37 protein-coding genes and 1 pseudogene are annotated in these 57,671 nt (G+C 61.8%); 22 read left to right on the forward strand and 16 right to left on the reverse strand.

All coding sequences use genetic code 11. The features are described from left to right. Nucleotides 1-155 precede the first annotated feature (155 nt). Nucleotides 156-2,609 carry a penicillin-binding protein 1A gene (locus QYE47_RS18930; RefSeq protein WP_070384442.1) on the reverse strand — a complete coding sequence of 818 codons (2,454 nt, stop codon included), beginning with the start codon at nt 2,607-2,609 and terminating at the stop codon, nt 156-158. A 203-nt stretch (nt 2,610-2,812) separates the two neighbouring features. Between QYE47_RS18930 and pilM the strand changes: the two genes are divergently transcribed. From pilM to QYE47_RS18985, 11 genes are all read left to right on the forward strand, one after another. Next, entirely contained in the window at nt 2,813-3,694 is an 882-nt protein-coding gene (pilM, locus tag QYE47_RS18935) for a type IV pilus biogenesis protein PilM (RefSeq protein ID WP_019439131.1), read from the forward strand. Then, nucleotides 3,691-4,227 carry a PilN domain-containing protein gene (locus QYE47_RS18940; protein ID WP_010955628.1) on the forward strand — a complete coding sequence of 179 codons (537 nt, stop codon included), beginning with the start codon at nt 3,691-3,693 and terminating at the stop codon, nt 4,225-4,227. The genes pilM and QYE47_RS18940 overlap by 4 nt, the downstream gene beginning before the upstream one ends. An 11-nt stretch (nt 4,228-4,238) precedes the next feature. Beyond that, nucleotides 4,239-5,240, forward strand: coding sequence for a pilus assembly protein PilP (locus QYE47_RS18945; RefSeq protein WP_014592711.1), 1,002 nt, complete (start codon nt 4,239-4,241; stop codon nt 5,238-5,240). Further along, a complete protein-coding gene (locus QYE47_RS18950) occupies nt 5,164-6,426 on the forward strand; it encodes a type IV pilus secretin PilQ (protein WP_019439130.1) in 1,263 nt (420 codons plus the stop codon). Before QYE47_RS18945 ends, QYE47_RS18950 begins: the two co-directional genes overlap by 77 nt. 4 nt (nt 6,427-6,430) lie before the next feature. After that, entirely contained in the window at nt 6,431-6,949 is a 519-nt protein-coding gene (aroK, locus tag QYE47_RS18955; RefSeq protein WP_010955625.1) for a shikimate kinase AroK, read from the forward strand. Nucleotides 6,950-7,045: 96 nt separating this feature from the next. Beyond that, nucleotides 7,046-8,143: a 3-dehydroquinate synthase gene (gene aroB / locus QYE47_RS18960; protein ID WP_041166613.1), complete on the forward strand. Its 1,098-nt coding sequence runs from the start codon at nt 7,046-7,048 to the stop codon at nt 8,141-8,143. 15 nt (nt 8,144-8,158) lie between these two features. Further along, entirely contained in the window at nt 8,159-9,748 is a 1,590-nt protein-coding gene (locus tag QYE47_RS18965; protein ID WP_019439128.1) for an SPOR domain-containing protein, read from the forward strand. Between the two features lie 373 nt (nt 9,749-10,121). Beyond that, nucleotides 10,122-14,567 (forward strand): glutamate synthase large subunit, encoded by a 4,446-nt coding sequence (gene gltB / locus QYE47_RS18970; RefSeq protein WP_014592707.1) that lies wholly within the window; start codon nt 10,122-10,124, stop codon nt 14,565-14,567. Between the two features lie 123 nt (nt 14,568-14,690). After that, on the forward strand, nt 14,691-16,109 hold the full coding sequence (locus QYE47_RS18975) for an FAD-dependent oxidoreductase (RefSeq protein WP_003249156.1): 1,419 nt from the start codon (nt 14,691-14,693) through the stop codon (nt 16,107-16,109). A gap of 194 nt (nt 16,110-16,303) precedes the next feature. Next, nucleotides 16,304-17,368: a uroporphyrinogen decarboxylase gene (gene hemE / locus QYE47_RS18980; protein ID WP_014592706.1), complete on the forward strand. Its 1,065-nt coding sequence runs from the start codon at nt 16,304-16,306 to the stop codon at nt 17,366-17,368. A 119-nt stretch (nt 17,369-17,487) separates the two neighbouring features. Next, nucleotides 17,488-17,835, forward strand: a complete 348-nt coding sequence (locus QYE47_RS18985; protein WP_014592705.1) for a YgiW/YdeI family stress tolerance OB fold protein — start codon at nt 17,488-17,490, stop codon at nt 17,833-17,835. 67 nt (nt 17,836-17,902) lie between these two features. On the opposite strand, the gene QYE47_RS18990 is transcribed toward QYE47_RS18985, so the two are convergent. Next, the gene (locus QYE47_RS18990; RefSeq protein WP_223843617.1) at nt 17,903-19,090 is read right to left on the reverse strand and encodes an MFS transporter; all 1,188 of its coding nucleotides are present in this window, start codon (nt 19,088-19,090) and stop codon (nt 17,903-17,905) included. A gap of 165 nt (nt 19,091-19,255) precedes the next feature. Here QYE47_RS18990 and QYE47_RS18995 point away from each other — a divergent pair, with 165 nt between their 5' ends. Together QYE47_RS18995 and QYE47_RS19000 are read left to right on the forward strand one after the other, a co-directional pair. Beyond that, nucleotides 19,256-20,155: a LysR family transcriptional regulator gene (locus tag QYE47_RS18995; protein ID WP_010955618.1), complete on the forward strand. Its 900-nt coding sequence runs from the start codon at nt 19,256-19,258 to the stop codon at nt 20,153-20,155. A 76-nt stretch (nt 20,156-20,231) separates the two neighbouring features. Then, a complete protein-coding gene (locus tag QYE47_RS19000) occupies nt 20,232-21,005 on the forward strand; it encodes a ParA family protein (RefSeq protein WP_003249168.1) in 774 nt (257 codons plus the stop codon). On the opposite strand, the gene trxC is transcribed toward QYE47_RS19000, so the two are convergent. From trxC to QYE47_RS19020, 4 genes are all read right to left on the reverse strand, one after another. Then, nucleotides 21,002-21,436, reverse strand: a complete 435-nt coding sequence (gene trxC / locus QYE47_RS19005; RefSeq protein ID WP_014592703.1) for a thioredoxin TrxC — start codon at nt 21,434-21,436, stop codon at nt 21,002-21,004. The two genes, QYE47_RS19000 and trxC, sit on opposite strands and share 4 nt — an antisense overlap. 130 nt (nt 21,437-21,566) lie before the next feature. Next, nucleotides 21,567-23,027: a protein adenylyltransferase SelO gene (gene selO, locus QYE47_RS19010; protein ID WP_070384441.1), complete on the reverse strand. Its 1,461-nt coding sequence runs from the start codon at nt 23,025-23,027 to the stop codon at nt 21,567-21,569. 181 nt (nt 23,028-23,208) lie between these two features. Beyond that, a complete protein-coding gene (gene mscK, locus QYE47_RS19015; RefSeq protein WP_014592701.1) occupies nt 23,209-26,517 on the reverse strand; it encodes a mechanosensitive channel MscK in 3,309 nt (1,102 codons plus the stop codon). A gap of 35 nt (nt 26,518-26,552) precedes the next feature. After that, nucleotides 26,553-28,295: a potassium/proton antiporter gene (locus QYE47_RS19020; RefSeq protein ID WP_070384440.1), complete on the reverse strand. Its 1,743-nt coding sequence runs from the start codon at nt 28,293-28,295 to the stop codon at nt 26,553-26,555. 177 nt (nt 28,296-28,472) lie between these two features. On the opposite strand from QYE47_RS19020, the gene QYE47_RS19025 reads away from it, so the two are divergent. Then, a complete protein-coding gene (locus QYE47_RS19025; protein ID WP_070384439.1) occupies nt 28,473-30,623 on the forward strand; it encodes a DUF6543 domain-containing protein in 2,151 nt (716 codons plus the stop codon). 42 nt (nt 30,624-30,665) lie between these two features. Here the strand turns inward: QYE47_RS19025 and betA are convergent, their stop codons facing one another. From betA to betI, 3 genes are all read right to left on the reverse strand, one after another. After that, nucleotides 30,666-32,363 (reverse strand): choline dehydrogenase, encoded by a 1,698-nt coding sequence (gene betA / locus QYE47_RS19030; protein WP_014592699.1) that lies wholly within the window; start codon nt 32,361-32,363, stop codon nt 30,666-30,668. Nucleotides 32,364-32,440: 77 nt separating this feature from the next. After that, entirely contained in the window at nt 32,441-33,913 is a 1,473-nt protein-coding gene (betB, locus tag QYE47_RS19035) for a betaine-aldehyde dehydrogenase (RefSeq protein ID WP_003249182.1), read from the reverse strand. A gap of 39 nt (nt 33,914-33,952) precedes the next feature. After that, nucleotides 33,953-34,609, reverse strand: a complete 657-nt coding sequence (gene betI, locus QYE47_RS19040) for a transcriptional regulator BetI (RefSeq protein WP_014859113.1) — start codon at nt 34,607-34,609, stop codon at nt 33,953-33,955. A gap of 532 nt (nt 34,610-35,141) precedes the next feature. Here betI and QYE47_RS19045 point away from each other — a divergent pair. The 4 genes and pseudogenes from QYE47_RS19045 (at nt 35,142) to QYE47_RS19060 (ending at nt 46,709) form a co-directional block, all read left to right on the forward strand. After that, nucleotides 35,142-36,676 (forward strand): annotated as a pseudogene (locus tag QYE47_RS19045) (BCCT family transporter). After that, nucleotides 36,624-37,088: a hypothetical protein gene (locus QYE47_RS19050; protein WP_172830944.1), complete on the forward strand. Its 465-nt coding sequence runs from the start codon at nt 36,624-36,626 to the stop codon at nt 37,086-37,088. The pseudogene QYE47_RS19045 and the gene QYE47_RS19050 overlap by 53 nt, the downstream one beginning before the upstream one ends. Before the next feature lie 117 nt (nt 37,089-37,205). After that, nucleotides 37,206-41,891 carry a DUF6543 domain-containing protein gene (locus tag QYE47_RS19055; protein ID WP_070384438.1) on the forward strand — a complete coding sequence of 1,562 codons (4,686 nt, stop codon included), beginning with the start codon at nt 37,206-37,208 and terminating at the stop codon, nt 41,889-41,891. Between the two features lie 150 nt (nt 41,892-42,041). After that, a complete protein-coding gene (locus QYE47_RS19060) occupies nt 42,042-46,709 on the forward strand; it encodes a DUF6543 domain-containing protein (protein ID WP_070384437.1) in 4,668 nt (1,555 codons plus the stop codon). A 30-nt stretch (nt 46,710-46,739) separates the two neighbouring features. On the opposite strand, the gene QYE47_RS19065 is transcribed toward QYE47_RS19060, so the two are convergent. From QYE47_RS19065 to gpmI, 4 genes are all read right to left on the reverse strand, one after another. Beyond that, complete coding sequence (locus QYE47_RS19065; protein ID WP_070384436.1) at nt 46,740-47,507, reverse strand: divergent polysaccharide deacetylase family protein; 768 nt, start codon at nt 47,505-47,507, stop codon at nt 46,740-46,742. An 8-nt stretch (nt 47,508-47,515) separates the two neighbouring features. Beyond that, nucleotides 47,516-48,832, reverse strand: coding sequence for a S41 family peptidase (locus QYE47_RS19070; RefSeq protein WP_004576741.1), 1,317 nt, complete (start codon nt 48,830-48,832; stop codon nt 47,516-47,518). A gap of 233 nt (nt 48,833-49,065) precedes the next feature. Further along, the gene (locus QYE47_RS19075) at nt 49,066-50,382 is read right to left on the reverse strand and encodes a murein hydrolase activator EnvC (RefSeq protein WP_019437764.1); all 1,317 of its coding nucleotides are present in this window, start codon (nt 50,380-50,382) and stop codon (nt 49,066-49,068) included. 140 nt (nt 50,383-50,522) lie between these two features. Then, nucleotides 50,523-52,058: a 2,3-bisphosphoglycerate-independent phosphoglycerate mutase gene (gene gpmI, locus QYE47_RS19080; protein WP_070384435.1), complete on the reverse strand. Its 1,536-nt coding sequence runs from the start codon at nt 52,056-52,058 to the stop codon at nt 50,523-50,525. Between the two features lie 207 nt (nt 52,059-52,265). Here gpmI and QYE47_RS19085 point away from each other — a divergent pair, with 207 nt between their 5' ends. The 3 genes from QYE47_RS19085 to secB are packed head-to-tail and all read left to right on the forward strand — an operon-like array spanning nt 52,266 to nt 53,460. Beyond that, nucleotides 52,266-52,679, forward strand: a complete 414-nt coding sequence (locus QYE47_RS19085; RefSeq protein WP_010955605.1) for a rhodanese-like domain-containing protein — start codon at nt 52,266-52,268, stop codon at nt 52,677-52,679. Between the two features lies 1 nt (nt 52,680). Next, nucleotides 52,681-52,935, forward strand: coding sequence for a glutaredoxin 3 (gene grxC, locus QYE47_RS19090; RefSeq protein ID WP_003249204.1), 255 nt, complete (start codon nt 52,681-52,683; stop codon nt 52,933-52,935). A 39-nt stretch (nt 52,936-52,974) separates the two neighbouring features. Continuing rightward, nucleotides 52,975-53,460, forward strand: coding sequence for a protein-export chaperone SecB (gene secB / locus QYE47_RS19095; protein ID WP_014592692.1), 486 nt, complete (start codon nt 52,975-52,977; stop codon nt 53,458-53,460). 154 nt (nt 53,461-53,614) lie between these two features. Here the strand turns inward: secB and trmL are convergent, their stop codons facing one another. Then, nucleotides 53,615-54,076 carry a tRNA (uridine(34)/cytosine(34)/5-carboxymethylaminomethyluridine(34)-2'-O)-methyltransferase TrmL gene (trmL, locus tag QYE47_RS19100; RefSeq protein ID WP_003249209.1) on the reverse strand — a complete coding sequence of 154 codons (462 nt, stop codon included), beginning with the start codon at nt 54,074-54,076 and terminating at the stop codon, nt 53,615-53,617. Here trmL and QYE47_RS19105 point away from each other — a divergent pair. Continuing rightward, nucleotides 54,075-54,512, forward strand: a complete 438-nt coding sequence (locus QYE47_RS19105) for a hypothetical protein (protein ID WP_010955603.1) — start codon at nt 54,075-54,077, stop codon at nt 54,510-54,512. The two genes, trmL and QYE47_RS19105, sit on opposite strands and share 2 nt — an antisense overlap. Before the next feature lie 458 nt (nt 54,513-54,970). Here QYE47_RS19105 and ntrC read toward each other — a convergent pair whose 3' ends face one another. Next, nucleotides 54,971-56,407: a nitrogen regulation protein NR(I) gene (ntrC, locus tag QYE47_RS19110; protein ID WP_010955601.1), complete on the reverse strand. Its 1,437-nt coding sequence runs from the start codon at nt 56,405-56,407 to the stop codon at nt 54,971-54,973. Continuing rightward, nucleotides 56,404-57,489 (reverse strand): nitrogen regulation protein NR(II), encoded by a 1,086-nt coding sequence (glnL, locus tag QYE47_RS19115; RefSeq protein WP_010955600.1) that lies wholly within the window; start codon nt 57,487-57,489, stop codon nt 56,404-56,406. The genes ntrC and glnL overlap by 4 nt, the downstream gene beginning before the upstream one ends. Nucleotides 57,490-57,671: the final 182 nt, after the last annotated feature.

The following is a 57,671-nucleotide window of genomic DNA, read 5'->3' on the forward strand; positions in this document are numbered from 1 at the left end:
CGGCTCGCATGAGCCGGGGCTTTTTGTTGGGGCTTGGGAATGTGTCAGGGCTGCAAGGTGTTCGTCAGGGCGCTTGTGGCGCCTATCAGATCGAGCGCCGCCCGCGCGGCGCTCGATTCACGCGTCCACGCAAAACCTGAGTCAGGCGCCCTGCCTTAAAACAGCTCCATCGGTGTCGCTTCATCGGCTGGCAGCGGGCTGCCCGGTACCGCGCCATTGCCCAGTTCGTTCACCGACGGCGGCGAGTCTTCGGCTTTGAACAGCTCGAAGTAGGCATTTGGTGTGCTCGGCGATGCTGCGCGCCCACTGACCGGGTCGACGCGCAAGCTGAGAATGCCTTCCGGCTCTGCCGGGGCATGCGCAGGCTTGTCCTTGAGCGCTGCGCCCATGAAACTTATCCAGATCGGCAGTGCCGCGGTCCCACCATATTCGCGGCGGCCGAGGGTTTCCGGCTGATCGAAGCCGACCCAAACGGTAGTCACGTAATCGGCGTTGTAACCGGAGAACCAGGCGTCCTTGGATTCGTTGGTCGTACCCGTCTTGCCCGCCAGGTCGGTGCGGCCCAAGGCCAGCGCCCGGCGGCCGGTGCCGCGCTTGATCACGTCCTGCAGCATGCTGGTGAGAATGTAGGTGGTACGCCCGTCGATGATTTGTTCAGCCACTGCCGGCGCTTGCGATGCCGCGGCCACCTGGCTGAAGGCAGAAGGTGCCTCGCCTGGCATGGCCGCAGTGCTGATTGGCTGCTCGGGTGCGGCCAGGCCCGCCTGGTCTTCGGCACCTTGCGGTACGCGGGCCGGGTTGGCGGTGAACAGTGTCTCGCCGCTGCGGCTCTCGATGCGGTCGATCAGGTACGGGGTGATCTTGTACCCACCGTTGGCAAAGGTGCTCCAGCCGGTGGCGATTTCCATCGGGGTCAGGGTGGCGGTGCCCAGGGCCAGCGACAGGTTGCGCGGCAGGTCCTGTTTGTTGAAGCCGAACTTGGCGATGTAGTCGATGGTGCGGTCCACGCCCATGGCTTGCAGCAGGCGGATCGACACCAGGTTACGTGACTTGTACAGCGCCTCACGCATGCGGATAGGGCCGAGGAAGGTGTTGGTATCGTTCTTCGGTCGCCACACTTTATCCACTGACTCGTCAACGAACACGATCGGCGCATCATTTACCAGGCTGGAAGCGGTGTAGCCGCTGTCCAGCGCGGCGCTGTAGATGAATGGTTTGAAACTTGAGCCCGGTTGGCGCTTGGCCTGCACGGCGCGGTTGTAGTTGCTCTGCTCGAACGAGAAACCGCCGACCAGGGCGCGGATGGCGCCGCTGTTCGGGTCGAGGGTGACCAGGGCGCTCTGCGCAACGGGCACCTGGCTGAACTTCAATGTGCCATCGTCAAGGCGTTGCAGGCGCACCAGGTCACCGACCTGGGCCACGTCGGCCGGCGACTGCGGCGAACGGCCCTGGGCGTTGTTGTTGATGAACGGGCGCGCCCATTTCATGGTGTCCCAGGCAACCTGCGCCTCTTGGCCGTCACGGGTCAGCACCTTGAGGCCGGTGTGTTCCACCTGGGTGACAATGGCTGGCTCCAGGCCGCCAAGGGTGCGTTGCTTGCCCAGCTCCTGCAGCCACGCTGCCTGGGTGCGGCCCGGGAAGCGTGCTTCAGGGCCACGGTAGCCGTGGCGCTCATCGTAATCGGAGAGGCCCTTGAGGACGGCCTTGTTGGCCATTTCCTGCATGTCGCTAGGCACGGTGGTCGTGACGCGGAAGCCTTCGGTGTAGGCGTCGCTGCCGTAGCGGCCGACCATTTCCGCGCGGGCCATTTCGGCAATGTACGGGGCATTCACCTCAGGCGTCGGCACGTGATAGCTGGCGTTGAGCGGCTCGGCCAGAGCGGCCTCGTAGCTGGCCTGGTCGATCTTGCCCAGCTTGTACATGCGCCCGAGGATCCAGTCGCGGCGCTCTTTGGCGCGCACCGGGTTGGCCAGCGGGTTGAAGCGCGACGGTGCCTTGGGCAGGCCGGCGATCATCGCCATCTGCGCCAGGCTCACGTCACGGATGGACTTGCCGTAGTACACCTGCGCAGCTGCATCGATACCGTAGGCCCGGTTGCCCAGGTAGATCTTGTTCACGTACAGCTCGAGGATTTCGTCCTTGGTCAGCTCACGCTCGATCTGCAGGGCCAGCAGGATCTCGTTGGTCTTGCGTGAGAAGCTGCGCTCGCTGGTGAGAAAGAAGTTCTTCGCCACCTGCATGGTGATGGTGCTGCCGCCGGTCTGGATATGACCGGTTTTCACCAGCTGGGTTGCTGCGCGCATCAGGCTGCTGGGGTCGACACCGTAGTGGTTGAGGAAATTGTCGTCCTCTGCTGACAGCAGCGCCTGAATGAATTGTGGGGGAATTTCCGCGAAGCGGATCGGCGAGCGGCGCATTTCGCCGAATTCGGCAATCAGCTTGCCATCGCTGCTGTACACCCTGAGGGGGATCTGCAACTGGATGCTTCTGAGGGACTCGACCGAGGGCAGGCTGGGACTAAGATACAGAAACGCACCGCTCACACCGAGTACGAGCGCGCAGATGACTGCGACGGAAGACCACCAGAAGAACTTCAGCAGACGTATCAAGGCTTTTCGGTGTCCAGGTTGGGAGTGGATTGCACGCAGGTCCGGTGGACCAAAAAACGCTGGGCATTATAAGCATTTTTCGCCTTTCCGGGTGACCGGCCAGGCTACTCGTCGACTCGATGGGTAGCCCTGGCCCAGTGTTGCCGCGGGGTTGCGACAGGTGGCTGCGCTTGGCAGCTGCAACAGACAGCAAAGGAGTCGCGATGTTTGGACGCTTCGGCAAGGATGCCGGTTCACTCGTGGGGGTGGAAATTACGCCCGACGCCGTTCGGATAATGCAACTGCAGCAGCGCAATCGACGCTGCCGCGTGATGGGGTCGGCACAAGAGCTGTTTCAGGCGCCGCTGGCCGATGACTGGGCTGAGGCGCCTGGGGTGGTGGTGGCTGCGCTGCAGCGGGCTTACCGGCGCAGCGGCCTCAGGCAACGCCGGGTAGCGCTGGCACTGCCGGCCAGTCAGGTTATCTGCAAGTTGTGCCATATGCCGGTGGAGCAGGGTGGGGCGCAGTTGGAGGCACAGCTGCTTGCCGATGCAGAGCGGCTGTTTCCGTTTCCGCTGGAAGACCTGGCCTTGGATTTTCAGGTCATGGGGGCTTCCCATGACCAGCCGGGTTGCTCCGAGGTAATGGTTGCTGCCTGTCGGCAGAGTGCGCTGGCGTCACTCGAAGCCGTCGTCGAGGAGGCAGGCTTGCAGTTGGAAGCCGTCGAGGTCGACAACATTGCCTTGCGCCGCATGTTGCCACAGGGTGGCCTTGAGGGAGCAGCACTGCTGCGTGTCGAAACCCGCAGCGTAACCCTTCATGACTGGCAGCCGGGCAGGGCGTACCAGCGCTGTGAGCTGCAGTCGACTGGCCCGGACATGAACGGACAATGGCCAGAGCGTCTCCAGGCTCTACTGGTCGGGCAGAGCCTGCCTGCGGGGTTGTGGGTTGCCAGCAGCTTATCGATCAATTCGGGCTGGCTACAAGCCCTTGGCAGCCGGCTGAATGTGCCGTGTACCTACCTGCCTGGGCTGGCAAGGCTGGAACATGTTGATGGGGCGATGCTCCTGGCCTGCGCCTTGGCCTTGGGAGGGCTGCGCCCATGATGCGGCTGAACCTTCTGCCCTGGCGCGAACGGCAGCGTCAGGCGGCGCTGCGGCGTTTTCGAGGCCAGTTGATTGCTGGCGCACTATTGGCTTTGTGCGCCGTGATGCTGGTCGATCAGCTGGCCCGCCAACGCGGGCAGCAGCAGGTGCTGGCCAATACCCAGCGCCAAGCGACCCTTGATATACAGGATGAGCAGTTGCAGCCACTGGCCGAAGTGCGTGCACAGCATGAAGCCCTACTTGCCCGTGCGGTGGCCCTGGAGGGCCTGCGCGCCCATCAGGGTGTATTGGCCGGTGTCTTCGCCGACCTTGAAGGAGCGCTGCCTGAAGGTGTGCAGCTAATCGGCCTGAGCCTTGATAGTGGCCGCTTGCAGGTGACAGGGTTGGCTGCCTCCGGTGCTGTGGTGGCGCAGTTCATGCGCGACTTGAACCGCTCGAACGTTTTGCTCGATCTGGAGCTCAAGCGCATCAAGAGCCTGCCGGACGGCGATGAGTTTCTGCTCACCGCTCGCGTTGCGGCGTTCTGGTCGTGAGTACAGCGCAGATGCTCGCTTGGCTGGCGGTGGTCGAGGGCTCAGGCCGCTTCCGACGGTTGGCGCCAGCGCTGGTAGCTGTGGTGCTGTTTAGCCTGGGCTGCGCGATGCGCCTGCCTGCCCTGTTACAACAGCAGGCGCGGGAGGATGCCAGGCATGTCGAGTTGAACCAGCTGCAGGCAGCCAATGCAGTGCAGTTGGCCGAACTGGAGCGGCTGAAGGCTTTAGTGTTGATTGCCGAGCAGCGGTTGCAAGAGGCGCACTGGTATCTGGCCGCCGGGGAGAGCATGAGCGACCTGCTTGAACGGCTGGCAGTGTCGGGGCATGCACATGGCTTGCTTGTCGAACGCCTCGATGTAGAGGAGGGTGAGCAACAGGCCGGATTCAGCAAGGTACCGCTGGTGGTGCAAGTGGTGGGGCGTTATCCGGCCTTGCGGCTGTGGCTGGACGACTGGTTAGGGCAGGCGCGGATTCTGCGCAGCGGTGACATGAGCCTGGCAAACGTTGATCGCCAGCCTGGACTGTTGCGTCTGCAGTTGCGGGTTGATGCCTATCACGCGGCTACGCCCATGAAGGCACCTGCAATACTGGCGCACCTGCCGGCAAGGGCCGCAATGGCTGCGCCTGAAGTGGACCCGTTTGCGCCCGCTGCGGCGCGAGCAGCCAGCGCCGGGCTGGTCGGCGTGCCGTTGGCGCAGCTGGAAATGGTCGGCAGCCTGGCGCGCGGGGCGGCACACGAGGCACTGCTGATGGCGGCTGGCAAGCTCTATCGCGTACGCCCGGGCGACCGGGTAGGGCGTGATCAGGGGGTAGTGATGCATGTAGACCAACGTCAGGTCGAAGTGCGTGAACGGCTGTTCATGGCGGGGGTATGGCACGAGCGCACGGCGTTCATCACCCTCACCAAGCGCCTGGGCAAGGAGGCCTCGGACCCGAATGAAAACGTGGATGAACTACCTGTTGGCAACCCTGCTGTCGATACCGCTGGCTTCGGCGACGCCTTACCAGGGTGAACCCCTGTCGCTGAACTTCCAGGATGTTGAGGTGCGTGCGGTGCTGCAGGTGCTGGCTGACTACGCTGGCGTCAACCTGGTCGCCAGTGATGCAGTAAAAGGCAGTGTCACTTTGCGTTTGCAGGACGTGCCGTGGGATCAGGCGCTTGACCTGGTGCTGCGCAGCAAGGGCCTGTCCCGGCGCCAGGAGGGCAATGTGCTGTTGGTGGCACCTGCAGCCGAGTTTGCCGCGCAATCGGCAGACGCCCGGGTGAGTCAGGCGCTGGATGCGCACCTGCAGCCATTGCGTCGAGAGCTGCTGCCCATTCACCACGCCAAGGCCGCCGATCTTGCGCAGTTGCTGCTGGCGGGCCTGGAGGGTGACGGCATCCCTCCGGCTAGCTTGAGTGTCGATGAGCGCACCAATACGTTGGTGGTGTACCTGCCCGCTGACCGCCTGGCCGAGATGCGCCAGCTGGTGGCGCAGTTGGATGTGCCGGTGCGTCAGGTAGCGATCGAGGCGCGTATCGTCGAAGCCAACGTCGATTATGAGAAAAGCCTGGGGGTACGCTGGGGTGGGCCGCTGTACGGCGAGAAACTGCGGCCCGGCAAGGAGCTGTTCGTCGACCTCGGTCTGGAGCGTGCCGGCAGCAGTATCGGCCTGGGTTTGTTGCGCGGTGACGTGTTGCTGGACCTGGAGCTCAGTGCCATGGAAAAAAGCGGCAACGGCGAGATCATTTCGCAGCCCAAGGTGGTCACGGCCGACAAGGAAACGGCGAGGATACTCAAGGGTACCGAGGTGCCTTACCAGGAAACGAGCCAAAGCGGCGCTACCTCGGTATCGTTTCGCGAAGCCTCGCTGTCGCTGGAAGTAACGCCACAGATCACCCCGGACAACAAGGTGATCATGACCGTCAGGGTGACCAAGGACGAGCCGGATTACGTCAATGCCTTGAACAACGTACCGCCGATCCGCAAGAACGAGGTCAATGCCAAGGTGCGCGTGGCTGATGGCGAAACGATCGTGATCGGTGGCGTCTACTCGACTTCGCAAAACAATGTGGTCGACAAGGTGCCATTTTTCGGCGATCTGCCGTATGTTGGGCGGCTGTTTCGACGCGATGCATTACAAGAGAAAAAATCCGAGCTGCTGGTCTTCCTGACTCCGCGTATCATGAGTGACCAGGCGATTGCTGTGAGTCGTTGATTCTGTGCGAAATTTGATACTTGTGGGGCCCATGGGCGCTGGTAAAAGCACCATCGGACGCCTGTTGGCCAAAGAGCTGCGCCTGCTGTTCAAGGATTCCGACAAGGAAATCGAACTGCGATGCGGCGCAAACATCCCGTGGATATTCGACAAGGAAGGCGAGCCGGGTTTCCGTGATCGCGAGCAAGCGATGATTGCCGAGTTGTGCGCGCTTGACGGTGTAGTTCTGGCCACCGGCGGTGGCGCTGTGATGCGCGAAGCCAACCGGCAGGCGCTGCATCAGGGTGGCCGGGTGATCTACCTGCATGCTTCGGTCGAGCAGCAAGTCGGTCGCACCGCGCGCGACCGCAATCGCCCGCTGCTGCGCACGGCCAATCCCGAGGCGACCTTGCGCACCTTGCTGGAAACCCGCGACCCGCTCTACCGCGAGATCGCCGACCTGGTGGTTGAAACCGACGAGCGGCCACCACGCATGGTGGTGATCGATATTCTCGAGCGCTTGCAGCAGTTGCCGCCCCGTTAACCCGGGACTATTCTCGGCCTCCAGCGCCGAGGCGAGGCTCAACGTTACCGCGCAGGTCGCCGGATGGCGCCGCGCCCAAGTACATTGTGGGGATACATGCAGACACTAAAGGTCGACCTGGGCGAGCGTAGCTACCCGATCTACATTGGCGAAGGCCTGCTGGACCAGCCTGAGCTGCTGGCGCCGCACATTGCGGGTCGGCAGGTTGCCATCGTTTCCAACGAGACCGTAGCGCCGCTGTATCTCGAACGCCTGAGCAAGACCCTCGGTGCCTACTCGGTACTGCCAGTGGTGTTGCCCGATGGTGAAGCCCACAAGAACTGGGAAACATTGCAGCTGATCTTCGATGGCCTGCTGACAGCCCGCCATGATCGTCGTACTACTGTGGTCGCTCTGGGTGGTGGCGTGATTGGTGACATGGCTGGTTTCGCAGCTGCCTGCTACCAGCGCGGCGTCGACTTCATCCAGGTGCCGACTACCCTGTTGTCCCAGGTCGACTCTTCCGTGGGGGGCAAGACCGGCATCAATCATCCGCTGGGCAAGAACATGGTCGGTGCGTTCTATCAGCCCAATGCGGTGCTGATCGATACCACCAGCCTCAAGACCCTGCCAGCGCGCGAGCTGTCTGCAGGCCTGGCCGAAGTGATCAAGTACGGCCTGATTTGCGACAAGCCGTTCCTCGCCTGGCTCGAAGACAATATGCAGGCACTGCGTGCCCTCGATTCGGCAGCACTGACCGAGGCCATCCGCCGCTCTTGCGCGGCCAAGGCCGCAGTGGTGGGTGCTGACGAGCGCGAGTCGGGCGTACGGGCCACGCTGAACCTGGGGCATACCTTCGGGCATGCTATCGAAACCCATATGGGCTATGGCGTGTGGCTGCACGGCGAGGCTGTCGCGGCGGGCACAGTGATGGCCCTGGAAATGTCCATGCGCCTTGGCTGGATCGACCAGGCTGAGCGTGATCGTGGAATCCGCCTGTTGCAGGACGCAGGTTTGCCGGTGGTGCCACCACAGGAAATGACCCCGGCGCATTTCATGGAGCACATGGCGGTCGACAAGAAGGTGCTCGACGGTCGTTTGCGTCTGGTGCTGCTGCGCCAGATGGGCGAGGCCGTGGTGACCGACGACTATTCGAAAGAGATTCTTCAGGCCACGCTGTCGGCGGATTACCGCGCGATCGTGGCCCAGCTTTGAGGTTGTGACAGCGCAATGACAAGTTTGCATGCCGATGAGGCCTTTCTCGACCATTACCAGTTGAGCCATGATCCGTTCGCGCCCCGCGTACCTGGCTTCAAGTTCTTCCCGGCCCAGCGCAAACCGGTGCTTGGCCAACTGCACCACCTGGCGCGCTATAGCCAGTTGATGCTGGTGGTCAGCGGCCCGTTGGGCAGCGGCAAGTCGCTACTGCGCCAGGCCCTGGTGGCCAGCACCAACAAGCAGACTGTGCAAAGTGTGGTGGTGTCGGCCCGCAGCGCCAGCGATGCCTCCAGTATGCTCGCGCAGGTTGCGCAGGAGCTGGGTGTGGCCCAGCCCGAGGTGCAGGCGATCCTGTCGAAGGTGGTGCAGCTGGCACTGACCGGGCAGGAAGTGTATTTGCTGGTGGACGATGCGGAACAACTCGACGAGTCGGCACTCCAAGCGTTGCTGGAATTGGCGGCGGGAGTACCTGAAGGGCGTCCGCACGTGTTTCTGTTCGGTGAGCCATCGCTGATTGCCGGGCTGGATGAGCTCAATGTCGAGGAAGAACGTTTCCACATCATCGAGCTTGCCCCCTACAGTGAAGAAGAAACCCGCGAGTACCTGGAACAGCGCCTGGAAGGGGCTGGTCGGGGCATCGAGGTGTTCAGCCGTGAACAGATCGCCGATATCCATGAAAACTCCGACGGCTGGCCTGGCAACATCAATCAGGTCGCCCGTGACACTTTGATCGAAGCCATGATCGCCAGCCGCTCGACGGCCAAGCGACCAACCATGGGGTTCAAGATGCCTAAAAAACATGTGCTCGCGCTGTCCGCTGTGGTCGTGGTTGCCGTTGCGGCCGCGGTATTGATGCCCAAGAAAGGCGACAAGGCCCCTGCCGAAGCGCCGGCCGCCCAGGCCCAGTTGCCGCTGGGTGACGGCAAGCAGGGTGCTGCCATCGAGTTCTCTGGCTCGTCCCAGCCAATGCCGCTGCCATTGGTTGGCCAGTCGCAGCCGGTGATGCGCGAGCCGCTGGCCCAGGCCGCAGGCATGGGCGAGGGTGAAGAGGGAGGCCCGGCTGTCGACACCGCGCTGCAGCCTGGCAACCCGCCACCGACCGTAACTACCATCGCGCCGCCCCAAGGTGTGCCGGCTGGCCCGGCGCCTGCGCCTGCCCAGCCCGTGCAGTCGGTTGCGCCTGCACCGAAGCCTGTTGCAACCCAGCCCGCCAAGCCGGTTGCGCCGGCCAAGCCAGCGCCGGCGCCGACCCAGGTCGCCGTGGCCAAGCCGGCTGCCAAAGCTGCCGAAAAACCAGCCGCCGCTGGCGCTGGCAACAGTGGCTGGTATGCCGGACAGAAGCCGGGCAATTATGTGGTGCAGATCCTTGGTACCAGCTCCGAGGCGTCGGCCCAGGCTTACGTCAAGGCCCAGGGTGGCGACTATCGCTACTTCAAGAAAAACCTGCAGGGCAAGCCCTTGTACGTCGTGACTTACGGCAGTTTCGCCAACCGCGACGCAGCGGTTGCGGCAATCAAGAACTTGCCAGCGAAGGTCCAGGCTGGTAAACCTTGGCCACGTACCGTCGGCAGCGTCCAACAAGAGCTGGCCACGGCCCGCTGATACCTTCCGGGCGGCATCACCCCGCCGCCCAGTAGCTAAGCGAATTCTAGCTTTCGACTAGCCTGCTGCGCCCGAGCGCGGCAGGCTTTTCTGTCCCGGACTGCCGGCCACAAGCCCCTAGTTGCAGTCATGGCTGAAACGCTTCAGACTCGAGCCAAGCCGCTATCACGGCGCATGGCGCAAAAACATTCAAAATTGCGACATAAATTTTCAGGTATGAGACATGAAAATTTGTGGGCGTCGCTGTCGCTGTGCAACAATGGTTTTCCATGACCACCGCAAAAAAGCTGGCGTTTGATCGGCGTGGATGGTAAGTGGTTGTTAAAAAAGAGATTTACCTCCGTTGAGAGGTGAACCTGGTGAGAATGTGTCTATGAAAACAGGTCTGTACCATCCCGAAGAATTCAAGGACAACTGTGGTTTTGGCCTGATCGCCCATATGACGGGTGAGCCGAGCCACCACCTTCTGCAAACTGCCATGCAGGCGCTGACGTGCATGACCCACCGCGGCGGCATCAATGCCGACGGCAAGACCGGTGACGGTTGCGGTCTGCTCATGCAGAAGCCCGATCAATTCCTGCGTGCCATGGCCCAGGAGCACTTCGCTGTCGAGCTGCCCAAGCAGTACGCCGTCGGCATGGTGTTCTTCAACCAGGACCCGGTCAAAGCCGAAGCTGCCCGCGCCAACATGGACCGCGAGATCCTCGCCGCCGGCCTGAAACTGGTCGGCTGGCGCAAGGTGCCGATCGACACCAGCGTCCTCGGCCGCCTGGCCCTGGAGCGCCTGCCGCAGATCGAGCAGGTGTTCATTGGCGGTGAAGGCCTGAGCGACCAGGAATTCGCCATCAAGCTGTTCAGTGCCCGTCGTCGTTCGTCGGTGGCCAACGCCCACGACGCCGACCACTACATCTGCAGCTTCTCGCACAAGACCATCATCTACAAAGGCCTGATGATGCCGCGCGATCTCGCGGCGTTTTATCCAGACCTGGGTGATGAGCGCCTGCAAACCGCGATCTGCGTGTTCCACCAGCGCTTCTCCACCAACACCCTGCCGAAATGGCCGCTGGCGCAGCCGTTCCGCTTCCTCGCCCACAACGGCGAGATCAACACGATCACCGGTAACCGCAACTGGGCCGTGGCTCGTCGCACCAAGTTCGCCAATGACCAGATCCCGGACCTCGAAGAGCTCGGCCCGCTGGTCAACCGCGTCGGTTCCGACTCGTCCAGCATGGACAACATGCTGGAACTGATGGTCACCGGTGGCATCGATCTGTTCCGCGGCGTGCGCATGCTGGTACCGCCAGCGTGGCAGAACGTCGAGACCATGGACGCCGACCTGCGCGCCTTCTACGAATACAACTCCATGCACATGGAGCCGTGGGATGGCCCGGCCGGTATCGTCATGACCGAAGGCCGCCACGCGGTGTGCCTGCTCGACCGTAACGGTCTGCGCCCGGCGCGCTGGGTGACCACCACCAATGGTTACATCACCATCGCCTCGGAAATCGGCGTATGGGGCTATCAGCCTGAGGAAGTGCTGGCCAAGGGCCGTGTCGGCCCGGGCCAGATCCTTGCCGTGGACACCGAAACCGGCCAGATTCTCGACACCGACGCCATCGACAACCGCCTGAAGTCGCGGCACCCGTACAAGCGCTGGTTGCGCCAGCACGCTACGCGTATCCAGGCGACGCTGACCGACGACCAGGGTGTGGCCAGCTACGACGCTGACCAGCTCAAGCAATACATGAAGATGTTCCAGGTCACCTTCGAAGAGCGTGACCAGGTACTGCGCCCGTTAGGTGAGCAGGGCCAGGAAGCCGTTGGCTCGATGGGTGACGACACGCCGATGGCCGTGCTGTCGCAACGCGTGCGTTCGCCGTACGACTTCTTCCGCCAGCAGTTCGCTCAGGTGACCAACCCGCCGATCGACCCGCTGCGCGAAGCGATCGTGATGTCGCTGGAAATCTGCCTGGGTGCCGAGCGCAACATCTTTCAGGAGTCCCCGGAGCACGCTTCGCGGGTAATCCTCAGCTCGCCTGTCATCTCGCCCGCCAAGTGGCGTTCGCTGATGAACCTGGAGCGCGAAGGCTTCGACCGCCAGCTGATCGACCTCAACTATGAGCAGGGCGTTGGCCTGGAAGCGGCCATCCGCAACATTGCCGACCAGGCCGAAGAAGCTGTGCGTGGGGGCAAGACCCAGCTGGTGCTGAGCGACCGTTATATCGCCCCGGGCAAGCTGCCGGTGCACGCTTCGCTGGCCGTTGGTGCAGTGCACCACCGCCTGACCGAACAGGGCCTGCGTTGCGACAGCAACATCCTGGTGGAAACCGCTACCGCCCGTGATCCGCATCACTTCGCCGTGCTGCTGGGCTTCGGTGCCTCGGCCGTTTACCCGTACCTGGCGTATGAAGTACTGGCTGACCTGATCCGTACCGGCGAAGTGCTGGGTGACCTGGACGAAGTGTTCAAGTACTACCGCAAAGGTATCTCCAAGGGCCTGCTGAAGATTCTGTCCAAGATGGGTATCTCCACCATCGCCTCGTACCGCGGTGCACAGCTGTTCGAAGCCATCGGCCTGGCCGAGGAAGTGGTCGGCCTGAGCTTCAAGGGCGTGTCCAGCCGCATCAAGGGTGCGCGCTTCGAAGACCTGGAGAACGACCAGAAGCTGCTGGCGGCCGAAGCCTGGAGCGCTCGCAAGCCGATCCAGCAAGGTGGCCTGCTGAAGTTCGTCCACGGCGGCGAATACCACGCCTACAACCCGGACGTGGTCAACACCCTGCAAGCCGCCGTGCAGCAGGGCGACTACGCCAAGTTCAAGGAATACACCACGCTGGTGGACCAGCGCCCGGTGTCGATGATTCGTGACTTGCTCAAGGTGAAAGTGGCCGACCAGCCGCTGGCGCTGGAGCAGATCGAGCCGCTGGAGGCGATTCTCAAGCGTTTCGACTCGGCGGGTATCTCGCTGGGTGCACTGTCGCCGGAAGCCCACGAAGCGCTGGCCGAGGCCATGAACCGCCTGGGCGCACGCTCCAACTCTGGTGAAGGCGGCGAAGACCCGTCGCGCTATGGCACCATCAAGAGCTCGAAGATCAAGCAGGTGGCCACCGGCCGTTTTGGTGTGACCCCGGAGTATCTGGTCAACGCCGAAGTGCTGCAGATCAAGGTTGCCCAGGGCGCCAAGCCGGGTGAGGGCGGCCAGTTGCCGGGCGGAAAGGTCAACGGCCTGATCGCCAAGCTGCGTTATGCGGTACCGGGCGTGACCCTGATCTCGCCACCGCCCCACCATGACATCTACTCGATCGAAGATCTGGCCCAGCTGATCTACGACCTCAAGCAGGTCAACCCACAGGCGCTGGTATCGGTCAAGTTGGTAGCCGAAGCAGGCGTGGGCACCATCGCCGCGGGTGTGGCCAAGGCCTATGCCGACCTAATCACCATCTCCGGTTACGACGGTGGTACCGGTGCTTCGCCGCTGACCTCGATCAAATACGCCGGCGCCCCTTGGGAGCTGGGCCTTGCGGAAACCCACCAGACCCTGCGCGGCAACGACCTGCGTGGCAAGGTACGGGTGCAGACCGACGGCGGCCTGAAAACCGGCCTGGACGTGATCAAGGCGGCCATCCTCGGCGCCGAAAGCTTCGGCTTTGGTACCGCGCCAATGATTGCCCTGGGCTGCAAGTACCTGCGCATCTGCCACCTGAACAACTGCGCCACCGGCGTGGCCACCCAGAACGACAAGCTGCGCAAGGACCACTACATCGGCACCGTCGACATGGTGATCAACTTCTTCACCTTTGTCGCCGAAGAAACCCGCGAGTGGTTGGCCAAGCTGGGTGTGCGCAGCCTTGGCGAGTTGATCGGCCGTACCGACCTGCTCGAAGTACTGCCAGGTGACACCGAACGCCAGCAATACCTGGACCTGTCGCCGCTGCTGGGCAGCTCGCACATTCCTGCGGACAAACCGCAGTTCTGCGAAGTCGACAAGAACCCGCCGTTTGACCTGGGCGAGTTGGCCGAGAAGATGGTTGATATGGCCATGCCGGCCATCCGCGACCAGGCGGGTGGCGAGTTCAGCCTCGACATCTGCAACTGCGACCGCTCCATTGGTGCGCGTGTGTCGGGCGAAATCGCCCGCCTGCACGGCAACCAGGGCATGGCCGCGGCGCCGATCACCTTCCGCTTCAAGGGGACTGCGGGCCAGAGCTTTGGTGTGTGGAACGCCGGTGGCCTGAACCTGCACCTGGAAGGCGACGCCAACGATTACGTCGGCAAAGGCATGACCGGTGGCAAGATCACCATCGTGCCGCCAGCCGGCAGCCCGTTCGAAACCCAGCACAGCGCCATCGTCGGCAACACCTGCCTGTACGGTGCCACTGGCGGCAAGCTGTTTGCCGCAGGCACTGCGGGCGAGCGCTTCGCTGTACGTAACTCCGGCGCCCATGCTGTTGTTGAGGGCACTGGCGATCACTGCTGTGAATACATGACCGGCGGCTTTGTCTGCGTTCTGGGCAAGACCGGTTACAACTTCGGTTCTGGCATGACTGGCGGCTTTGCCTACGTGCTCGACATGGACAACAGCTTCGTCGACAAGCTCAACCACGAGCTGGTGGAAATCCAGCGTATCAGTGGCGAAGCGATGGAGGCCTACCGTAGCCACCTGGCGCGTGTCCTTGCCGAGTATGTGGATGAGACCGGCAGCGAGTGGGGGCGCGAGCTCTCGGAGAACCTGGACGACTACGTGCGGCGCTTCTGGCTGGTCAAGCCGAAGGCAGCCAACCTGAAGCAGCTGTTGTCCAGCACCCGTGCCAACCCGCAGTAAAAACAGCTGCAAGTGGCAAGCCTCGAGCTGCAGGTAATGGCAGTACGAGGTTTGCCCGGCTTAAGTGATCGTCTTGCGGCTTGCAGCGTGTAGCTTGCAGCTGCTGTAAAGAGGTTTTGAAAAATGGCTGAACGTCTGAATAACGACTTCCAGTTCATCGAAGTGGGCCGAAAGGACCCGAAAAAAAAGCTGCTGCGCCAGCGCAAGAAAGAGTTCGTGGAAATCTACGAACCGTTCAAGCCGCAGCAGTCCGTGGAGCAGGCGCACCGCTGCCTGGGCTGCGGTAACCCCTATTGCGAGTGGAAGTGCCCTGTACACAACTTCATCCCCAACTGGTTGAAGCTGGTCTCCGAAGGCAACATCCTGGCTGCGGCGGAACTGTCGCACCAGACCAACACCCTGCCGGAAGTATGCGGCCGTGTTTGCCCGCAAGACCGCCTGTGCGAGGGTGCCTGCACCCTGAACGACGGTTTTGGCGCGGTGACCATCGGCTCGGTGGAGAAGTACATCACCGACACCGCCTTCGCCATGGGCTGGCGTCCGGACATGTCCAAGGTCAAGCCAACCGGCAAGCGCGTTGCCATCATCGGCGCCGGCCCGGCGGGCCTGGGCTGCGCCGACGTGCTGGTGCGCGCCGGGGTAACCCCGGTGGTGTTCGACAAAAACCCTGAGATCGGTGGCCTGCTGACCTTCGGTATCCCCGAGTTCAAGCTGGAAAAGACCGTGCTCAGCAACCGCCGTGAAGTGTTCACCGGCATGGGCATCGAGTTCCGCCTGAACACCGAGGTGGGCAAGGACGTGACCATGGAACAGCTGCTCGCCGAGTACGACGCGGTGTTCATGGGCATGGGTACCTACACCTACATGAAAGGCGGCTTCCCGGGTGAAGACCTGCCGGGCGTGCATGACGCACTGGACTTCCTGATCGCCAACGTCAACCGCAACCTGGGTTTCGAGAAGTCGCCGGAAGACTTCGTCGACATGCAGGGCAAGAAAGTGGTGGTGCTGGGCGGTGGTGACACCGCGATGGACTGCAACCGTACCTCGATCCGTCAGGGTGCCAAGGCGGTGACCTGTGCTTATCGTCGTGACGAAGCCAACATGCCGGGTTCGCGCAAAGAGGTGAAGAACGCCAAGGAAGAGGGCGTGAAGTTCCTCTACAACCGCCAGCCCATTGCCATTGTGGGTGAGGACAAGGTCGAAGGCGTCAAAGTGGTCGAGACCCGCCTGGGCGAGCCTGATGCCCGTGGCCGCCGCAGCCCTGAGCCAATCCCGGGCTCCGAAGAGATCCTGCCGGCAGACGCCGTGGTAATCGCCTTCGGCTTCCGCCCGAGCCCTGCGCCGTGGTTTGAACAGCATGGCATTCAGCTGGACAGCCAGGGCCGTGTGGTTGCCCCGGAGAAGGGCAAGTTCAAGCACCAGACCAGCAACCCGAAAGTGTTTGCTGGTGGCGACATGGTGCGCGGTTCGGACCTGGTGGTGACTGCGATCTTCGAAGGGCGTACGGCTGCCGAGGGTATCCTGGACTACCTCGAAGTCTGACGTTCGACCTGTTCGCGGGCATGCCCGCTCCCGCAGGGTTAAGCGCAGAACCCGTGGGGGCAGGTATGCCCGCGAAGCTTTTGTATACAATAATGCTTGATCTGTGGCATCCAATAGACAAAACACATGGCCATGGCCGTGCCTTTTGCGCTGGTGTCTGAGAAAATGCCCGCACTATTTTTCCGGATGCCGACATGACTGCCCTGAAGAACGATCGTTTCCTGCGTGCACTGCTCAAGCAACCCGTAGACGTTACCCCGGTGTGGATGATGCGCCAGGCCGGCCGCTACCTGCCGGAGTACCGCGCCAGCCGCGCCAAGGCCGGTGACTTCATGAGCCTGTGCATGAACCCGCAGTTCGCCTGCGAGGTCACCCTGCAGCCGCTGGACCGCTACCCGCTGGACGCAGCGATCCTGTTCTCGGACATCCTTACCATTCCTGATGCCATGGGCCTGGGCCTGTACTTCGAAACCGGTGAAGGTCCGCGTTTCAAGAAGGTCATCAGCACCCCCGCCGACATCGAAGCGCTGCCAGTCCCGGACCCACAGAAAGACCTCGGTTACGTGATGGACGCGGTCAGCACCATTCGCCGTGAGCTCAATGGCCGTGTGCCGTTGATCGGCTTCTCCGGCAGCCCGTGGACCCTGGCCACCTACATGGTCGAAGGCGGCTCGTCGAAGGACTTCCGCAAGACCAAGGCCATGGCCTACGACAACCCGCAAGCCCTGCACCTGCTGCTGGACAAGCTGGCCCAGTCGGTCACCAGCTACCTAAACGGCCAGATCCTTGCCGGGGCCCAGGCCGTGCAGATCTTCGACACCTGGGGCGGCAACCTGTCGGCGGCGGCCTACCAGGAGTTCTCACTGGCCTACATGCGCAAGATCGTCAGCGGCCTGATCCGCGAGCACGAGGGGCGCAAGGTGCCGGTGATCCTGTTCACCAAGAATGGTGGTTTGTGGCTGGAAAGCATCGCCGACGCAGGTGCCGACGCACTGGGCCTGGACTGGACCTGCGAGATCGGCGACGCCCGCCGCCGCGTGGGTGACAAAGTAGCCTTGCAAGGCAACATGGATCCGACCGTGCTTTACGCCAAGCCCGAGGCCATTCGCAAGGAAGTGGCGCGCATCCTGGCCAGCTATGGCCACGGCACTGGCCATGTGTTCAACCTTGGCCATGGCATTACCCCGGAAGTCGACCCGGAGCATGCCGGCGTGTTCATCAGCGCCGTGCACGAGCTGTCGGCGCAGTATCACCAGTGAGGTGACACGCGGAAACCAAAAGCCCGGCCATGTGCCGGGCTTTTTATTTTGCATTAAGTTTTAATTCAGCGATCGTCGTTAATCTGGCCCCATCGAAACCGAAACAGGACCCGATCCTCATGAAAATCCGTCATCTCGCCCTCATCCTCGCCCCATTGTTCAGCACGGGCGCATTTGCCGCTGGCTACACCGGCCCTGGCGCACAGTCGGTAACCACGGTTGCCGCCGCGAACGACGCCGCCGATGACACCCCGGTTGTGCTGCAGGGCTTCGTGACCAAGAAGATCAACAACGACGACAAGTACGAGTTCAAGGACAACACCGGCACCATCACTGTTGAGATCGACGATGAGGACTTGCCGCCGACGCCGTTCAACGACAAGACCAAGGTGAAGCTGACCGGTGAGGTGGAAAAGCACCTGATGAGCCGGGAAGTGGATGTGGATATTGTCGAGATCATCAACTGATCTGATGGCCTCTTCGTGGGCACGCCCGCCCCCACAGATTGTGGGTGCGGGCGTGCCCACGAATGCATCACACCGTTTTGGGTGGTAACTTGCTCAGGTGTAACGCCACCAGCAATGCCACCGCCAGCAAGCTGCCAATGAACAGCCCGATCCCGTTCCAGCCCCACTGGTGCCAGAACACCCCGCCCGCCGTACCGGCCACGCTGGAGCCAGCGTAGTAGCAGAACAGGTACAGCGACGACGCCTGCCCCTTGGCCTTCAGCGCCCGGCGGCCGATCCAGCTGCTGGCCACCGAGTGCGCACCAAAGAAGCCGAAGGTGAACACCAGCATGCCCACGATCACCATCACCAGTGGACTGGCCAGCGTCATCAGCAAGCCAACCGCCATTACCACGATACTGGCCCAGAACACCTTGCGCCGTCCCAGCTTGTCCGCCAGGGCGCCGACCTGTGCCGAACTGTAGATGCCCGACAGGTAAACCACCGACAGCAAGCCGACCAGTGCCTGATTCATGTGGTAGGGCTCGGCCAGCAGGCGGTAGCCGATGTAGTTGAACAGCGTGACGAAGGCGCCCATCAGCAGGAAGGCTTCAAGGAACAGCCAGGGCAGGCCTGCATCTTTGAAGTGCATGACAAAACCGTCCAGCAGGCTGCGTGGGTTCATCGTCTGTGCGCGGAAATTGCGTGATTCCGGCAGCACCTTCCAGAACACCAGCGCGGCCACCAGGGCCAGGCCGCCGATGGTCAGCATCGCCGTGTGCCAGCTGACGAAGTCGATCAGTACACCCGTGATGAGCCGCCCGCTCATGCCGCCAATCGCGTTGCCGCCGATGTACAGGCCCATGGCCAGGCCAATGTGTTGCGGGTGGATCTCTTCGCTCAGGTAGGTCATCGCCACTGCCGCCAGGCCGCTCAGCGACAGGCCGACCAATGCGCGGGTGGCCAGTACCAGCTCCCAGCTGGGCATCACTGCGCTGGCCAAGGTGGACAGGGCGGCGCAGACCAGCGCGAACACCATCACGGGCTTGCGTCCGATGCGGTCAGAAATGGGGCCGGTGATCAGCAGGCCGAACGCCAGCATGGCGGTGGACACCGACAGCACCAGGCTGCTCTGCGCCGCGTTGATGGCAAACTCCCTGGATAGCAGAGGCATCATCGGCTGTACGCAGTACAGCAGGGCGAAGGTGGCGAAACCGCCGCTGAACAAGGCCAGCACGGTTTTCATGAAGGCGGGTGTGCCTTTTTCGATCCACATTTCGGTCAGGATGGCAGGTTTTGGCTCAAGGAGGAGGGGAGCTACTGCAGTTTTCACGGGCGGGTACCTCTGGCGCAATGAAAAAAGCATATAGCTGGCTAACGATTAGATCCAATATATTGTTCGACCTATTTGAGATGTTTGGCGACTTGTTTGGAGCGGATCATGGAACTGCGTCATCTGCGTTACTTCATTGCAGTGGCCGAAGAGCTGCACTTTGGCCGCGCCGCCCAGCAGCTGGGTATTTCCCAGCCGCCCTTGAGTCAGCAGATCCAGGCCCTGGAGCAGGAGTTGGGGGCCCGGTTGTTCGATCGTACCAACCGTCGTGTAGAACTGAGCGAGGCCGGTCGATTGTTCCTCGAGGAAGCGCGCCAGGTATTGGCGCAGGTGGAGAAGGCTGCGGATGTTGCCCGGCGTGCGCAGTTGGGCGAGCTGGGGGAGATGAAAATCGGTTTCACTTCCTCGGCCCCGTTCACCTCGAAAATCCCCAAGGCCATTCATGCCTTCCGTCAGCGCTTTCCGGCGGTGCACCTGAACCTCAAGGAAATGAGCAGCCGTGACGTTGCCGAAGGGGTATTCGACGAGTCCATCGAGGTGGGGTTGATGCGGCCGATGCCGCTGCCGGAGGGGTTGGTGGCCACCGAGTTGTTCCGAGAACCGTTGGTGGCGGTGATCAATGCCTCGCATCCGCTGGCCGAGGGCACTGAGCAAGGCGTCTACATGGCGGCGTTGGCCCCTGAGCCCTTCGTGTTCTTCCCGCGCAGTTATGGCAGCGGCTTGCATGCACAATTGCTGAGCCTGGCGCGGCATGCGGGTTTCAGCCCCCATTTTGCGCAAGAGGCAGGGGAAGCGATGACCATCATCGGCCTGGTCTCGGCGGGGCTGGGGGTGTCGGTGTTGCCGGCATCGTTCCAGCGCATGCGCATAGAAGGGGTGGTGTACCGCACCTTGCTCGATGAAGAGGCGATGACGGCGGTGTGGCTGGTGCAGCGCGAGCGTGGTCATTCGGTGATGGCCAAGGCATTTGCCGAGTTGTTGACAGGGCAGGTGGTCGGTCAGGCGTGATGCCGGTCAAATGGCACTGGTCATTGCCCCACTGCCGCCACATACTCGGGCATTCGTTGATACACGGAGGTCAATCATGCGGCGCGTGGTGTTCAATCAGAAAGGTGGCGTGGGCAAGTCGAGCATTGCCTGCAACCTGGCGGCGGTCAGTGCCAATGAAGGCTACCGGACCTTGTTGATAGACCTGGATGCCCAGGCGAACTCGACCCAATACCTCACCGGCCTGACCGGCGAGGACATCCCCATGGGCATCGCCGACTTCTTCAAGCAAAGCCTTTCCAGCGGGCCGTTCAGCAAGAAGAACAAGGTCGATATCTACGAAACCCCGTTCGACAACCTGCATGTTGTCACCGCCACTGCCGAGCTGGCCGACCTGCAGCCAAAGCTGGAGGCAAAACACAAGATCAACAAGCTGCGCAAGTTGCTCGACGAGCTGGATGAGGATTACGAGCGTATCTACATCGATACCCCGCCGGCGCTTAATTTCTATGCGGTTTCTGCGCTGATCGCTGCCGATCGCGTGCTTATCCCCTTCGACTGCGACAGCTTTTCGCGCCAGGCCCTGTATGGCCTGCTGGCCGAGATCGAAGACCTCAAGGAAGACCACAACGAAGACCTGGTGGTCGAAGGCATCGTTGTGAACCAGTTCCAGTCACGTGCCAGCCTGCCGCAGCAGATGCTCGACGAGCTGCTGGCCGAAGGTTTACCGGTGCTGCCGGTGTACTTGGGCAGCTCGGTGAAAATGCGCGAATCGCACCACGCCAGCCTGCCGCTGATTCACCTGGAGCCGCGGCACAAGCTGACTCTGCAGTTTGTCGAGTTGCATTCGCTGCTTGAGGAGAATGCTTAAATCCCGTGGTTACGCAGCCACTCCAGCAGGGACTGGAGTGGAAACGCCCCGGCCTGGCGGCTGACTTCACGGCCGTTCTTGAACAGCAGCAGGCTGGGGATCGAGCGTATGCCCAGTTGCCCTGCGAGGTTACGGTTGGCTTCGCTGTCGAGCTTGGCCAGGCGGCAGCGGCCAGCAAGCTTCCGGGCGGCCTCTTCAAAGGTGGGCGCGAATGACTTGCACGGGCCGCACCAGTCGGCCCAGATGTCGACCAGCAGCGGCAGGTCGCCTTTGATCTGGCTGGCATAGCTGGCCTCGGTGAGCTCGAAAGGGGTGCTCAACAGCACGTCCTGTTTGCAGCGACCGCATTTCGGCGCATCGCCCAGGCGCTCGGCGGGCAGGCGGTTGAGGCCGTTGCAGTGGGGGCAGGGGATTACCAGTGGGTCGGTCATTTCATCTCCGGTGTTGGGTTCACGGTTTCCTCGTGGGAGCGGGCGTGCCCGCGAACACCGGCGAAGCCGGTGCAATCCATCACGTTGCCTGCTTCGCGGGCAAGCCCGCTCCCACAGGATTCGGCGCTAATCAGGAAGAGCAGCTGATTTCCAGGTGCTTGCCCCACTCCGGCGGTCGCTCGGCGTAGGCCTGCATCCCGGGCTGTTCCTCGAAAGGCCTGGTCAGGACTTGGTGCAGCCGTCGAACTTCACTGTAGTCCCCCGCCTCGGCCGCTTCGATGGCTTTCTGCGCCAGGTAGTTGCGCAACACGTACAGCGGGTTTACCGCATGCATCCGCTCACGGCGGCCTTCAGCATTGTCGGGTTCACGCCCACAGCGGGCCAGGTAGTCTGCGCCCCAGGCATCGAAACCGGCCAAGTCGATAAAGTCATCGCGCGCCACCTTCAGCGCCTCGGCCACCGGCTGCTCACCCAGTGTGCGGAAGAACAGGCTGTAGTCCACGCCACCGCGTTGCATGCACTGCAGCAGGCGCTCGACCAGCACCATGTCATCATCTTCGGCAGTGGTCAGCCCCAGGCGTCGGCGCATCAGGTCCAGGTAATGGGCCTGGTACAGCGGTAGGAACAGGCCCAACGCTTCCTTCAGTGGCTCAACTTCGATCACGGTGGTCAGTGCCTGGGCCAGCGCGCTGAGGTTCCAGTGGGCGATGGGCACCTGGTTGGCGTAGCTGTAGCGGCCACGATCGTCGGAGTGGTTGCAGATGAAGTTGGCGTCGAAGTCATCCAGGAACGCATAGGGGCCAAAATCGAAGGTGATGCCGAGGATCGACATATTGTCGGTGTTCATCACGCCGTGGCAGAAGCCATACGCCTGCCAGCGGGCGATCAGTTCGGCATTGCGCTCGACGATGGTGCGGAACATGGCCAGGTAAGGCTGCTCGGCGTCACGGCATTCGGGATAGTGCTGTTCCAGCACATGGTCGATCAACACGCGCTGCTGCTCGGGCTGCTTGGTGTAGTAGAAGTACTCGAAATGACCGAAACGCACATGGCTCTGCGCCAGACGCGTCAGCATGGCCGCACTTTCACGGGTTTCGCGCCACACCGGGGTGCTGGAACCGATTACGCACAGTGCCCGGCTGGTAGCGATACCCAGGGCGTGCAGGGCTTCGGAGGCGAGAAACTCGCGGATCGACGAGCGCAGCACGGCGCGGCCGTCACCCATGCGGGAGTAGGGTGTCTGGCCAGCGCCCTTGAGGTGCAGGTCCCAGTGTTCGCCTGCGTCGTTGAGCACTTCGGCCAGCAGCAGGCCACGGCCGTCGCCCAGACGCGGGTTGTACGAGCCGAACTGGTGGCCGGAATAAACCATCGCCCGAGGGTCGGCCTCTTCCCACAGTTTGTGGCCGCTGAACAGTTCGGCGAACACCGGCAGCTCGGCCTGGGCGGGGTCGAGGTCGAGCAAGGCCATGGCCGACTCGCTCGCTACCACCAGGCGCGGGTCTGCAATGGGCTCGGGCAGCACCTGGGTGGAGAACGCATCGCCCAGGCGGGCGAAGCGGTTGTCGAAGGTGAGTTGGTCGAGGGCTTTCACGGGACTGCTCCTTGGAATCGGTGCCAATGGGGCCGCTGGCGGCCCTTCGCGGGTAACCCGCCCCAACAAAGAACATGCAGCGCCTGAAAGCCGTGCGGTCCCTGTGTAGGAGCGGGTTCACCCGCGAACGAGGGCGAAGCCCTCGCAGCCATCTTGCACACAATAAAGCATTCGAGCCTATTCAGGCCGAAGCAGTGCCATCCGATTTCGGCTGCTCCATCGGAATCAATTGCTGTTTGCTGCCCTTCGCATCCATCAGGAACACCTCTACCTGGCGTACCGAGATCTTGATGTTGTGGGCCTTGAACTCGCGGTTGATGTAGCGGTTGATCTCGTCCAGCGTCGGGTTGCGGTCGCCCAGGTCACGGACGTGCATGCGCAGTTCGTGGTCCAGCGAGCTTTCGCCGAAGTTGAGGAAGTACACGATCGGTTCCGGATCCTTGAGCACGCGTGGGTTCTCATGCGCGCCCTTGAGCAGCAGGTCGCGCACCAGGTCGAGGTCTGAGCCATAGTCGATGCCCAGCTTCAGCGTCACCCGGGTGACCGTGTCGGTCAGCGACCAGTTGATCAGTTGGCCAGTGATGAAGGTCTTGTTGGGGACGATGATGTCCTTGCGGTCGAAGTCGGTGATGGTGGTGGCACGGATGCGGATCTTGCTTACCGTGCCCGACAGGTTGCCGATGGTGATGGTGTCGCCAATCCGTACCGGGCGCTCGAACAGGATCATGATGCCGGAGATGAAGTTGGCGAAGATTTCCTGCATGCCGAAGCCCAGCCCTACTGACAGCGCAGCCACCAGCCATTGCAGCTTGTCCCAGCTCACCCCCAGGGTCGACAGGGTGCTGACGATGCCGATGCCGACGATGGTGTACGACAACAGCGTGGTGGTGGCGTAGGCACTGCCCTGGGCCAGGTTCAGGCGAGACAGCACCAGTACTTCCAGCAAGCCTGGCAAGTTGCCGGCCAGGGCGAAGGTAATGCCGACGATCACCAGCGCGCCGAGCAGGTCGCCTAGGCTGATCGGTACCATGCTGGCGGCGGCGCCGGTGCCGCTGGTGTATTCGTAGAGGACGAAATTGTTGAGGTAGGCGAACACCGAGATCAGGTCTGCCCATACCCAGTACAGGCCGGCGATGAAGCCGCCGAGCAGGGCCAGGCGGATCAGGCGCAGCGACTGCTGGTTCACCTGTTCGATATCCAGCGTTGGCTCTTCGGTGATGACTTCGCCATCCAGCCCTTCCTTGGCTGCCGCACGCTTGGTCAACGCACGCTGGTAGGCCAGGCGTCGTGCAGCTACCGACAGGCCGCGCACGAAGGCAGCCTCGATCACCAGCCAGAACAGCAGCAGGTACAGGGTGTAGATGAGTCGGTCGGTAAGCTTCAGTGCGGTGTAGTAGTAGCCGAAGCACACGGCGACGAACAGGGCGATGGGCAGGGCGGTGAATGCCACCCCCACTGCCCTGCGGAATAGCGAGGTGTCACGGTGTGCCGGGCTGCTGAGCAGCAGGCGGCTGAGCAGCCAGGCCATCAGCGCATAGCAGGTCAGCACCACGCCGATGCCCAACACGTCGTCTGCCAGTGCCGAAGGTTGGTGCTCGGCCACCGCCACCACACCGACCAGTGCCAGCACCACGGTGCCCAGGCGGCGAACCCAGCCGCGCAGGAACTCGACCTGCGGTTTGTGCCAGCGGAAGTGGACTTCCGCCACGCCACCCGGAGCGAGGATACGGTAGGCGGTGTAGAACACCAGCCAGGCCTGGGCCAGCTGCCAGAGTGCGGCGCCCAGGTTGGCATTCTGCCCGCGGGCGTCGATCTGCAGGGCGTAGCTGCACAGCGCCAGACCAAGGCTGACCGGCATCGCCAGCAGAATGTTGATAAGGATTGCCTGGGGCGTGTGCCATTGGCTGTCACGGCGGAAGTGGCCGATATCCTGGTGAACTTTGCCTAATCGTTGGTAAAGGTATTTGCGCCGCCACAACAGCGCGCCGATCACCAACAGCAGCGGCAGGAACAGCAACGGGCGCTGGCTCAGGCCATCGGCCAGCTCTTTCAGGCTGGAGCCCCACGGCAGGTTGGCGACCTGGTCGGCCAGGCGCTCCGGCACGTATTGCAGCCAGTCCCAGTCCAGTGGCTTGTTGCTGGGGATCCAGAACATTTGCTCGTCGAGGGTGGTGCGCAGGCTCTGCGCGGTGCCCAGCAGCTGCTTCTGGTTGAGCTGCAGGGTGATCGATTCGTTGAGCAGCGCCGACAGTTCGCGGTTCAGCCGCTCCAACAGGTCGCTGCGGGTGATGGCCACTTCCAGCAGGGCCTTGCGCAGCTGCGGTGTCACATCTTCCTGCGGTTGCGCCGCCAGCAGCTTGTCGACGTAGGTGACCGGGCTGCTCATCTGCTCGCGTTGCTGGTTGACTTCGAACTGGTACAGGCGGGTGTCGGCGATCTGGTCGGCCAGGTCGCGGTCGACCTTCAGGTGCGGCAGGGTCTGTTTCTGTTTATAGAGAATCTTCGACAGCAGCAGGCTTCCCTTGAGCACGTTGATCTGCTCGTCAAGCGCCTGGTCGGCCTGGGTCAGGCTGTCGAGCTGCTGCTTGGTGCGCAGGTTCTGCTGGGTCAGTTCGTTAAGGCGGTCGGTGCTCTTGAGCAGGTAGTCGGAAAGCTTGAGGTTGATCGCGCTTTCAGTGGCCAGCAGGCTGCTGCCGCCGGCCTTCTGAGCCTCGATCGACTGCTGGGTGACGGCTTCCTGGGACTGGGCCAGGCGTTTGGCGTTGATCAGCGTCTGCAGGTCCTGGATTTCCTGCTCCAGGCGCGCAGCGCGCTCGACCAGCAGGTCGTGACGCGCATTGCCAAGGTCTTGCAGCAGGCTGTTGCCGGCCAGTTCCTGGCGGCGCAGCAGGGTCAGCGCGTTGAGCGAGGCCAGCTCGGCGTTGAGCTGGTTGCGCTGGTCGGCATTGATGGCTTTGCCACCGTCCTTGCCGGTTTTGAGGATGTTGTTGATCTGCTGGGTGCGGGTCTGGCTGCTGCTGATTTCGGCCTGGGCGCGCTCGGGGCGGGTTTGCGAGTTGATGATCAGGCTGTTGGCTTCAGACAGCGCCTTTTGCAGCTCGCCCTGCAGCGTGTTGCGTTCGCTGAGCATCTGTTCAAGCTGCGGCACGGTGAGGTTGGCGTAGCGCTGTGCCACCGGTTGTGCCTTGGTTTCCTTGAGCTTGGCCAACTCCTTCTGGCTGTCGCTGGTCTCCTTGGGGGCACTGCTCAGCTGCTGCTTGAGTGCAGCCAGTTTCTTTTCGTTGTCTTCCTTGGCAGCAAGCAGGCTCAACGTTTGTTCGAGCACCTGCTGCAGCGCCTTTTGGTCTGCCTCGGGCAGCTTGCGCTCGGCGATCTTGTCGAGGCTGTTCTGGATACTGGCGGTGGTCGGGGCTTCTGCCGCGCTAGCCGCAAAAGAAAGGGATAGGCACAACCCGAGCAGGGCTGTGCGAAGGTACACGCGCAGGGACATAGGCAGACTACTTGTGGATCCGGCTGAAACGAAGTTTAGAGGAACAATCCTGGTCCGGGTCGCGTTCCTTCGGGGAATCTGACGCCTACTTTCTGGATCTTGTTCCCGTCCATGGTTGCCACGGTCCAGATCGTGCCATGCCATTCGACCTGGTCCCCTACTACTGGAGCGCCTCCGACCTTCTGTCGGATGAACTGCGCCAGCGGCATTTTCGCGTCGAGGCCATCGAGCTTCAGGCCATACAACGCTGCCACCGCACCCAGTTCGGCATCGCCTTCGAGCACGAAGTCGCCGAAGAAACGCAGGTCCAGGCCACGCTGTGGCGCCTGGCTGAACAACTTGCCGAGGGCCGGCAGGTTGTGTTCGTGGCCGATCACGCAGAGCATGTCGCCAACTTCCAGCACGGTGCTGCCCGACGGGTGCAGCAGTTGCTCACCACGGAACAGCGCGGCAATCCGCGTGCCTTCGGGCATTTTCAGTTCGCGCAGGGCGGCACCGATGCACCATTTTTCTGCGCCCAGGCGGTAGACGAACATCTCCCACTCGCTGGTGATGTGCACCTCAAGGGCGGAGCGGGAGATCGGCGCCGGGTCTGGCGGAACCGTCACTTTCAGCAGCTTGGCCACCCACGGCAGGCTGGTGCCTTGCACCAGCAGCGATACCAGCACGATGAAGAAGGCCAGGTTGAAGAAAAGCTGGGCGTCTGGCAGGCCCGCCATCAGCGGGAACACCGCCAGAATGATCGGTACCGCGCCGCGCAGGCCGACCCACGAAATGAAGCCCTTTTCGCGGCCATGGAAAGCCTTGAACGGCAACAGGGCCGCGACCACCGACAGTGGCCGCGCCACCAGGATCATCCACAGCGCCAGGCCCAGTGCCGGCAGGGCGATGGGCAGCAGGTCGTGCGGCGTGACCAGCAACCCCAGCACCAGGAACATGCCGATCTGGGCCAGCCAGGCCATGCCGTCGAGCATGTGCAGGATGCCGTGGCGGCTACGGATCGGCTTGTTGCCCAGCACCAGGCCGCACAGGTAAACAGCGAGGAAGCCGCTACCATGCAGGGCGTTGGTCAGCGAGAACATCACCAGGCCGCCGGCCACTACCAGAATGGGGTACAGGCCGCCGGCCAGATTGATACGGTTTACCAGTTGCAGCATCAGCCAGCCGCCGCCCAGGCCCAGCAGCGTGCCGATACCGAACTCACGCAGCAAGTGACCCAGCAGGCTCCAGTGCAGGCCGGTCTCGCCGCTGGCGATCATGTCGATCAAGGTGACAGTGAGGAACACCGCCATCGGGTCGTTGCTGCCCGACTCGATCTCGAGGGTAGCGGAAACCCGCTCGTTCAGGCCTTTGCCGCCGAGCAGCGAGAACACTGCAGCGGCGTCGGTGGAGCCGACGATGGCGCCGATCAGCAGGCCCTGGATCAAGCTCAGGTTGAACAGCCAGGCGGCGATCAGGCCGGTGAGGGCGGTGGTGATCATCACCCCGACCGTGGCCAGCGACAGCGCCGGCCACAGCGCCACGCGGAAGCTTGCCACCCGCGTACGCAGGCCACCGTCAAGCAGGATGACGGCCAGAGCCAGGTTGCCCACCAGGTAGGCGGTTGGGTAATTGTTGAAGATGATGCCGCCACCATCGACACCGGCGACCATGCCGACGGCGAGGATGATGACCAGAATAGGGATGCCCAGGCGCGACGACAGCGAACTGACCAGGATGCTTGCGCCCACCAGCAATGCGCCGATCAAAAACAGGCTGTTGATGGTGCTTGCATCCAAAGGCAGGTACTCCGAGACAGCGGGGAAGGGACGTGGTAGCGCATTTTCCAGCAAAAGCTAGCAGGTCGCGTGCCAATCGATTCTAACCTGAGGCTGACGCAGGCTGTAAAGCGATACCGCATCGTCGCTGCGGCGTGCGGCTGTAATGGTTCGCCCACTGTCAGGCAGCCAAGTGACATGAATGTCAAAGAAACCATTTCTCTCGCCCAGGTGGCCCAGCGCCTGCTCGGGCAATTTCCTGATTTGCACAATCTGGCGCGCCAGGCGGCGGGCCATGTGCTTCGCCGCCAACTGGGGTATTGGCTGGATCCGGACGGGCTCTATTGGCACGAGTTCCAGTCGGCGGTCAGCAGTTCGTTGAGCTTCACCGGCTGGCGCCACAGTGGACCGCCACGACGCTCTTTGAGCCTTACCGAACTGGTCATCCAGCGATTCAGCCCGCAGCAGCAGGCCAGTGCTGACGAGTTGAGTATTTATGGTGGCTTCTACCGGGTGGATGCCAGCCACACAGTCTATGACGAGCGCAACGAAGTGCGGCTCGACCCACAGCAAGTACTGGAGGCGTTCTGGCGGTTGGATTTTGCGGGGCGCTATACCGAGGCACTGAGCAAGTTTCGGTCACGGTATGGCGAAGACTACTGTGTCCTGGCTCGCGCCCGCTTCATTGCTGCTGTGGGCCAATCTGCGTTGAGCAAACCCGAGCGCCAGGCGCTGATGGCGGTGACGGTCGCTGTACCCGCACTGCCAAGTACCGTGCAAGGCCTGCGACAGGCCAGGCAAGCGAATGCCCAATCTGAATGGAATGCACTTGTCATCGGCGGTATCAGCGCCAAGCTCATGTTCTTGCACAAGCTGAAGACTGGCAGGTTGTGCCTCTATCTTGCCGATGCGCAGGCTGTGGTGCAGGTATTCGACGATCGCCATGCGCTTCAGGAGTGGATGGTTGATCAGGCCGCCACGACGGTGGGGCGAGAGCGGCTGGTCAGGCTGTTCGTCGGGGATGGGGTACTGGCGCAGTCGCTACGCCCGCGTTTACGCAATTACTTCAGGTTGCTCGCGCAGTCGCGGGGCGACACCATGATTTCCGGGCCAGCCATTGAAGGGGACCTGTTCGTCCATGTGCGCGATGCGGTCATGGATGATCTGGCCAGCGATGCTCATGAGCGGCTGACTACCAACGCACAACTGCGCAAGGCCGATTGGCTGGCGGGCTTGCAAGCAGCGAGTTTTATAATTGCGCCGATGACGCCGCTTGGCTGGCCAGTGATATTGGCATCGCTCGGTCTGGGCACCGCAAGCCTGGCTCTGCACCTGGACCGGGCAATCAATGGCAAGCAGGCCTGGCGCACAGCAGCATGGTGGTCAGTACTGACGGATATTCTGTTCATTCTGCTTGATATAGCCATGATGCGTGCCAGCGAGCTGTTCACTGATGGCCACGTCCCCCCGCGCGTGGCTGGTCAGGCGCAAGCCTCTGCCGCCAAGGTCGACTGGGGGCTTTACATGGCCCCGGCGGCAGACGAATTGCTGGCTATGTCGGATAAGGCGCTGGCGCGGCAGGAAGCCCTGTTGGGCGCGGTGCCGTGGGCTGATCTCGATGCCGTGGGGCCCAATGGCGAGTATCTGGATGCATTCAGTGAGCCGTACCCCGTCTATCGCGATGAGCACGGCTTTGGCTCGCCCGCCATTGCCGAGTACACCAGCTCGCCGGAGCGCTACAACAACCTGTGGCGGGGAATGCCGCTAGAGGGCACTCGCGCCGGGAATATCCAGCGCAGCCACGACCTTGCCCGCGCACTGGGGCAAATTGGCGTCAGTAATCAGGTGAGGCTGTACCGGGCGGCTTCCAGCCTGCGGGGCACGGGTTTTCAGGTATCTGGTGAGGGTGCCATTGAAGTGGGTGATGTGCTGGTGACCACCGACTTCACGTCATTCACGGAGAACCCCTATGCCCTCTGGGAGGTTTTCAACGACCCGCAGACCCAGGTCAGTGGCCGGAGTGCTTTTGATGAAAATGCGTTGGTGTATGTATTGGAACCGGGCGAAGACATGCAGGCGACGCCCATCGGGCCCTTTTCAAGGCGACCTGATGAAGCGGAGTCTTTGATGATGCCCGGGCGCTACCTGCAAGTGGAAAAGGTGACGGCCGTTCAAGGGCACAATTATCGCTTTACCGAGGTGTGCCTGAAGGCACTGGCGCAGGCGCCAGGCGGGAAGGCCGTGCGTGAAATGCGCACAGGACAGTTGTTCGATCGCCAGGCACTGGCGGGGCGACTGGGCGTCGAGGATGACTCGTTGATGCGCACATTCTTTGCGCTGCCCGCCTGAGCAAACGTGAAAGGGGCCGCTGCGCGGCCCCTGATCAAGGCCTCAGCCTTGCTTCACTTCACGCATCGGCTTGCCTTTCACTGGCGCATCCCCTGCCACGTAGTACTTGGCGGTGCTGCGTGGCAGTGGCTTGCGACCACGGATCTTGTCCGAAATCTTTTCGGCAATCATGATCGTGGTGGCATTGAGGTTACCGGTGATGATCAGCGGCATGATCGACGCGTCGACCACGCGCAGGCCCTGCATGCCATGCACGCGGCCTTCGCCATCGACCACTGCCATGTCGTCGGTGCCCATCTTGCACGAGCAAGACGGGTGGAAGGCGGTTTCGGCGTGCTCGCGGATGAACTTGTCCAGTTCTTCGTCGGTTTGCACGTGGGCGCCCGGGCTGATTTCGCGGCCACGGTACGGGTCCAGCGCCGGCTGGGCCATGATTTCACGGGTCAGGCGAATGCCGTCACGGAATTCCTGCCAGTCCTGCTCGGTGGACATGTAGTTGAACAGGATGCTCGGGTGCTGGCGCGGGTCTTTCGACTTGGCCTGGATGCGGCCACGGGCAGGCGAGCGCATGGAGCCCATGTGCGCCTGGAAGCCATGTTCCTTCACGCCATTTGAGCCGTTGTAGTTAATCGCAACCGGCAGGAAGTGGTACTGGATGTTCGGCCACTTGAACTCAGGGCGGGTACGAATGAAACCACCGGCCTCGAACTGGTTGCTGGCGCCGATGCCGGTGCCATTGAACAACCACTCGGCACCGATGGCCGGCTGGTTCCACCACAGCAGCGATGGGTACAGCGATACCGGCTGGGTGCAGGCGTACTGCAGGTAAAGTTCCAGGTGGTCCTGAAGGTTTTCACCAACGCCTGGAAGGTCGTGCACAACCGGGATGTCGAGGCTTTCCAGCAAGGCGCGCGGGCCGACGCCGGAGCGCTGCAGCAGCTGCGGCGAAGCGATGGCGCCAGAGCTGACGATCACTTCCTTGCGGGCGCGGGCTTCCACGCGTTCTTCGCTGTCGCCGACCAGGTAGGTTACGCCTACGGCGCGCTTGCCGTCGAACAGCACGCGGTCGGTCAGGGCGTGGGTGACGATGGTCAGGTTCGGGCGTTTCTTGGCCTGGTCCAGGTAGCCACGGGCGGTGCTGGAGCGGCGGCCGTTCTTGGTCACCGAACGGTCCATTGGGCCGAAGCCTTCCTGTTGGTAGCCGTTGAGGTCTTCGGTACGCGGGTAACCGGCCTGCACACCCGCTTCAACCATGGCGTGGAACAGCGGGTTGTTGCCAGCCTTTGGCGTGGCGACACTGACCGGGCCGTCACCACCGTGGTAGTCGTTAGGGCCGATATCACGGGTTTCGGCTTTGCGGAAGTACGGCAGGCAGTCGAGGTAGGTCCAGTCTTCCAGGCCTGGCAGTTCTGCCCAGCCGTCGAAGTCCATGGCGTTGCCGCGGATGTAGCACATGCCGTTGATCAGCGACGAGCCACCCAGGCCCTTGCCACGGCCACATTCCATGCGGCGGCCGTCCATGTAAGGTTCCGGGTCGGTCTCGTAGGCCCAGTTGTAGCGGCGGCCTTGCAGCGGGAAGGCCAGGGCGGCTGGCATCTGGGTGCGGAAGTCGAAGCGGTAGTCGGGGCCACCGGCTTCCAGCAGCAATACGGTGACGCCGGCGTCTTCGGTCAGGCGGGTAGCCAGGGTGTTACCGGCCGAGCCGGCACCGACGATGATGTAATCGAATTCTTGGGACATGAAAGTACCCTCGTGTTGGCGGTGATCGGGGAGCGGGAACGCCCGTGCGCGGTGGCACGGGCGGGGCTAGACAGGGTTCAGAAAACCGAGTTGTAGCCGCCCAGCTCGACCTGGACCGACTTGATGCGAGTGTATTGAGCCAGCGAGCTGACGCCGTTTTCACGGCCGACGCCCGACTGTTTGTAGCCACCTACCGGCATTTCGGCCGGCGATTCACCCCAGGCGTTGATCCAGCAGATACCGGCTTCGAGCTTGTGGATGATGCGGTGGGCGCGGGTGATGTCGTTGGTGCAGACGCCGGCGGCCAGGCCGTAGTCGGTGTCGTTGGCACGGCGGATCACTTCTTCTTCGGTTTCGTAGGTGAGGATGCTCATCACCGGGCCGAAGATCTCTTCCTTGACGATGGTCATGTCGTCGGTGCAGTCGGTGAACACGGTCGGGGCAACGAAGGCACCTTTGGCGAAGTCACCGGCAGTCAGACGCTCGCCGCCGCACAGCACGCGGGCACCTTCTTCCTTGCCTTTGGCGATGTAGCCCAGCACGCTTTCCATGTGCTGGAAGCTGACCAGCGGGCCGAAGTTGGTGTTTTCGTCTTCCGGGTTGCCAACGCGGATGCGGGCAACGCGCTCGGCGATCTTGGCTTCGAAGGCCGCCTTCATTTCAGCCGGGATGAACACGCGGGTGCCGTTGGTGCACACCTGGCCCGAGCTGTAGAAGTTGGCCATCATGGCGATATCGGCGGCCTTGTCCAGGTCGGCGTCGGCACAGATGATCAGAGGCGACTTGCCGCCCAGTTCCATGGTCACTTCCTTCAGCGAAGAGCTGGAGGCGCTGGCCATGACTTTCTTGCCGGTGGTGGTGCCGCCGGTGAAGGACACTTTTTCGATGCGCGGGTGCTCGGTCAGCCAGGTGCCGACTTCGCGGCCGCTGCCGGTCAGAACGTTGAACACGCCGTTTGGCAGGCCGGCTTCGGTGTAGATCTCGGCCAGTTTCAGGGTGGTCAGCGAAGTGACTTCCGACGGTTTGAAGATCATCGCGTTGCCAGCGGCCAGGGCCGGGGCAGATTTCCACAGGGCGATCTGGATCGGGTAGTTCCAGGCACCGATACCCACGGTCACGCCCAGCGGCTCGCGGCGGGTGTAGACGAAGGACGATTCGCGCAGCGGGATCTGCTCGCCTTCGATGGCCGGTACCAGGCCTGCATAGTATTCCAGCACGTCGGCACCGGTGACGATGTCGACGTAGCGGGTTTCGGAGTACGACTTGCCGGTGTCAAGGGTTTCCAGCATGGCCAGCTCATCGTTGCGCTCGCGCAGGATGTCGACGGCGCGGCGCAGGATGCGCGAACGCTGCATGGCAGTCATCGCAGCCCAGACTTTCTGGCCACGCTCGGCGCTTTCCACGGCCTTCTCGACGTCAGCCTCGGTAGCACGCTGTACGTGGGCGAGGACTTCGCCGGTGGCCGGGTTGATGGCTTCGAAAGTGGCATCGCTGCCAGCGTCGACGTAAGCGCCATCAATGTAGAGTTTTTGCGTTCCGAAACGGGCCATAGTGTCCTCGCAAGTGCAGTGTGTGGTTTGGCTTGCGCGTCATGCTCCTGCCGGGTTGGCAAGGGCCCTGCGCGCATTGTCAGCAGCCTGGTCGTTTGTGCCCAGGGTGTGCTGCTTGGCCAGTTGTAGTTCCATGTATTCGTAAGCAATCCGTATCGCCTGGTCGGTGTCGAATGCATCACCCGACAGGGCGCCACGCAGCCACAAACCGTCGATCAGGGCTGCCAGGCCGCGGGCTGCCTTGCGCGCATGGTAGAGCGGCAGGGCGCGGCGGAACTGGCAGCACAGGTTGGAATACAAGCGGTGGTCGTTGATCCGCTGCAACCTGTGCAAATCGGGCTGGTGCATGCTGGAAGCCCAGAAGGCCAACCAGGTTTTCATTGCCGGGCCGTTTACCTGGCTGGCATCGAAGTTGCCCTCGATGATCACTTTCAGGTGAGCGCGCGGGCTGTCGTCTTTCAGGGCCTGGCGACGTGCTCTGACGCCTTCGTTGAGCATGCTCATGATGTAACCCATCGTCGCTGCGATCAGGCCGTTCTTGTCCCGAAAGTAGTGACTGATGATGCCGTTCGACACACCGGCCAAACGGGCAATCAGCGCAATGCTGGCGTCCCCCAGTCCGACCTGATCGACCGCCTGCAATGTGGCTTCGATCAACTGCTGGCGCCGGATGGGTTGCATACCGACCTTGGGCATCTTGCTATCTCCTCAGGCCTGCGAGCAGACGACAGGCGGCTGACTCGGCGAAGGCCAGTCTATTTTGTTTTGATTGAACGTTCAATCAATAAAGAATAAGCTCTGCGACAATTTGTGCCATTGACAGTTTTTCAGGCGGTCGAGAAGGCACGGATTGACACCCCAGGAAATCGCGTAACCCCCGGAATACAAGGTGTTGACGGGCATGAGCGATGCGAAATGCAGATTCTGCCGTACGGCCATTGGCCCTGCGACAGGCCCTTGGAGCGGGCGGGGTGACCTGTGACGAATGCGCGCACCTCCGTTGAGGCGTGGCATTTTCAGCAGGCCACCTGTCTGTTTTTGGCAACGTATCGATTCGGGATCACGGTTTCCAGGGTTCTTTTATAACACCTGATGCAGTGGGGATATTCCACCAATTGCTCGGGAAAGACTGATTAGCCTCCACAGCCGCACTGCCCGGAGCATTCGTGCAATGAGTTCTGCCTCACTTACCAAGCCCCCCGCCGAGAGGGTACGGGTCAACCGCGTGGTGTTCTTCACCTCCGCGCTGATGATCCTTGTTCTGACTGCCTTGCTGATCGCTGTACCCGAAACCGCCGGCCAGGTGCTGGGCGTGGCCCAAAAGTGGCTGACGCGCACCTTTGGCTGGTACTACATGCTGGTCATCTGCGGATACCTGCTGTTCGTCGTCTACCTGGCTTTCTCCGACTACGGCAGCCTCAAGCTGGGTGGCAAGGACGACCAGCCTGACTTCAGCTACGGCGCCTGGGCCGGTATGCTGTTCTCGTCCGGCATCGGTATTTCGCTGCTGTACTTCGGCGCCTCCGAGCCCCTGGACCACTACTTCAACCCACCGGAGGGCACTCCTGCCAGCCTCGAGGCCGCGCGCCAGGGCCTGCAGCTGACCTTCCTGCACTGGGGGCTGCACGGCTGGGCGATCTATGCCCTGGTCGGCCTGGCCGTGGGTTACTTCGCTTACCGCCACAACCAGCCGCTGGCACTGCGTTCGGCGCTGTACCCGCTGGTGGGCGAGCGTTGGGTCAAGGGCGCTGCCGGCAACGCCGTCGACATCTTCGGCATGTTCGTCACCCTGCTGGGCCTGGTGACCAACCTGGGCATCGGCGCGATGCAGGTGTCGTCCGGCCTGGAATACCTGTTCGGCATGGACCACAGCAAGACCAACCTGCTGGTGGTGATCCTGGTGATGGCTGGCGTGGCTACCGTGGCAGCGGTATCGGGTGTGGAAAACGGCATCCGCCGCCTGTCCAACCTGAACATCATGCTGTTCAGCGGCCTGTTGATCTTCGTACTGCTGGGCGGCGAAACCCTGCACCTGCTCAACGGCTTCGTGCAGAACGTCGGCGACTACCTGAACGGCATCGTGCTGAAAACCTTCGACCTTTATGTGTATGAAGGCGAAGCCGGCAAGTCGGAGCGCTGGCTGGGCCTGTGGACCGTGTTCTACTGGGCCTGGTGGATCTCCTGGGGCCCGTTCGTCGGCATGTTCATTGCCCGTATTTCCAAGGGCCGCACCGTGCGCCAACTGGTGATGGGCGTGCTGCTGATCCCGCTGGGCTTCACCCTGGCCTGGCTGTCGATCTTCGGCAACACCGCACTGGACCTGGTGATCAACCAGGGCGCCGTGGAGCTGGGCAAGACTGCGCTGGAACAGCCATCGATGTCGATCTACCAGCTGCTGGAATACTTCCCGGCAGCCAAGATCGTCATTGGTGTGGCAGTGTTCGTCGGTTTCGTGCTGTTCCTCACGCCGGCCGACTCCGGCGCAGTGATGATGGCCAACCTGTCGTGCACAGGCGGCAAGGTCGACGAAGATGCCCCGCACTGGATGGTGGTGTTCTGGTCTGTGGTGATCACCCTGGTGACCATCGGCCTGCTGTTTGCCGGTAACTTCGAAGCCATGCAGACCATGGTCGTGCTGGCGGGCCTGCCGTTCTCGGTGGTGCTGGTGCTGTTCATGTTCGGCCTGTACAAGGCCATGAAGCAGGACGTGGTGATCGAGCAGGAACGCGCCGAACTGGCCGCCCGTGGCCGTCGCGGCTTTAGCGAGCGCCTGACTCAGCTGGAACTGCAGCCGACCCAGGCCGTGGTGCAGCGCTTCATGGACAAGCAGGTCAGCCCAGCGTTGAAAGAAGCCGCTGCACAGCTGCAGACGCAGGGCTTCGAGGTGGAAACCCGCGTTGGCCAGTCGCGCAACCTGATGGGCTTGCGGGTGATGATGGAAGAAGGCAACCCGTTCGTCTACGAAGTGAGCCTTGACGGCTATATGGCCGCGCCGAGCGAGGCGCCGGTCGAGGGTGAGCCTGAACTGCGCCAGCGCTTCTACCGCGCCGAGGTCTACCTGCATGACGGCAGTCAGGAGTACGACCTGATGGGCTTTGCCCCAGACCAGATCGTGCGTGATGTGCTCGATCAGTTCGAGAGCCATCGCCAGGTGCTTGGCCGCGTCTATAGCTGACAGCCCGGCAGGTCGCCGTACCGCCAGGTGCCGCGGCCTGCCGGCAGCAATATGTAGCACCTGTTTCGATACCATTTCCAGGACGCTTTGTGGTTCATTCCACAACGAGTCCTGGTCATGCCCGCCACTCACGCGCACAACCTCAAACACGCAGTCGCCGCCCAGTTCGCCAGCCGTCCTACATTCCGGCAGGTCGCAGGTGAACAGATCATGAAGGTGATCCTGGAGCACTATCCTCTGGTTGGCGTGCATCGCCCTGAAATGACCTCGGCTGCACCGCTGTACCTGATGTCCCTGCAGCCGGATGGCGTCTGGCGCCCTCAGCCGCTGGTGGATGTGGTGCTGCAGACCCTGCTCGACGCTAAACCACTGGACCTCGCCCCAGCGGGTGACTACCGCCTTGGCCTGAACCCGCCCCGGCGCTTTTTCGCCATCGAATCGAGCCTCGAAACTGCTGAGGGCGATTTGATCGAGCCCGCGCGCCTGACCGATGGCCTCAACGCGTTGCTGCCAATGCTGCTTTGGCACTTCCAGCAAGCGCAGATCGACTATTGGAACGGCGACGGCACGATCGACCGGGACCTGTGGTTGCAACAGTTGTTGCGCGCCAACCTGCTCGATGGCCTGAAAGACGAAGCGCTGGACGACGAACAACGCAAGCTGCTGCGTGACCTGATGATGGGCAACCGTACCGGGCTCGATGTGCAGCTGGTGCGGGTGGCGTTACGTGAGGGTGAAGACACTTTCCATGAGCTGTTGCCCGGCTTGCTGATTACCGCCTCCAGTGAAGTTCGCGAACTGACACTCTGGTGTTCTCCCGAAGGCCTGGTCCGCAGTTTCGACGCCCAGGCTGCATTCGGCGCGGCGTTGCAGATACAGATGGCTGGACGTTACCGGTTTGATGAGTTGAGCTGGCAGGGCCTGACTGTGGAGGGCGACGCTTTCGCCCTGTACAGCGCCTCGTTGCTGGAAATCTTGCTCGAGCGCGTGGCCCGCCTGCGCTGGAGTGCGATCGACAGCGTCGACCAACTGGAGCACTACTGCCATTTGGCCTGCGACCCCGCATCATTCTTCGCCGAGTTCAGTGACCATGGCACCGGCGGGCTGGGCCTGGCGCTTCCCAGGGGCCTGTCGCGAGCCGATACGGATAGCCAGACCGCCTACCTCCAAGCCATGCTCGACTTGTCGCTACTGCAACAGCGCAGCCCAACCCAGGGCATTCAGGACGGTCTGTCGGACTTGCACACCTATGCGGCGACGCGCCTGCGCGAAGCGATGCTGCATGACCACCCGGTAGACGCCAATTATTTTCCTGATGACCTTATCCTCACGGTCGAGACCTTTGTCAGTGACGGTCACGGGCTGGGCTTCGGCCAGAAGACCGGTGAAAAGACGTTGACCCTGACGCAGTTGGCGATCGGCCGCCTGGATGCCACCGCAGGAGGGGTGGTGACACACATCGCGCACCGGGAAAACCAGCTGATCATGAAGTGGATGACCATTGATTACGTCCGTGAGCTGGTGCAGCGAGTCGATATCGGCGGCAGTTATCCACGGCATGTTCAGTCGATGCTCGATCGCTCGGCGAGCCGCGCCGAACACATTTCGGCATTCGCCATACGCTGGCGTATCACCCTGATGTTCGATGCCGCGCGGGCGCGTGCGGTCAAGCGGCTCGACAAGTTCGCCTATGGCGCCCTGGCGGAATTCTGTCGTAGCGGCGCGGAAGGGGCAGCCGCTGTGCGGATTGCACCGCTTGCGTTCAAACGCTCGCCGACATCGGAGAGGGTCGACGTGGCGCATGGTTTCTACGTGATCGAACTCATCGAGTTGGGTGTTCATCTGTTGTACTGCCCGCTGTACACCGAAAAGGCGCTGATTCAGTACGACAGCGCTCAGGCACTGTTGGAGGCGATCAGCAGCCCAGGGGCTTTGCAGGACAACGTGCTGCTCTGGATCGAGCAAGCTCAGCGCACGGTCTACGGCAATGGTGGCTTCCGGGAGCCGCACCTGCCCCAATGGCTGCTCGACCCTTACACCCTCCTGGAGAAACCGCAGCCTGTTCAGTTGGCGCTGCAATTCTGGGCGCGGGACGTGGATCGGCAGATGTTCGAAGCCAAGGGCCGGATGTTGCTGGAGCTGGCTGATCGCAGCGCCATGAGCAACAGCGAGGTGCGCTGGCGGCTGGTCACGGCATTTTCCTGGGAGCTGCTGAATGTTGTGTTTCCGGTGTTACCAGGGCCGCTCACCTCGGTTGCCTGGCTGTACATCGGCATGCGCAGCTTGATCAACGATGTGGAGGGACTGGCCAGCCCGCATCTCGACGAGAGAGTCCAGGCGATGGTCGATGTGTTGAACAACACCTTGCTGGCTTTGATACACCTGCAGACGCCGAAACTGGCAGTGCCGGCCGTTTCTGGCGACCTGCCGCCATCGCTGCTCGAGGGGCCACCTGCAGGTAATGGGGTCGAGCTGGCGAACATTTCCACTGCAATGCGGGAGCCCAGCGCCTCGGTCGACAGTTTGCAGGCCTTGGCCAATACCCACCTCGATTTTTCCTGGCGTGGGGCTGGGGGGCTCAACGGCCTGTCAAGTGCCCAGCGCGGCCAGATGCGAGCGTTGGCGGCCAGTGTTTCGCTGGAGGGGCGCGAACCGCAGACGCAGGGCGTGGCCGCTGGGCTGGTACGGGTTGAGAATGAGTTCTACGTGCCTCTGGGCGGTGACGTCTATCGAGTCAGCCTTGATGACGCAGAGGTTCGTATCATTGGTCCGAACGGGGCGGTTGGGCCATACCTGACGCGCGACGGCGATATCTGGCACCTCAATAATTCGCGCTTGCGTGGTGGCAGTGGTCGCTCAGGCGAGCTGGCCCGCGAGCGATTGCGCAAGAAGCTGGACGGACCGATCGCCAAGGCTCAGGCCGAGATAGAGCGGCATATCTCGGCCGCGGAGGCAGCTACGAAGGATTTCAACGCGTTGAGTGAGCAGATTGTCGGTTTGCATGATCCGGTAAAAAAAGTCGAGGAACGGTTGCAGAAGGCGCCACCCACCGAGCCGGGCGAACGTGCGCAATTCGAGCAGGCTACCGAGTTGTTCAAGCTTAAGTTCCAGCAGTTGCAAGAGCAGACGAGTAAGCTGCGCAACCAGCGCCTGCCCTTGAACGAGAGATTGTTCCTTAACTATCTCGAGGCCGAACGCAACATTACCTATGTGCTTGACAAGTTGAGCGCCTCGACGCACGTCGGCAGCGTGAGAGATCAACGGATACGCTTGGGCCAAGTTCGCAAGAACCTGATCAGCTTTGGCATGTTCTTCATTGATGAGCTCCTGGCCTTGGGTGGGTTCACGAAATATGACCAACTCACCAACGCGCTCAATGTCGCACCGCCAGAGAAACAGGCCGAGTTGTATGCCAGGTTCCGGACGATGTTGGAGAAGTTGCTTGAAGAGCAGCCCAGGATCATCGATGTCTCCAGCCAGCTGGATCGTCTGTTGGCTGTAACCGATATCGACATGCAAGTGCCTTATGTCAATGCCACCTTGAGCGTCTCGGGCATTATCAGTAATCGCACGACGACTACGGTCAACATCCGGTTTTTTCAGGCCATGGGGCTGGTCGAGCTGGCCCTGCAGTGGCGCAAAGGTGCGTCCACCCAACACTACATGATCTTTCGCGATGCGCTCGCCGGTCATCGTTTGCGGGTGGCCGCGCAGACGCATAATCTGCTGATGTTCTGTGACTTGCCTGTTGCTGAACGTATCGAGGTGCTGCAAAGCGCGTGGGACGAGTACCTTGCGGCGATTCTCAACGCCGAACGGATCAAGAGAATCGGCAGCAAGCTCATCGATGTCCAGCGCCTTGAGGCCTACAAGCAACAGATGGTGCAGCTGAAAACCATAGCCGGTGATGCGCTGGTAGAGGCCATGCGCGAGCAGGCGGCCGGCCAGGCCCGTGGCGCTCGCCGTGCAGTTTATCCACAAAAGAGCCTACAGGTGGCCTACACCCGCGCCGGTCAGATAGTGATTGGCAGCGAAGCGGTGGTCGACGGGCAGCCTGTGTTGGAAGTTGTAGGGGCTCTGAACGAGACGGTGCTGCATCGTTTCCATAAGCAGGGAGACGACTGGGTTGAAGTGGTAGCCCTGGACGAATCTGAATCGGAGCCTCGGTCTTCGACGCCAGACTCCGAAAGCAACAACCGGGAACTGGGCGAGGCAATACTGGCACAGAACGAAAACGTCATCGCCCAGGCCAGAGACCTGGTTGCCAAGGATGCTGACGACAAGGGCCTCATGTCGATACTGGACGGCCAGATCAAAGAAGTGAATGCGCTGCGTGAACAGCTCAGCGATGCCGACGCAGAGCAAGGGCTGCTGGCGCGTATGGACGATGCATTGATTCAACTGCGTCAGGCCCGCCGCGACTGCTTGGTAGAGCTGTACACCAAGACGCGCTATCCAGGTTCCAGAGGGCTGAATTTTCTCCACGAGCAGGGCCTGCTCGACGTGGAGTATGTCGGGCCTCGGCAGGTGGTCTCCGATGGCTATCTGGACGAGTACCGGATCAGCCTGTTGCATGCTCCCGACGAGCCTCGGGTTAAACCCTTATGGGCCGCGCATTTCCATTTTGCCGACTCGCAGGCGGCGCCGACGGCGTTTGGCAAAGGCCATCTCAAGCTGTGGAGCCAGCGCAAGATGGGGTATCGCGAGCAAATGAAGGCGGCGAGCGAAGGGCAGGTATTGAGTATCTACCGGGGTAACCTGACCTACGCACAGGCCAAAGATGTGATTCCGTTCAACCTCTAACAAACGGCCGGACAGCCTGGTGGCTGCGCCGAGCGAAGCGCCGGCCTACGGTGACCCTGGACTGCGCCAGCGCTTGATAAAGCAATATGTAATGCGGGTGTCGGGCATTCTTGCCGCAGCCTACCGTTTTTCACGGTGGAGGCACCCAGCATGACCAATCCTCAGGTTCCAACATTCGATTTCAGACAGGTGGTTGCCAGGCAGTTCGGCGATCGCCCGACGCTGCGGCAGGTCGCCAGTAAACAATTGCTGCGCTTGTTGCTCTCAGAACTGCCCTGGCTGGCCAATGTCACTCCCGACCTGGCAACGGCGGACCCACTGATGCTGGACAGCCCGGACCCCTCCAGTCCTTACTGGACCACCGGCTCCTTGGTGGACCGGGTGCTGGCCGCCTTGCTCGATTCGAAGCCGCTTAGCCTCGAGCCATTTGATGATGGTCGCCATTACAACCTCGGCCTGACCAAAGACTATCGTTTTCCTGGCTCGGATAGTGAATTCGATACCCGCCAGTTGTCAGGCTTGTCGCCCGCGCTGAACAAATTGGTGCAGCAACTTCCTGAGCATTTCTGCGAGGCTCAGCTGGAATACTGGAGAGCCGATGACAAAGGTGGTGTCCGACGCGACAGCTGGTTGCAGTTGCTGTTAAGGATCGCGTTACTGCGTGGCCTTCCGCTGCAAGGTCTGGACGCACAGGAGCAGGCGTGCATCCGTGGCGTGTTGTACGGCGGTGACGACCAACCAGCGGTGTATTTTGTCCAGACTCAGCTCATCAGCGCCTCGCTGCAGCATGATCAGTTGCAGTGCCTGATGCTGGTTTGCGGCGAGTGGGATGAGCGCGAGGTAGTGCTTTGGTGCGCGCCTTCCGGGGCGGTACGCAGCTTCGATTCGATGTCAGCGTTCGGCCTGGCGCTGCGTGACGAACTGGCGCAGGACTATGCATTCGAGCAGATGCGCTGGCAACGCTATCCGGCCGAAGGCAACGTATTTGCCCAGCAGGTTTCGCTCTTGCTCGATGCACTGCTTTGTCGGGTTGATCGCGCCCGCTGTCTGGCCATCGAGGATGTTCCGGCCCTGGAGCGGCGTTTTGCCCAGCTCAGTGATCCTTCGTCCTGGTTCGAGGTTTACCAGGATGACACGCCGGCAGTAGTGCCGCCTCCAGGGTTGCGTGCCAGTGCTCCCCAGGACAGCTTTGCCTGCAGCGCCGCCTTGCTGCAGATCGCGTTGCATCAGCTCGGCTCGGGCGGCGTGGGGGCGTTGGAGGGTATCCAATCGTTGACCGACTACGCTCGTCAGGCGCTGGAGAAGCAAATCTGGGATGACCATAAGGTTCACAGCTCGCCGGACGATCTGATGTTCGACCTTTATCGTGCTCGTGGGGTGCCGGGAGGTTCGGCAACGGGCACGGGCGGTGGGGAGCCGTTGGAGCCCGCGGGGAGCATGTCGCTTACCCAGTTCGCCATCGGTAACCTCGCTTCCCTCAAAGGAGCAAGCATCGGGCGAATCTACCAGCGCGCCGAGGGGGATGAGCCGAAATGGGTGGATGCGCCGAAATGGCTGAATGCGGACGTCGCCATGGGCCTCGTTACCAAGGTGGATATTGGTCGTCATTACCCTGCCTACGTCGCCGCCCAGTTGGACGACCCGGCCATGCGCGCGGAGCGGGTCAGACGATTGGGTGGCGAATGGCGTGCTGCGCTGCTCGCCAGTGCTATCTCTGCCAAGCTTGGGGGAAAGATCAGAGAGGTCGGGTTGCAATGTGTGGTCGATTTCTGCGCCGGTCGCATCGACCCGGTAACGCCTCGAATGGTATTGATCCCGTTGGCGTTCAAGCGCAGCGCAACGTCGGCGAACATGGACAAGGTGCTGGGCATGTACCTACTGTACTGCGCAGAGCCTTCGCTGGTATTGCTCTATCGTCCGCTGTTCGCCACTGACACGCTACGTCAATACACCCATCTGGCGGATTTGCTGGGTCATGTGCGCGAGTCGAAGCTGCTGCAGGACAGTATTCTCGACTGGATGGCGCCGAACGTCAGGCCGATATATGAGCATGGGGGGTTCAGTGAGCCTCATACCACCTCCATAGGAATCGATCCCTATATCATTCCCGAGCGTCCAGCGCCCGCCCAATTGGCAGTCACCTACTGGACCGGCGATATTGACGAGCAGCTCTACAATGCGAACCGTGACCTTCTGCTCAGGCTTGCCGACGAGCAGACCGTATCCAATGCCGAGAACCGCTGGCAAACCCTGTGTGAGGGCGCATGGCTGTTATTCAATGTGGTAACTTTAGCGATCCGTGGGCCGGTGGCCTCCGTAGCGTGGTTGGTGCAGTTGCTCGCCTCCCTGCAGCACGACCTGGATGCCCTTGAGCGCGGGAATGAGTTTGACCGAACATCCGCAGTTGCCGACCTTGTGCTCAACCTGGGTATGGCGTTGCTGCATGGCAGGCAACCGCCACGGGAAATTCCCATTCATGAGCTGCCCGGCGCAGCAGCCGTTGAAGGCCCCGAGCCGCAGCGTGGAGCCTATGCCGAGCTAACCATCGTCCCGGTCGAGGAAGCGGCAGCCAGCGAGGGCCTTCGTGGGGGGTGGATCGATTTTTCCTGGCGTGGCCAAAGTGGGTTCAACTGGTTACCGCCTGCACAGCGGCAAGCACTTCGGGCAATGCGTTCAGGGGTGTCGCTCGATGGCAGGGTACCGTTGAGTAGCCCAGGCACAGCAGGCTTGTACCGTATCGACGACGCGTTATACGTCAGCTTGGCCGGGGATACCTACCGCGTGCAGCAATTACCTGGGGGGGTGCGAGTGATCGACGGCCACGGGGCAGTGGGGCCTTGGCTGAGCTCTGCCGATGGCGACTGGCGGCTGGACTCCTCACTTCGTCTGGACGGCGGCATGCCCCGGAACTCCGCCCAGGCTAGGCTGGCAAAGCGATTCGAAGAGTTACATCAGAAGGTCAACCAGCTGGACCAGGAGGTCGAACGCGCGAGGCAGCAATTCGGGCTGATGGCCAAGCAGTCCCTGGAGTCGAAGAAACCGCTGCAGAACCTGAAGGACCTTAGGAGCAGGGCAGCCGCAAAGCTGGCTGACCTGCCGGAGGGGGATGAAAGTGAGCAGTTGGGTAAACTGGTCCAGCGATACGATGAGCGTATAACCGAGTTGGAGCAGGAAGCCTCCCAACACAGAGACCAGTCTATAAAACAGCTGGAAGCCGCTGTCAGCGCCGATACGGCATTACTGCCGATATTGGCAAGCATGAATGAACCCAAGTACGCCAGCGAGCGGCAGAAAGGAGGCTGGGACGACACGCTTCGGCAGCATGAGACGACCGTTCGCGCGGAGATCATCCGCAATAGCGATTTCATCGTCTATGAACTCTGGGACCTTGTTGATTTGCCCCGGCTAGCCGAGATGCAGCAGGCGCTGGATGGCAGGCCAGTCGGCCAAGTGTCCGACTTGTATCAGGCGTTCCGGCTCAAGCTGCAGGCCGCAGTTGACCTGCAGGATCGCTTGCTTGCGGGCTACGAAAGTCTCGATCAGATCCTCGCTGATACACCCGACGCCTTCGAAATTACCGGAGCCCCGGATGAACCTGCGCGGACGGTTGCGCAGCTGATAGCCAAGCGCACCATCAATACGGTTCAGCTGCGTTTCCATCAGGTATTGAACCTGGCGGACCTTGCCTTGCACCTGGACAATGAAGCCGGTCGTTCAATTCTTGCCGGTTACAGGGATGATCTGGCGGGCCTGAGCCTGCGCAATGCGGCTGAAGCTCACGGCGCACTGGATTTTGCCAACCTTTCGCCGCAGGACAGGATTGTCATCTTGCAGGAAGCCTGGGATGAGTACAGTGCTGCAATGCTCAACAGCGACCGTATTCGCAAGGAGGGAGGCAGGTTGATCGAGCCGGCGATGCTCGACCGGTACCGGGAGCATGTCGGCAAGCTCAAGCTGGATGCTGGCCGCCGTCTGGTCGAGGCGGCTCGCGAGCAGGATGAGTCCCGCGCGCCCACCAGTCGTCTGCCGTATCCTGTGTCCAGCATGCCGCAGCGGCTGGTGCGTAATGCTCAGGGGCAGTTACAGATCGGAACCGAAGTGCAAGTGCAGGGGCAACGCCTGCTTGAAGTGCGTGAGGGAATCAGCGAAGCGGTGCTTGCGACCTTTGAGCACGTTGAAGGAGAGTGGCGTCAGCGTGATGTAAAACGGCCTTCATTGACTGACGAAGCGCCCCCAGGCGATTTGGCCATGTGGGTGCAATCATTGCTGGATGAAACCAGTAAGGTGCGGATGAAGGCCAAATCGTATGTCGAGCACGATATCAAAGGGACCTTGCTCGCTCAGTTGTTCGACCTGCATCTGGCCAAACTGGAACAGGCGGTGAGTACCGTACGCGAGGCGGGTGGCAGCGACTCACTGTTGAGGGCCCTGGAGCGGGATGCGGATGCGTTGCGCGGTGAGAAAAAGCTCCAGCTCATCACCCTCTACACTGACACCAGCTACCCATCCGCCGAAGCCCTGCGTTATTTGCACGCTGAAGGCTTGATCACCGTCGAATACGGCGAGCGCCGGCTCATGCAGGATGGCGGTGCCTTTGACGAGTATCGTGTGCTGCGCCTGCCGAGCAGGCGTAACCTCTGGGCTGCACATTTTCATTTCCAATCTCAGAGTGATCATGGTGAAAATTTTGTAGCCGGCCACCTGAAAACCTGGAGCCAGCGTCGTATGAGTAGCCGCCTCGCAGCAATGGCGGGGCAACGGATTCACCGTGGGAAGCTGACGTTGGAGCAAGCCAGGGGGATTATTCCTTTCAGCTGACCTGGGCGATACGAGGCGCGAACCTCGAGCTCAGCGGTTGCTGTAGCGGCCGTGCTTGCCATGTGCAGGCATGGCCTGGTTGCTCCGCTCGGCGATCATCTGATTCAAGCCGATCAGGGTAATGCCTTGGCTCTTCAGGCCTGGCAGTTCGCGCTCCAGCACCTCGAGCGTTTGTGGGTAAGGGTGCCCGATCAACACCACCGAGCCTTGCTTGCTGGCCAGCGCAATACCTTGATGAAGTTGCCTGGTAATTGCCTCGGTGGTACGCACATCGTCGAGAAACACATCGCGCGAGACATGTGCCAAGCCTTGTGCCTGCGCTTCGGCAGCTGCCACCGTGGCCGCGCTGGTACGGCTGTCGACAAAGAACAGATGGCGCTGCTGCAGCTCGCCCATCAGCCAAGCCATGGGCTGGCGTTGGGCGGTCATGCGGCTGCCCATGTGGTTGTTGATGCCGGCGGCGTAGGGCACCTTGGCTAGCGCAGTGTCGAGCCGCCTGGCCAGCTCCGTCAGCGGAACCTCCGGGTGCCAGGCATAGGGCCCGGTGGCCGGGTCCATAGGCATGTGCAGGATCACCGTCTTGCCGGCCTTGTGCGCCTGGCGAGCAAAGTCAGTGGCATGCGGGGTGTCGGGCATGATCGCCATGGTCACTGGCCCGGGCAGGGCCAGGGTACGGTTGTCACGCTCGGCGCTCTGGCCCAGGTCGTCGATGATGATGCTCATGTAGGCCTTGTTGGCCGGCGCCGCTTGCGCGATTCCGGCCATCAGGCAAAACAACAGACACAGCAGATAACGCATAGGGTGGCTCAGTCGCCCTTGGTGATGTTCAGGCCCTTGAGCAGGCTCAGTGCCTGGCTCAGCTGGAAGTCGTCATCCTGCGGGCGCTCCTTGCGCTTGCTGCTGCCGGTCGGGCGGTCGGCGCCGCCGTTGCCGTTGCCCAGGTGGCCCTGCAGGTCGGCTTCCTTGAAGTTTTCGGTGTCGGCTTCGGCGGTGAGCTTGGCCGGGCGCACCTCGATGTCCGGGACGATGCCCTGGGCCTGGATCGAGCGGCCGTTGGGGGTGTAGTACAGCGCAGTGGTGAGCTTCAGGGCGCGGTCGTTGGCCAGTGGAAGCACGGTCTGCACCGAGCCTTTGCCGAAACTGTCGGTACCCATCAGCACGGCGCGCTTCTGGTCCTGCAGGGCGCCGGCGACAATTTCCGATGCCGATGCACTGCCACCGTTGATCAGTACCACCAGCGGCACGCCTGCGCTGGCATCGGCCGGGTCGGCCGAGAAACGCAGCTCGGAGTTGGCGATGCGGCCCTTGGTGTAGACGATCAGACCTTTGGTCAGGAAGTGGTCGGCCACTTCCACTGCCGATTGCAGCACGCCGCCTGGGTTGTTGCGCAGGTCCAGCACCACCCCGCGCAGCTTCTTGCCGTTGTCCTTGCGCAGCTTGGCCAGGGCCTTGCCCACTTCGTCACCGGTCTTGACCTGGAACTGGGTGATACGGATGTAGCCGTAGTCGTTCTCCAGTAGCTGGCTCTTCACGCTTTTGACCTGAATGACTGCACGGGTCAGATTCACGTCGAACGGGTTGCCGCCGTCGCGCACCAAGGTCAGGGTGATCTTCTCGCCGACCTTGCCGCGCATCTTGTCGACGGCTTCGGTCATGGTCTGGCCGCGGGTCGGGGCACCGTTGATCTTGACGATCAGGTCACCAGCCTGCACGCCGGCCCGCGAGGCTGGGGTGTCGTCGATTGGCGAGACCACCTTGATGAAGCCGTCTTCCTGGCCTACTTCAATGCCCAGCCCGCCGAACTCGCCGCTGGTGCTTTCCTGAAGCTCCTGGAAGTCCTCAGGGCCGAGGTAGGCGGAATGCGGGTCAAGGTTGCTAAGCATGCCCTTGATGGCGTTTTCCAGCAGGGTCTTGTCGTCTACCGGTTCGACGTAGGCAGCTTTGATGCGGTCCAGGACCTCGGCGAAGGTGCGCAGTTCTTCCAGCGGCAGTGGCGCCTTGGCGGTCACCTCGGTGGCTGGCACTGCAGCGGCCTTGGCCGGCTCTGCGGCGGTGGCCAGGGGCGCGCCGACCGCCAGGGCGATGGACAGGGCCAGCTGGGTGAGACGAGGCGAGTGCAGCATGTCGAACGAACTCCTGATCCTGTAAGCGCTCCCTGGGGAGCATCGGCGCAGCACTCAAGCTGCGCCGTAGAAATGTGACTAGGCTTTGTACGAAAAGCCTTGATACTTGTTCATGCTGCGTTGAAAACAGCCTCGGAATGCTCATGTACTCCAGTACAGTCGGGCGCGACCCCGGCCGTTCCTCGGCTTTTTTCGCCTTGCCTGACCGCGTCTCAAGACTTTTCGTACAGAGCCTAGCCCCGGCACCACTGCGAAGGGTCGGTAGGCCGGCCCTGCTGGCGGATAGCGAAATACAAGCCTGCCGCGTCCTGGCCACCGCTGTCGCCAACGGTGGAAATGGCCTCACCGGCCTTGACGATATCACCGGCATTCTTGAGCAGGCTCTGGTTGTGGCCGTACAGGCTCAGGTAACCGTTGCCATGGTCGAGAATGACCAGAAGCCCGGCACCGCGCAACCAGTCCGCGAATACCACACGCCCGCCGTGCACGGCACGTACCTGGGTGCCTGGGTTGGCGCTGATCATAACCCCGTCCCACTTGGCACGGGCGTCGCTACCGCGGGCATCACCGAAGCGTGCCAGCAATCGACCATTGACTGGCCATGGAAGTTTGCCCCGCGCAGCAGAAAATGCGCCGCCGTAATTCGCGCCATCGCTGGAAACCATCGGCCCGAGGGTGGTGCGGGCCTTTTTCGGCGGTTCCACTGGCTCTGCGGGCTCACGGGCCCGGTCGCGGGCAGCGGCGGCGGCCAGCGCTTCCTGCTGGCGGCGTTTTTCTGCTTCCTGCTGTGCCAGCAGGGCCTTCTTGCGTGCCTCTTCAGCTTCACGCGCCTGGCGGGCGAGGGTTTCCTCGATGGTCTTCAGGACTTTGGCCAGGTCGGCCTGGTCCTGTTCGCGCGCTTGCAGCTTCTGATCGCGGTCCTTCACATCGCTGTTGAGCTTTGCCAGTACCTGCTGGCGCTTGGCGCGCTCGTTTTCCAAGGCCTGGCGGCGGCTGTCGAGGTCGGTGCGCTGGGCCAGCAGTTGTTGTTGCTGGCTGGAAATTTCCTGTTCGACGTTGGCCAGTTGGCGCAACGTCTCGTTGAAGGTGCGCAATTGCTCCAGGCGCGCCTTGCTCAGGTAGTCGTAATAGGTGAGGGTGCGGGCGAATTTCTCGGGGTTCTGCTGGTTGAGCAGCAGCTTGAGGTATTCCTCGCGACCGTTGTTCTGGTAGGCCGAACGGGCCTGAATGGCGATCAGTCGTTGTTGTTCAACGCGGGCGCTCTGGAGTTTTTTTTTCTCGGTATCAAGGCGCTCCAGCTCGCCTTCAGTCTTTTTTAGTTCTTGCTGCAGGGCCTCCACCTGCTTTTCGAGGTTACCGATGTCGGTTTCGGTGGCTTTGAGGTCTTTTTGCACACCGGCCTTTTCTTCCTGGAGCTTGCTCAGCGTTTTCTTGAGCTCGGCAATGTCCTGGCGGGTGGCATCCAGTTGCTGCTGGGTCTGCGCACGCTCATCGGCGAAGGCCGGGCTGAGCAGGCAAGACAGGGCTAGGAGGATCAGGGCGCGAAGCATGGGGTTTGGCGTACCAAGGATGGAGACTGGCCTAGTATGCCCGCCTGGGCAGGCAAAAAAAACGCCTCGCTGCGGATGCAGGGGGGCGTTTGTCTGGAATTCATGTGCAATTGGGGCTGCAACGCAGCCCCTTTCGACATTCAGGCGTCGACCAGAATCGAGGTACCGGTCATTTCCACCGGCTTTTCCAGCCCCAGCAGCTTCAGCATGGTTGGCGCCACGTCGGCCAGCACGCCGCCCTCACGCACTTTCACGTTGCGCTTGCCCACATAGATGAACGGTACCGGCTCGGTAGTGTGTGCGGTGTGCGCCTGGCCGGTGCACTCGTCTTCCATTTGCTCGACGTTGCCGTGGTCAGCGGTGATCAGCGCTTCGCCGCCCACTTTTTCCAGCGCGTCGACAATGCGCCCTACACAGGTATCCAGTGCTTCGACGGCCTTGACCGCTGCCTCGAACACGCCGGTGTGGCCGACCATGTCGCCGTTGGCGTAGTTGACCACGATGACGTCGAAGCGCTGCTGTTCGATGGCTTCGACGATGCGATCGGTCACCTCTGGTGCGCTCATTTCCGGTTGCAGGTCATAGGTGGCGACCTTCGGCGACGGGATCAGGATGCGTTCTTCGCCTTCAAACGGCTCTTCACGGCCACCAGAGAAGAAGAAGGTGACGTGGGCGTATTTCTCGGTTTCGGCGATGCGCAGTTGGGTCTTGCCGTTTTTCGCCAGGTATTCGCCCAGTACGTTGTTCAGGCTGGACGGGGCAAAGGCTGCTGGTGCCGGGATCTTCGCCGAATACTGGGTCAGGCCGATGTACGCCGCCATCTTCGGCAGGCGCGCACGGGCGAATTCCGTGAAGTCTGGCTCTACGAATGCACGCGACAGTTCGCGAGCGCGGTCGGCGCGGAAGTTCATGAAAATCACGGCATCGCCATCTTCGACCTTGACGGCTTCGCCAATGCGCGTGGCCTTGACGAACTCGTCGCTTTCGTCGCGGGCGTAAGCGGCTTCAAGGCCAGCCAGGGCCGTGTCAGCGGTGTATTCGGCAGCGCTATCGACGATGAGGTTGTAGGCGGCGCTGACGCGGTCCCAGCGATTGTCTCGGTCCATGGCGTAGTAGCGGCCAATCAGGCTGGCGATACGGCCCTTGCCCAGTTTGGCGAAGGTGGCGTCGAGCAGTTCGATGGACGACTGCGCGCTGCGTGGCGGGGTGTCCCGGCCATCGAGAAAGGCGTGCAGGTAGATCTTTTCAGCGCCACGCTGGGCGGCCAGTTCGGTCATGGCCACCAAGTGGTCCTGGTGGCTGTGTACGCCACCATCGGACAGCAGGCCGAGGATGTGCACGGCTTTGCCAGCACCGACTGCCTTGTCCACAGCACCGGTCAGTACCGGGTTTTCGAAGAACTCGCCGTCGCGGATGGCCTTGGTCACCCGAGTGAAGTCCTGATAGACGACGCGACCTGCGCCGAGGTTCATATGACCGACTTCGGAGTTGCCCATTTGCCCGTCCGGCAGGCCGACATCCATGCCCGAGCCGGAAATAAGGCCGTGCGGCTGGGTGGCGCACAGGCGGTCATAGACCGGTTTATTGGCGGCAAAGATGGCGTTGTGTTCGGGGATATCGCTATGGCCGAAGCCATCCAGGATAATCAGGACCAGGGGTTTGGGCGTGCTCGTCATCAATCAAACTCACGGTTGTTCAAAGATGATAAAGACACGCATTTTAGGGCAAATACGCCACCTGCGGCTAATATTCGTCCCATTCCACCGACCGGCGCACCTGTAGTAGCAACATGAAGGTGGTTTTGTGGCCGGCCCGTCGGGCTTTGGTGGCACCAAGGGGCTGTGTATACTGGCCGGCATTTTCAATCGCCTGGAACACCGCTGATGGTTGCTCACCTGATTCAATTCGCGACAGATCACTACATCCTGGTTGCGATCTTCCTCATTCTGCTGGTCTTGCTGCTCATCAATGAAATCCGTCGTGGTGGCCAGAGCCTGACTAATGGCCAACTGACAGCCCTGGTCAATGCCGAGAAGGCCCTGGTGATCGACATTCGCCCGGCCAAGGAATACTCCGCCGGTCATATCGTCGGCGCTGTGAACATCCCGCAGGACAAGCTGGCCAACCGCATGACCGAGCTGGGCAAGCATAAAGAAAAGACCTTGATCGTCGTCGACGCGATGGGCCAGCAGTCCGGCACCATTTGCCGCGAGCTGCTCAAAGCTGGTTACAACGCCGCCAAACTGAGCGGTGGCGTTTCCAGCTGGAAAGCCGATAACCTGCCCCTGGTGAAGTGATATGAAGCCTGTCATCGTCTACTCCAGCGACTACTGCCCCTACTGCATGCGCGCCAAGTACCTGCTCGAGAGCAAGGGCGTGGCCTTCGAGGAAATCAAGGTCGACGGCAAGCCGCAGGTTCGCGCCGAGATGAGTCAGAAAGCCGGCCGTACGTCGGTGCCGCAGATCTGGATCGGCAGCACCCATGTCGGTGGATGCGATGACCTCTATGCCCTGGAGCGCGCGGGCAAGCTCGACGCGTTGCTGGCGGCCTGATTTGCACTGCATTCAAAAACATTAGGATAAGGATCTGACATGACTGACCAACAGACCAACGGCGCTGCTGCAGAAGACAACAGCCCTCAGTTCTCCCTGCAACGTATTTATGTGCGCGACCTGTCGTTCGAGGCCCCGAAAAGCCCGCAGATCTTCCGTCAGACCTGGGAACCGAGCGTTGCCCTGGACCTGAACACCAAGCAGAAATCCCTGGAAGGCGACTTCCACGAGGTCGTACTGACCCTGTCGGTTACCGTCAAGAACGGTGACGAAGTGGCCTTCATTGCTGAAGTGCAGCAGGCCGGTATCTTCCTGATCGCCAACCTCGATGCGGCTTCGATGAGCCACACCCTGGGTGCGTTCTGCCCGAACATCCTGTTCCCTTATGCTCGTGAGGCCCTGGACAGCCTGGTGACCCGCGGTTCGTTCCCGGCGCTGATGCTGTCGCCGGTCAACTTCGACGCCCTGTACGCGCAAGAAATGCAGCGTATGCAGGAAGCGGGTGAAGCGCCTACTGTGCAGTAATAACTGCCGGTATCAAGAAAGCGCCTTTCGGGCGCTTTTTTGTTGCCTGTGTGGGCCTCTTCGCGGGTAAACCCGCTCCTACAGGGGATCGCGCCGTTCCCTCGACCTGTGTAGGAGCGGGTTTACCCGCGAAGAGGCCCGTACGGGCAACACATCAGCTCCCGGCAAACCCGTTCTGCCGCCACGCCTCATACACCGTCACCGCCACGGTATTGGACAGGTTCAGGCTACGGCACCCTGGCCGCATCGGCAGGCGCAGTCGGTGCTCGGCCGGCAGGCTGTCCAACACCTCGGCCGGCAGCCCGCGGCTCTCTGGCCCGAACAGGAAGGCGTCGCCTGGCTGGAAGGCCACTTCGTGGAACGGGTGCGAGCCCTTGGTGGTAAAGGCGAACAACCGTGGGTTGCCAAGGCTTTCCAGGCATCCGGCCAAGCTCTCGTGACGCTTGAGCGTGGCATACTCGTGGTAGTCCAGCCCTGCGCGGCGCAGGCGCTTGTCATCCAGTTCGAAGCTGATGGGTTCGATCAGGTGCAGGGCGCAGCCGCTGTTGGCGCATAGGCGAATGATGTTGCCGGTATTCGGCGGAATTTCTGGTTGAAAAAGGATGACGTGAAACATGCACGGCTCCAAACGTGAAGATGACGGGCATTCTACCCCTGAACCGGACGTGCGTTCGAAGGCCTTCCCACGGGTGATGCTGTCATTGGCGATCGTTGGCTTGATGGTAGGGCTGATGATCGGTCGCCTGACTACGCCGGACGAGCGTGAGCTGCAGCAGGTGCAAGTGATGCAGGATGGCCTGGAGCTGTGGTTCAACGAAGAGCCCAAGCTGCATGGCGAGAACGTGGAAGGGACGGTGGCGTTGCTGTTTCAGGCCCAGGGCAAGGCTCAGCAAGGGCAGCTCAGCCTGCAGGGCAAGCCGGTTAGCTGGCGGGTACAGCACAGCAAGGAAGGTTTGTTGCTGACGGTGGTGGCCGCGCGCCCTCTGCACGGCGAATGGGCCGGTGCAGAGGACGCTGGGCGCTGGCGGGTGCAAGTGAAACTGCACGAATAAAAGAGGGGATATCCCGGCCTGCCTGTACCAGGGTCCCCAAAAGGGGTACTGCGTATAAAGGGGGGATTTCCCGGCCTGCCTGTACCGAGGTCCCCAAAAGCGGCGGTGCTGCAAATAAAAGAGGGGTTCACCCGGCCTGCCTGTACCAGGGCCCCCGAAACTGGAGATGTATTGCTTATTGCAGGGGGCGTGCCAGTTTTGCAAAAGCCGTGAATACTGGGCTTTGCGGGTTATTTGGCCGGATTTTGAGGGGATTTGTGCCTTCGAGAGGTGCAGCCGGCACAGGAACGGTGCATTCAGAAGGCTGAAATGGCTGGGGCCGCTTTGCGCCCCATCGCGGCACAAGGCCGCTCCCTCAGGATCGCATCAGCCTGGGGGCAGAAGTGATCCTGTGGGAGCGGCCTTGTGCCGCGATGGGCTGCAAAGCAGCCCCAGCAATCTAAAAGCTAATTCAGAGCTCAGTGGTCATCACCTTCCTCATCATCCCCCCCAGCCACATTCATCCCCAGCTCCTTGATCTTGCGTGTCAGGGTATTGCGCCCCCAACCCAGCAACAGCGCCGCATCGCGACGGCGGCCGGCGGTGTGCTTGAGTGCTGTTTCGATCATGATCCGCTCAAAGCTCGGCACTGCGCTGTCCAGCAGGCTGGTCTGCCCGCGCGCCAAGGCCTGGTCGGCCCACTGGCGCAGGGCCTGCTCCCAGTTGGTCACCGGCGCGGCATCGTGTGGCAGGTTCAGCAGTTCTGGTGGCAGGTCGCCGATCAGCACTTCGCGGCTGGAGGCCATCACGGTGATCCAGCGGCAGGTGTTCTCCATCTGCCGCACATTGCCAGGCCATGGCAGGTTGCGGATGAACTCTTCGGTTTCCGGCTTGAGGATCTTCGGCTCGACTGCCAGCTCTTGGGCCGCCCGTGCAAGGAAGTGGCGGGCGAGGGCGGGGATATCTTCGCGGCGGTCAGCCAGGCGCGGAATGTGGATACGGATCACGTTCAGGCGGTGGAACAAGTCCTCACGGAACTTGCCGGCCTGCACCAGTGACTCCAGGTTCTGGTGGGTGGCGGCGATGATGCGCACGTCGACTTTGACCGGCACATGGCCGCCTACGCGGTAGAACTCGCCATCGGCCAGCACACGCAACAGGCGGGTCTGGGTGTCGGCAGGCATGTCCCCGATCTCGTCGAGGAACAGCGTGCCACCATCGGCTTGCTCGAAACGGCCGCGACGCAAGTTGGCAGCACCTGTGAAGGCGCCTTTCTCATGGCCGAACAGCTCCGACTCCATCAAGTCCTTGGGGATGGCGGCCATGTTCAGGGCAATGAACGGCGATGCTGCTCGTGGGCTGTGCCGGTGCAGGGCGTGGGCCACCAGTTCTTTGCCGGTGCCGGACTCGCCATTGATCAGCACGGTGATGTTGGAGTGGCTGAGGCGGCCGATGGCGCGGAACACCTCCTGCATCGCCGGGGCTTCACCAATGATCTCCGGGGTGCGCGCCAGGTTCTGTGGCACATCCAGGCCTTGCTGCTCCTGGGCGTGCTGGTTGGCGCGCTTGACCAGTGATACCGCTTCGTCGACGTCGAATGGCTTGGGCAGGTACTCGAAGGCACCGCCTTGGTACGAGGCCACGGCGCTGTCCAGGTCGGAGTGGGCGGTCATGATGATGACCGGCAGGCGCGGATGCTGCTCGCGGATCTGCGCCAGCAGGTCGAGGCCGCTGGTGCCAGGCATGCGAATGTCGGAAATGATCACGTCGGGTTGCTGGCGTGCCAGGCGTCCCATGACACCGTCTGCGCTGTCGAAGCTCTGGGTGGTCATGCCTTCCTGTTGCAGGGCTTTTTCCAGGACCCAGCGGATGGAGCGATCATCGTCGACGATCCATACGGTTTCACTTCGGCTCATGAGGCGGTGGCTCCTTGTTCCAGAGGCAGGTAAATCGAGAAGGCGGTATGGCCAGCGTGGCTTTCACACTCGATCAGGCCCTGGTGCTGGCTGATGATGTTCTGGGTAATGGCCAGGCCCAGCCCGGTACCGTCCGGGCGGCCACTGACCATGGGATAGAAGAGGGTTTCCTGCAGTTCCGGCGGGATGCCCGGGCCGTTGTCGATGATCTCTACCCGCGCTACCAAGCGGTGACGCACGTGGCCGATGGTGAACTGGCGCAGGGCGCGGCTGCGCAAGGTGATGCGACCCAGGCGCAGCTCATTCTGCGAGCTGATCGCCTGCATGGCGTTGCGCACGATGTTGAGTACGGCCTGAATCATCTGTTCTCGGTCGATCAGCACGTCCGGCAGGCTTGGGTCGTAATCGCGCACCAAAGTGATGCACCCCTGGCTTTCGGCATCGACCAGGCTGCACACCCGCTCCAGCACTTCGTGAATATTGGTCATGGCCAGCGACGGCAGCTTGTTCGAGCCGAGCATGCGGTCGACCAGGTTACGCAAACGGTCCGCCTCTTCGATGATCACGTTGGTGTAGTCGCGCAGCCCTTCCTCGGGCAGTTCGCGGGCCAGTAGCTGGGCCGCTCCGCGGATGCCGCCAAGGGGGTTCTTGATTTCGTGGGCCAGGCCGCGCACCAGCATCTTGGTGGTTTCTTGCTTGCTCAGTTGGGCCTCTTCCTTGGTGATGCGCAGCAGCCGGTCCCGCGGGTGCACTTCGAGCAACAGCAGGGTCTGGCCTTGATGCAGTATCGGCGTTACCGCGTAGTCGACGGTGATGGTCTGCCCGGTCAGCGATGTAAGCTGCGCTTCACGCTTGGTGAATGGGTGCGCCTGCTCGACCGCCTGGCGCAGCGAACTGAGCGCCTCGGTCGATTCGGTGAACAGCTCGCTGATGAACTGCCCATGGCTGCGCTGGCCACTGACGGCCAGCAGCATTTCTGCCGCCGGGTTCATGTACTCCAGGCGCAGCTCGGCGTTGAGCAGCAACGTGGCGGTGGTCAGGTTGTCCAGAAGCAGACGGTGCTGTGCATCGCTGATGGTCATAAGGCGTCGTTGACCTCGTTTGGCGCTTGCCTGGCACTTGGGGCCAGATCCGAGCGTGCTGTGGATCCGCTGATGCGAGACTCTCTTCCTGCAAAAAATGCAAGAAACAAACCAAGGCTCCGAAAAGAAGCGGAAATAGCTGAGAAAGGCCTGGATTTGCGCTCAATCGGATCAAAATTTGC

Source organism: Pseudomonas sp. 2,4-D, assembly GCF_030418155.1.
Classification (GTDB): Bacteria; Pseudomonadota; Gammaproteobacteria; order Pseudomonadales; family Pseudomonadaceae; genus Aquipseudomonas; species Aquipseudomonas alloputida.

What these genes read in the sequence shown, in the direction of transcription:
- secB (WP_014592692.1), top strand. Translation starts at nt 52,975, where the DNA reads ATGACTGACCAACAGACCAACGGCGCTGCTGCAGAAGACAACAGCCCT.
- gpmI (WP_070384435.1), bottom strand. Translation starts at nt 52,058, where the DNA reads ATGACGAGCACGCCCAAACCCCTGGTCCTGATTATCCTGGATGGCTTC.
- ntrC (WP_010955601.1), bottom strand. Translation starts at nt 56,407, where the DNA reads ATGAGCCGAAGTGAAACCGTATGGATCGTCGACGATGATCGCTCCATC.
- QYE47_RS19105 (WP_010955603.1), top strand. Translation starts at nt 54,075, where the DNA reads ATGCACGGCTCCAAACGTGAAGATGACGGGCATTCTACCCCTGAACCG.
- QYE47_RS18945 (WP_014592711.1), top strand. Translation starts at nt 4,239, where the DNA reads ATGCTCGCTTGGCTGGCGGTGGTCGAGGGCTCAGGCCGCTTCCGACGG.
- aroB (WP_041166613.1), top strand. Translation starts at nt 7,046, where the DNA reads ATGCAGACACTAAAGGTCGACCTGGGCGAGCGTAGCTACCCGATCTAC.
- QYE47_RS19070 (WP_004576741.1), bottom strand. Translation starts at nt 48,832, where the DNA reads ATGCTGCACTCGCCTCGTCTCACCCAGCTGGCCCTGTCCATCGCCCTG.
- QYE47_RS18975 (WP_003249156.1), top strand. Translation starts at nt 14,691, where the DNA reads ATGGCTGAACGTCTGAATAACGACTTCCAGTTCATCGAAGTGGGCCGA.
- QYE47_RS19060 (WP_070384437.1), top strand. Translation starts at nt 42,042, where the DNA reads ATGACCAATCCTCAGGTTCCAACATTCGATTTCAGACAGGTGGTTGCC.
- QYE47_RS19065 (WP_070384436.1), bottom strand. Translation starts at nt 47,507, where the DNA reads ATGCGTTATCTGCTGTGTCTGTTGTTTTGCCTGATGGCCGGAATCGCG.
- hemE (WP_014592706.1), top strand. Translation starts at nt 16,304, where the DNA reads ATGACTGCCCTGAAGAACGATCGTTTCCTGCGTGCACTGCTCAAGCAA.
- QYE47_RS18950 (WP_019439130.1), top strand. Translation starts at nt 5,164, where the DNA reads ATGAAAACGTGGATGAACTACCTGTTGGCAACCCTGCTGTCGATACCG.
- glnL (WP_010955600.1), bottom strand. Translation starts at nt 57,489, where the DNA reads ATGACCATCAGCGATGCACAGCACCGTCTGCTTCTGGACAACCTGACC.
- trxC (WP_014592703.1), bottom strand. Translation starts at nt 21,436, where the DNA reads ATGACCGACCCACTGGTAATCCCCTGCCCCCACTGCAACGGCCTCAAC.
- QYE47_RS19000 (WP_003249168.1), top strand. Translation starts at nt 20,232, where the DNA reads ATGCGGCGCGTGGTGTTCAATCAGAAAGGTGGCGTGGGCAAGTCGAGC.
- QYE47_RS18985 (WP_014592705.1), top strand. Translation starts at nt 17,488, where the DNA reads ATGAAAATCCGTCATCTCGCCCTCATCCTCGCCCCATTGTTCAGCACG.
- QYE47_RS19025 (WP_070384439.1), top strand. Translation starts at nt 28,473, where the DNA reads ATGAATGTCAAAGAAACCATTTCTCTCGCCCAGGTGGCCCAGCGCCTG.
- QYE47_RS18940 (WP_010955628.1), top strand. Translation starts at nt 3,691, where the DNA reads ATGATGCGGCTGAACCTTCTGCCCTGGCGCGAACGGCAGCGTCAGGCG.
- QYE47_RS19055 (WP_070384438.1), top strand. Translation starts at nt 37,206, where the DNA reads ATGCCCGCCACTCACGCGCACAACCTCAAACACGCAGTCGCCGCCCAG.
- betA (WP_014592699.1), bottom strand. Translation starts at nt 32,363, where the DNA reads ATGTCCCAAGAATTCGATTACATCATCGTCGGTGCCGGCTCGGCCGGT.
- QYE47_RS18995 (WP_010955618.1), top strand. Translation starts at nt 19,256, where the DNA reads ATGGAACTGCGTCATCTGCGTTACTTCATTGCAGTGGCCGAAGAGCTG.
- QYE47_RS18965 (WP_019439128.1), top strand. Translation starts at nt 8,159, where the DNA reads ATGACAAGTTTGCATGCCGATGAGGCCTTTCTCGACCATTACCAGTTG.
- gltB (WP_014592707.1), top strand. Translation starts at nt 10,122, where the DNA reads ATGAAAACAGGTCTGTACCATCCCGAAGAATTCAAGGACAACTGTGGT.
- QYE47_RS19085 (WP_010955605.1), top strand. Translation starts at nt 52,266, where the DNA reads ATGGTTGCTCACCTGATTCAATTCGCGACAGATCACTACATCCTGGTT.
- pilM (WP_019439131.1), top strand. Translation starts at nt 2,813, where the DNA reads ATGTTTGGACGCTTCGGCAAGGATGCCGGTTCACTCGTGGGGGTGGAA.
- trmL (WP_003249209.1), bottom strand. Translation starts at nt 54,076, where the DNA reads ATGTTTCACGTCATCCTTTTTCAACCAGAAATTCCGCCGAATACCGGC.
- mscK (WP_014592701.1), bottom strand. Translation starts at nt 26,517, where the DNA reads ATGTCCCTGCGCGTGTACCTTCGCACAGCCCTGCTCGGGTTGTGCCTA.
- QYE47_RS19075 (WP_019437764.1), bottom strand. Translation starts at nt 50,382, where the DNA reads ATGCTTCGCGCCCTGATCCTCCTAGCCCTGTCTTGCCTGCTCAGCCCG.
- betI (WP_014859113.1), bottom strand. Translation starts at nt 34,609, where the DNA reads ATGCCCAAGGTCGGTATGCAACCCATCCGGCGCCAGCAGTTGATCGAA.
- grxC (WP_003249204.1), top strand. Translation starts at nt 52,681, where the DNA reads ATGAAGCCTGTCATCGTCTACTCCAGCGACTACTGCCCCTACTGCATG.
- betB (WP_003249182.1), bottom strand. Translation starts at nt 33,913, where the DNA reads ATGGCCCGTTTCGGAACGCAAAAACTCTACATTGATGGCGCTTACGTC.
- QYE47_RS18990 (WP_223843617.1), bottom strand. Translation starts at nt 19,090, where the DNA reads ATGTGGATCGAAAAAGGCACACCCGCCTTCATGAAAACCGTGCTGGCC.